The sequence below is a fragment of the Methylobacterium sp. GC_Met_3 genome (assembly GCF_026540775.1).
Lineage (GTDB): Bacteria > Pseudomonadota > Alphaproteobacteria > Rhizobiales > Beijerinckiaceae > Methylobacterium.
In genome coordinates this window covers 55958-113089 of record NZ_JALNUL010000006.1, presented here as the reverse complement: position 1 = coordinate 113089, position 57132 = coordinate 55958, and the positions used below count along the sequence as shown (strand labels likewise).

The 57132-nt window shown below is 68.9% G+C and carries 51 protein-coding genes and 1 pseudogene (2 of these 52 only partly in view); 28 read left to right on the top strand and 24 right to left on the bottom strand.

Features of this window, described 5'->3' with window-relative positions:
* The 5 genes from OXS27_RS10875 to OXS27_RS10855 all read right to left on the bottom strand — a co-directional run.
* Positions 1 to 151, bottom strand: the beginning of a protein-coding gene (locus tag OXS27_RS10875) for an MFS transporter (RefSeq protein ID WP_267356182.1). It extends 1019 nt beyond the left edge of the window; the window shows 151 of its 1170 coding nt (coding positions 1-151); it begins with the start codon at positions 149 to 151; its stop codon lies beyond the left edge, outside the window.
* Between the two features lie 11 nt (positions 152 to 162).
* Positions 163 to 906, bottom strand: a complete 744-nt coding sequence (locus tag OXS27_RS10870; protein WP_243924187.1) for an NUDIX domain-containing protein — start codon at positions 904 to 906, stop codon at positions 163 to 165.
* Entirely contained in the window at positions 863 to 1327 is a 465-nt protein-coding gene (locus OXS27_RS10865) for a DUF983 domain-containing protein (protein WP_267356179.1), read from the bottom strand. Before OXS27_RS10865 ends, OXS27_RS10870 begins: the two co-directional genes overlap by 44 nt.
* Positions 1328 to 1350: 23 nt before the next feature.
* Entirely contained in the window at positions 1351 to 3672 is a 2322-nt protein-coding gene (rnr, locus tag OXS27_RS10860) for a ribonuclease R (RefSeq protein ID WP_267356177.1), read from the bottom strand.
* A 131-nt stretch (positions 3673 to 3803) separates the two neighbouring features.
* Positions 3804 to 4142 carry a hypothetical protein gene (locus OXS27_RS10855; protein ID WP_267356175.1) on the bottom strand — a complete coding sequence of 113 codons (339 nt, stop codon included), beginning with the start codon at positions 4140 to 4142 and terminating at the stop codon, positions 3804 to 3806.
* 115 nt (positions 4143 to 4257) lie between these two features.
* Between OXS27_RS10855 and OXS27_RS10850 the strand changes: the two genes are divergently transcribed.
* Together OXS27_RS10850 and OXS27_RS10845 are read left to right on the top strand one after the other, a co-directional pair.
* Positions 4258 to 7338, top strand: coding sequence for an FAD-binding and (Fe-S)-binding domain-containing protein (locus OXS27_RS10850; RefSeq protein WP_267356173.1), 3081 nt, complete (start codon positions 4258 to 4260; stop codon positions 7336 to 7338).
* 11 nt (positions 7339 to 7349) lie between these two features.
* A complete protein-coding gene (locus OXS27_RS10845) occupies positions 7350 to 8246 on the top strand; it encodes a ketopantoate reductase family protein (protein WP_267356336.1) in 897 nt (298 codons plus the stop codon).
* A gap of 39 nt (positions 8247 to 8285) precedes the next feature.
* Here OXS27_RS10845 and OXS27_RS10840 read toward each other — a convergent pair whose 3' ends face one another.
* From OXS27_RS10840 to OXS27_RS10820, 5 genes are all read right to left on the bottom strand, one after another.
* Positions 8286 to 8747, bottom strand: coding sequence for a hypothetical protein (locus OXS27_RS10840; RefSeq protein ID WP_267356171.1), 462 nt, complete (start codon positions 8745 to 8747; stop codon positions 8286 to 8288).
* 657 nt (positions 8748 to 9404) lie between these two features.
* Entirely contained in the window at positions 9405 to 9716 is a 312-nt protein-coding gene (locus OXS27_RS10835; protein ID WP_243924194.1) for a plasmid stabilization protein, read from the bottom strand.
* A gap of 18 nt (positions 9717 to 9734) precedes the next feature.
* On the bottom strand, positions 9735 to 11354 hold the full coding sequence (locus tag OXS27_RS10830; RefSeq protein ID WP_267356168.1) for a hybrid sensor histidine kinase/response regulator: 1620 nt from the start codon (positions 11352 to 11354) through the stop codon (positions 9735 to 9737).
* 122 nt (positions 11355 to 11476) lie between these two features.
* A complete protein-coding gene (locus OXS27_RS10825; RefSeq protein WP_243924196.1) occupies positions 11477 to 13450 on the bottom strand; it encodes an AI-2E family transporter in 1974 nt (657 codons plus the stop codon).
* Positions 13451 to 13518: 68 nt separating this feature from the next.
* Complete coding sequence (locus OXS27_RS10820; protein ID WP_012320502.1) at positions 13519 to 13899, bottom strand: response regulator; 381 nt, start codon at positions 13897 to 13899, stop codon at positions 13519 to 13521.
* Positions 13900 to 14084: 185 nt separating this feature from the next.
* On the opposite strand from OXS27_RS10820, the gene OXS27_RS10815 reads away from it, so the two are divergent.
* Complete coding sequence (locus OXS27_RS10815) at positions 14085 to 14738, top strand: glutathione S-transferase family protein (protein ID WP_267356155.1); 654 nt, start codon at positions 14085 to 14087, stop codon at positions 14736 to 14738.
* A gap of 7 nt (positions 14739 to 14745) precedes the next feature.
* Here the strand turns inward: OXS27_RS10815 and OXS27_RS10810 are convergent, their stop codons facing one another.
* Both OXS27_RS10810 and OXS27_RS10805 read right to left on the bottom strand, forming a co-directional pair.
* Complete coding sequence (locus OXS27_RS10810) at positions 14746 to 15660, bottom strand: pyridoxamine 5'-phosphate oxidase family protein (protein ID WP_267356153.1); 915 nt, start codon at positions 15658 to 15660, stop codon at positions 14746 to 14748.
* An 8-nt stretch (positions 15661 to 15668) separates the two neighbouring features.
* Positions 15669 to 16295 (bottom strand): glutathione S-transferase, encoded by a 627-nt coding sequence (locus tag OXS27_RS10805; protein WP_267356151.1) that lies wholly within the window; start codon positions 16293 to 16295, stop codon positions 15669 to 15671.
* 97 nt (positions 16296 to 16392) lie between these two features.
* On the opposite strand from OXS27_RS10805, the gene OXS27_RS10800 reads away from it, so the two are divergent.
* The 3 genes from OXS27_RS10800 (at position 16393) to OXS27_RS10790 (ending at position 19809) form a co-directional block, all read left to right on the top strand.
* On the top strand, positions 16393 to 17289 hold the full coding sequence (locus tag OXS27_RS10800; protein WP_267356149.1) for a LysR family transcriptional regulator: 897 nt from the start codon (positions 16393 to 16395) through the stop codon (positions 17287 to 17289).
* A 283-nt stretch (positions 17290 to 17572) separates the two neighbouring features.
* Positions 17573 to 18484: an amino acid ABC transporter substrate-binding protein gene (locus OXS27_RS10795; protein ID WP_267356147.1), complete on the top strand. Its 912-nt coding sequence runs from the start codon at positions 17573 to 17575 to the stop codon at positions 18482 to 18484.
* Between the two features lie 83 nt (positions 18485 to 18567).
* On the top strand, positions 18568 to 19809 hold the full coding sequence (locus tag OXS27_RS10790) for an MFS transporter (RefSeq protein ID WP_267356145.1): 1242 nt from the start codon (positions 18568 to 18570) through the stop codon (positions 19807 to 19809).
* 7 nt (positions 19810 to 19816) lie between these two features.
* On the opposite strand, the gene OXS27_RS10785 is transcribed toward OXS27_RS10790, so the two are convergent.
* Complete coding sequence (locus OXS27_RS10785) at positions 19817 to 21058, bottom strand: FAD-dependent oxidoreductase (RefSeq protein ID WP_267356143.1); 1242 nt, start codon at positions 21056 to 21058, stop codon at positions 19817 to 19819.
* The gene (locus tag OXS27_RS10780; RefSeq protein WP_267356141.1) at positions 21055 to 22002 is read right to left on the bottom strand and encodes a LysR family transcriptional regulator; all 948 of its coding nucleotides are present in this window, start codon (positions 22000 to 22002) and stop codon (positions 21055 to 21057) included. Before OXS27_RS10780 ends, OXS27_RS10785 begins: the two co-directional genes overlap by 4 nt.
* Before the next feature lie 182 nt (positions 22003 to 22184).
* Between OXS27_RS10780 and OXS27_RS10775 the strand changes: the two genes are divergently transcribed.
* The 5 genes and pseudogenes from OXS27_RS10775 to OXS27_RS10755 all read left to right on the top strand — a co-directional run.
* Positions 22185 to 23240 (top strand): class 1 fructose-bisphosphatase, encoded by a 1056-nt coding sequence (locus OXS27_RS10775; protein WP_267356139.1) that lies wholly within the window; start codon positions 22185 to 22187, stop codon positions 23238 to 23240.
* 22 nt (positions 23241 to 23262) lie between these two features.
* Positions 23263 to 24123, top strand: coding sequence for a phosphoribulokinase (locus OXS27_RS10770; RefSeq protein ID WP_267356137.1), 861 nt, complete (start codon positions 23263 to 23265; stop codon positions 24121 to 24123).
* Between the two features lie 20 nt (positions 24124 to 24143).
* The gene (gene rpe, locus OXS27_RS10765) at positions 24144 to 24830 is read left to right on the top strand and encodes a ribulose-phosphate 3-epimerase (RefSeq protein WP_243924213.1); all 687 of its coding nucleotides are present in this window, start codon (positions 24144 to 24146) and stop codon (positions 24828 to 24830) included.
* Positions 24824 to 25573, top strand: a complete 750-nt coding sequence (locus OXS27_RS10760; RefSeq protein WP_243924215.1) for an HAD-IA family hydrolase — start codon at positions 24824 to 24826, stop codon at positions 25571 to 25573. Before rpe ends, OXS27_RS10760 begins: the two co-directional genes overlap by 7 nt.
* 14 nt (positions 25574 to 25587) lie before the next feature.
* Positions 25588 to 25803: pseudogene (locus tag OXS27_RS10755) on the top strand (methyl-accepting chemotaxis protein); the annotation flags it as partial.
* Between the two features lie 104 nt (positions 25804 to 25907).
* On the opposite strand, the gene OXS27_RS10750 reads toward OXS27_RS10755, so the two are convergent.
* Complete coding sequence (locus OXS27_RS10750; protein ID WP_267356134.1) at positions 25908 to 26102, bottom strand: hypothetical protein; 195 nt, start codon at positions 26100 to 26102, stop codon at positions 25908 to 25910.
* 210 nt (positions 26103 to 26312) lie between these two features.
* Here OXS27_RS10750 and OXS27_RS10745 point away from each other — a divergent pair, with 210 nt between their 5' ends.
* From OXS27_RS10745 to OXS27_RS10735, 3 genes are all read left to right on the top strand, one after another.
* Positions 26313 to 27059 (top strand): YebC/PmpR family DNA-binding transcriptional regulator, encoded by a 747-nt coding sequence (locus OXS27_RS10745; RefSeq protein WP_243924218.1) that lies wholly within the window; start codon positions 26313 to 26315, stop codon positions 27057 to 27059.
* A 218-nt stretch (positions 27060 to 27277) separates the two neighbouring features.
* Positions 27278 to 28531 carry a glycosyltransferase family 2 protein gene (locus OXS27_RS10740; protein ID WP_267356132.1) on the top strand — a complete coding sequence of 418 codons (1254 nt, stop codon included), beginning with the start codon at positions 27278 to 27280 and terminating at the stop codon, positions 28529 to 28531.
* A gap of 179 nt (positions 28532 to 28710) precedes the next feature.
* Positions 28711 to 30261: a hypothetical protein gene (locus tag OXS27_RS10735; protein WP_267356130.1), complete on the top strand. Its 1551-nt coding sequence runs from the start codon at positions 28711 to 28713 to the stop codon at positions 30259 to 30261.
* On the opposite strand, the gene OXS27_RS10730 is transcribed toward OXS27_RS10735, so the two are convergent.
* Positions 30258 to 30875, bottom strand: a complete 618-nt coding sequence (locus OXS27_RS10730) for a class I SAM-dependent methyltransferase (protein WP_267356128.1) — start codon at positions 30873 to 30875, stop codon at positions 30258 to 30260. The genes OXS27_RS10735 and OXS27_RS10730 overlap by 4 nt on opposite strands.
* Before the next feature lie 174 nt (positions 30876 to 31049).
* Positions 31050 to 32036 (bottom strand): hypothetical protein, encoded by a 987-nt coding sequence (locus tag OXS27_RS10725; protein ID WP_267356126.1) that lies wholly within the window; start codon positions 32034 to 32036, stop codon positions 31050 to 31052.
* Between the two features lie 199 nt (positions 32037 to 32235).
* On the opposite strand from OXS27_RS10725, the gene ada reads away from it, so the two are divergent.
* Entirely contained in the window at positions 32236 to 33297 is a 1062-nt protein-coding gene (ada, locus tag OXS27_RS10720) for a bifunctional DNA-binding transcriptional regulator/O6-methylguanine-DNA methyltransferase Ada (RefSeq protein ID WP_267356335.1), read from the top strand.
* 107 nt (positions 33298 to 33404) lie between these two features.
* Here ada and OXS27_RS10715 read toward each other — a convergent pair whose 3' ends face one another.
* The gene (locus OXS27_RS10715) at positions 33405 to 34730 is read right to left on the bottom strand and encodes a DUF5666 domain-containing protein (protein ID WP_267356124.1); all 1326 of its coding nucleotides are present in this window, start codon (positions 34728 to 34730) and stop codon (positions 33405 to 33407) included.
* 11 nt (positions 34731 to 34741) lie between these two features.
* Positions 34742 to 35587 (bottom strand): DUF6502 family protein, encoded by an 846-nt coding sequence (locus OXS27_RS10710; protein WP_243924236.1) that lies wholly within the window; start codon positions 35585 to 35587, stop codon positions 34742 to 34744.
* Positions 35588 to 35738: 151 nt separating this feature from the next.
* Here OXS27_RS10710 and OXS27_RS10705 point away from each other — a divergent pair, with 151 nt between their 5' ends.
* From OXS27_RS10705 to OXS27_RS10690, 4 genes are all read left to right on the top strand, one after another.
* Entirely contained in the window at positions 35739 to 36068 is a 330-nt protein-coding gene (locus OXS27_RS10705) for a hypothetical protein (RefSeq protein WP_267356122.1), read from the top strand.
* Positions 36065 to 36199 (top strand): hypothetical protein, encoded by a 135-nt coding sequence (locus OXS27_RS10700; protein WP_267356120.1) that lies wholly within the window; start codon positions 36065 to 36067, stop codon positions 36197 to 36199. Before OXS27_RS10705 ends, OXS27_RS10700 begins: the two co-directional genes overlap by 4 nt.
* 79 nt (positions 36200 to 36278) lie before the next feature.
* Complete coding sequence (locus OXS27_RS10695; RefSeq protein WP_267356118.1) at positions 36279 to 37016, top strand: outer membrane beta-barrel protein; 738 nt, start codon at positions 36279 to 36281, stop codon at positions 37014 to 37016.
* A gap of 180 nt (positions 37017 to 37196) precedes the next feature.
* Positions 37197 to 37562, top strand: coding sequence for a hypothetical protein (locus OXS27_RS10690; protein WP_267356116.1), 366 nt, complete (start codon positions 37197 to 37199; stop codon positions 37560 to 37562).
* A gap of 18 nt (positions 37563 to 37580) precedes the next feature.
* Here OXS27_RS10690 and grpE read toward each other — a convergent pair whose 3' ends face one another.
* From grpE to OXS27_RS10675, 3 genes are all read right to left on the bottom strand, one after another.
* On the bottom strand, positions 37581 to 38192 hold the full coding sequence (gene grpE, locus OXS27_RS10685) for a nucleotide exchange factor GrpE (RefSeq protein ID WP_243924244.1): 612 nt from the start codon (positions 38190 to 38192) through the stop codon (positions 37581 to 37583).
* Between the two features lie 101 nt (positions 38193 to 38293).
* Positions 38294 to 41101 carry a [protein-PII] uridylyltransferase gene (locus OXS27_RS10680; protein WP_267356114.1) on the bottom strand — a complete coding sequence of 936 codons (2808 nt, stop codon included), beginning with the start codon at positions 41099 to 41101 and terminating at the stop codon, positions 38294 to 38296.
* An 81-nt stretch (positions 41102 to 41182) separates the two neighbouring features.
* On the bottom strand, positions 41183 to 42604 hold the full coding sequence (locus OXS27_RS10675) for a TAXI family TRAP transporter solute-binding subunit (RefSeq protein ID WP_267356112.1): 1422 nt from the start codon (positions 42602 to 42604) through the stop codon (positions 41183 to 41185).
* 224 nt (positions 42605 to 42828) lie between these two features.
* Between OXS27_RS10675 and OXS27_RS10670 the strand changes: the two genes are divergently transcribed.
* The 6 genes from OXS27_RS10670 to polA all read left to right on the top strand — a co-directional run bounded on the left by OXS27_RS10670 (position 42829) and on the right by polA (position 50147).
* Positions 42829 to 43359: a RecX family transcriptional regulator gene (locus OXS27_RS10670; RefSeq protein WP_267356334.1), complete on the top strand. Its 531-nt coding sequence runs from the start codon at positions 42829 to 42831 to the stop codon at positions 43357 to 43359.
* A 76-nt stretch (positions 43360 to 43435) separates the two neighbouring features.
* Positions 43436 to 44647: a putative DNA modification/repair radical SAM protein gene (locus OXS27_RS10665; RefSeq protein ID WP_243924254.1), complete on the top strand. Its 1212-nt coding sequence runs from the start codon at positions 43436 to 43438 to the stop codon at positions 44645 to 44647.
* Between the two features lie 155 nt (positions 44648 to 44802).
* Positions 44803 to 46275 carry a UdgX family uracil-DNA binding protein gene (locus tag OXS27_RS10660; protein WP_267356333.1) on the top strand — a complete coding sequence of 491 codons (1473 nt, stop codon included), beginning with the start codon at positions 44803 to 44805 and terminating at the stop codon, positions 46273 to 46275.
* Positions 46276 to 46329: 54 nt separating this feature from the next.
* Complete coding sequence (locus OXS27_RS10655) at positions 46330 to 46626, top strand: nucleotidyltransferase domain-containing protein (protein WP_267356109.1); 297 nt, start codon at positions 46330 to 46332, stop codon at positions 46624 to 46626.
* On the top strand, positions 46607 to 46966 hold the full coding sequence (locus tag OXS27_RS10650) for a HepT-like ribonuclease domain-containing protein (protein WP_267356107.1): 360 nt from the start codon (positions 46607 to 46609) through the stop codon (positions 46964 to 46966). Before OXS27_RS10655 ends, OXS27_RS10650 begins: the two co-directional genes overlap by 20 nt.
* 22 nt (positions 46967 to 46988) lie before the next feature.
* A complete protein-coding gene (polA, locus tag OXS27_RS10645; protein WP_267356105.1) occupies positions 46989 to 50147 on the top strand; it encodes a DNA polymerase I in 3159 nt (1052 codons plus the stop codon).
* Between the two features lie 138 nt (positions 50148 to 50285).
* On the opposite strand, the gene OXS27_RS10640 is transcribed toward polA, so the two are convergent.
* Positions 50286 to 50699 carry a response regulator gene (locus OXS27_RS10640; protein ID WP_243924271.1) on the bottom strand — a complete coding sequence of 138 codons (414 nt, stop codon included), beginning with the start codon at positions 50697 to 50699 and terminating at the stop codon, positions 50286 to 50288.
* A 480-nt stretch (positions 50700 to 51179) separates the two neighbouring features.
* Here OXS27_RS10640 and OXS27_RS10635 point away from each other — a divergent pair, with 480 nt between their 5' ends.
* The 3 genes from OXS27_RS10635 to OXS27_RS10625 all read left to right on the top strand — a co-directional run bounded on the left by OXS27_RS10635 (position 51180) and on the right by OXS27_RS10625 (position 56126).
* A complete protein-coding gene (locus tag OXS27_RS10635) occupies positions 51180 to 53267 on the top strand; it encodes a PAS domain-containing sensor histidine kinase (protein ID WP_267356100.1) in 2088 nt (695 codons plus the stop codon).
* Positions 53268 to 53322: 55 nt separating this feature from the next.
* Positions 53323 to 54294 carry an NADPH:quinone oxidoreductase family protein gene (locus OXS27_RS10630; protein WP_267356098.1) on the top strand — a complete coding sequence of 324 codons (972 nt, stop codon included), beginning with the start codon at positions 53323 to 53325 and terminating at the stop codon, positions 54292 to 54294.
* Between the two features lie 149 nt (positions 54295 to 54443).
* A complete protein-coding gene (locus OXS27_RS10625) occupies positions 54444 to 56126 on the top strand; it encodes a methyl-accepting chemotaxis protein (protein ID WP_267356096.1) in 1683 nt (560 codons plus the stop codon).
* A gap of 6 nt (positions 56127 to 56132) precedes the next feature.
* On the opposite strand, the gene OXS27_RS10620 is transcribed toward OXS27_RS10625, so the two are convergent.
* Positions 56133 to 57132 carry the 3' portion of an adenosine kinase gene (locus OXS27_RS10620; RefSeq protein ID WP_243924281.1) on the bottom strand. 14 nt of this gene lie beyond the right edge of the window, so only the last 1000 of its 1014 coding nucleotides appear in the window; its start codon lies off the right edge, out of view — the gene reads right to left on this strand; the stop codon is at positions 56133 to 56135.

Below are 57132 nucleotides of genomic sequence, written 5' to 3'. Positions count from 1 at the left end.
GCGTGCTCGACGCGCCGCGTCGCTCCAACTCGATCGACAGGAGCGGGATCGACAGGCTCAGACCGATGCCCACGACGGTGACGCAGGTGACTGCCGCCGCGATGGCCGCCACATCCTCCGAGCTGATTCCGCGCCGTCCCGCGTTTTCCACGTCCTTTTGGTTCACAAGGCTACCCGTTCGCGCCGGCCGTAGCGCTCGTAATGGAACGGGATCATCCGGTACGGGGCGAAATCGGCGGCGATCTGAGCTTCGAGGTCGTCCAAGATGGCGCGGGTGATGTACGGCAGGTCGAGCTTACGGGCCGCATCGAGGCGGACCCAAGCGAGTTCGGTGAACTCGGCATCGGCCTGAACCCGGCCCGGCTCCTCGGCCGCCACCATCCGATGATCGACCGCGAAGAAGCGCGTGTCGAACCGGCGCACGCGCTTCGGCGGGGTGATCGCCCGGGCCACGAGGTGCAGCGCCTCGAGATCCGGCAGGACGCCGTGCCGGGCAAACCCCTCCCACCCCGCGGGTGTCTCCTCCGGCGCGCCGTGCTCGGTCGTGCCGAGCAGCAGGCCGGTTTCCTCGTAGGTCTCGCGGATGGCGGCGAGCGCGAGCGCCCGGCCGAGATGATGCGGCGGCCGGGAGACCTGCCGGGTCAGCGCCGCTTCGGCATAATCGGGCAGGGCGCCGGCCACCGGCATGTGACGGTCGCCGAGCTCGATCCGGCCGCCCGGGAAAACGAACTTGCCCGGCATGAAGGCGAGGTTGGGGTTGCGCCGGCCCATCAGGACCTTCAGGCCGCCCCGTCCCCGCCGGTCGATCACGATCATGGTGGCGGCGTCCCGCGGGCGCAGGCGCGCTGCGGCAGGCTTCCGCTCAGAGGCGGTGGCGATCTGGGGCTCCTGCTGCGGCAGCGGCAAGGCGTGTCTCCTCCGACCCGTGTGTGGGGCGGCTCCGCGGTAGCGTGGCGAAGCCGTGCATGCCAAGGGCGTATTGCAGCCCGACGACGGCACCCTTGACGGGCTGGAGCAATATGAGCGCGAACAGGAGCGTGAAGGCCGGCCAGACTCCCATCTCAACCCAGAGGGGAACCTCGTAGGCGCTCTCCGTCTCCAGGATCAGGTATCCGACGATGTGGGCGACGATGAAGATCACCACGTAGGGTGGCAGATCGTCCGCCCGGTGGTGGTGCAACTCCAGACCGCAGCTATCGCATTCGGGCCGCACCTTGAGAAAGCGGCCGAAGATCCGCCCCTGGCCGCAATGCGGGCAGCGGCCGATAAAGCCTCGGGCCATCGCGGGTACGAGACTGGTGCGCAGGGGAATCGCGTCGGCGGCCATGTCCAGGGTCTACAACGGCCCGGTCAGCGGCGCGACCCGCGATGGCGCGTCCCAGTGTTGCGGATGCCGGCGGGACGGCCGGACGGGGCTGCCTTGAACGGCCGGCCACCGGGCGCCTTGCCTGGTCCGGGCTTGCGGGCACCGGAACGGGACCGGCCCTCGCTGAGCAGCTCGAAGCGCAGCGCCCCGGCGACCGGCGCGGCCTCCACGAGCCGCACCTCGACCCGGTCGCCCAGGCGGAACGTCTCCCCGGTCCGCTCGCCCACCAGGGCGTGACGGCCCTCCTCGTGGCGGAAATAGTCGGCGCCGAGCTGCGAGACCGGCACGAAGCCGTCCGCCCCGGTCCCGTCGAGCTTGATGAACAGCCCGGCCCGGGTCACGCCGGCGATCTGGCCCTCGAAGCTGGCCCCGATCTGGTCGGCGAGGTGGTGGGCGATCAGCCGGTCGATGGTTTCCCGCTCGGCCGCCATGGCGCGGCGCTCGGCCGCCGAGATCAGCTCGCCGATCTGCGACAACTCGCCGAGGGAGACCGCGCTCCCGAGCCCATCGGTTCCGAGCCGGCAGGCAGTGATCAGCGCCCGGTGGACGATCAGGTCGGCGTAGCGCCGGATCGGCGAGGTGAAATGCGCGTAGCGCCTCAGGTTCAGGCCGAAATGACCGAGATTTTCGGCGGCGTAGACGGCCTGGGCCTGGCTGCGCAGGATCACCCCGTTGAGGAAGACGCTGTGCTCGGTCTCGGCGACGGTCGCGAGGATCCGGTTGAACAAAGCGGGCCGCAGCGCCCCTTCCTTGGGCAGCTTGATGCCCACCGAGGCCAGGACCTCACCGAGCGCCCGCATCTTCTCGAGGGCCGGCTCATCGTGGACGCGGTAGATTAGCGGCTGTTTCGCCTGCTCCAGGGTCTCGGCCGCAGCGACGTTCGCCTGGATCATGAATTCTTCGATCAGCCGATGCGCGTCGAGCCGTTCCGGCACGATCACCCGATCGACCGCGCCGTCGGGGGACAGCAGGACTTTGCGCTCGGGCAGATCGAGGGCGAGTGGGCCCCGGCGGTCGCGGGCCGCGCGCAGGGCCACGTAAGCCGCCCAAAGCGGGCGGAGCGCGGTCTCCAGCAGAGGGCCGGTCGTCGCGTCCGGCTGCCCGTCGATGGCTGCCTGCGCTTGGGCGTAGGCAAGCTTGGCGCGGGAACGCATCATCACCCGGTGGAAGCCGTGGCGGCGCTTCTCGCCATCGGCGGAGATGACCATGCGCACGGCGAGTGCTGGCCGGTCCTCGCCCTCGCGCAGCGAGCAGAGGTCGTTCGAAATCCGCTCCGGCAGCATCGGCACGACCCGGTCGGGGAAGTAGACCGAATTGCCGCGCTCCAGCGCCTCGCGGTCGAGGCTGGAGCCCGCCCGCACATAGGCCGCCACATCCGCGATGGCGACGGTCAGGATGAAGCCGCCCGGATTGGCCGGGTCGGGATCAGCCTCGGCCATGACGGCATCGTCGTGGTCCTTGGCGTCCGGCGGGTCGATGGTCAGAAGCGGCCGGTCGCGCCAGTCCTCTCGGCCATTCAACGTCGCGGGTTCGGCGGCGTCCGCCTCGGCCAGTGTCGAATCCGCGAAGACGTGCGGGATGTTGTGCAGGTGGAGCGCGATCAGGCTCACCGCCTTCTCGGAGCCGAGCGAGCCCAGCCGCTCACGCACGCGTCCCTTCGGAAGGCCGAAGCGGGTCTCCCGCTCCAGCGAGACGCTGACGAGGTCGCCGTCACGGGCCTGGCCCTCTTCGCCGGGCGGGATCAGGATCTCGCGGCCCTGCGAGCGCTTCTCCACGGGGACGATCCGGCCACCCTGTGCGCCGGCCCGGTAGACGCCGATGATCTCGGCCTTGTTCTTTCCGATGACCTTGATGACCCGGCCCGTATAGCCACCCTCGGGGTCGCGCTCGACCCGGATCAACGCGCGGTCGCCGATGCCAGATGCGGGCCGATTACCCTTGCGCGGGCCGCGGGGTTGCGCGAGCACGATGGCGGGCGGCTTGCCGGTTCCCGTCCACTCCACGGGGACGGCCAGAAAATCGCCGTGGCGGTCCCGTGAGCGGATATCGGCCAGCACCACCGGCGGCAGGTGGCCGGCCGGAGCGAGGCCGCCGCGCCCGCGGTCGAGGGCGCCATCCTCTTCGATCTCTTTCAGGATGCGCTTCAGTTCGATCTTGGCGGACCCCTTGATGCCGAAGGCCTGGGCGATCTCGCGCTTGCCGACAGGTTCCTTCGACTCGGCCACGAAGGCGAGGATCTGCTCACGGGTGGGGATGGGCGGCGGAGCGGCGGGCTCGGCCCCCGGGGCGGTGGTGCGACGTGCCAAAAGGTGGTGCCGGCTGGTTCTCGGAAGACGAAGCCCATGTGGGCTCAGGACCCACTTCAGTCCACTCGTCCTAAGATGGGTTCCCGGACCGCCCACGGCAACGCCGGGCCGTTCTTCCTCAACAGGCTGTGTCAACCGGTCGAGGCGATCTTGCGGATATGATCGACCGCTCGATCCACGTCGAAACCCGAAGACACGATCTCAGCTAGGCTGAACGGGCAGGCGCGCGGCAGGGTCAGATTCACCTGTCCCTCCAACGGGGCCAGGTCTGGCGTCTCGGCCGCTTGGATCGCCAGCGTCCAAGCGCCATCCATGCGCAGGCTCGCCGGGTCGGGCGGGTCGCCCGCAAGCGCCGCGAGCTTGGCGCGGCCTGAATCCCGGCAGGCGAGGCTCGTCGCATCGTCCGAGATCAGGGCGGCCTTGATCAGCTCGGCCAGGGCATCCCTGACCCGTTCCACGCTCGCGTTCATGGGCATCCGTTCCGAAGGGTCTGAGGGCGTGGCAAGCCGGATGCCAGCCGGAAACGGGCCGGTGTGACAGAACCGCCGATCTTTCCTGGCGATCCGCGCGGTGTAGAAGGCGGGTATGATCCCGGTCCTGACTCGCCCAACCGAGGCCGTGCCGCTCTACGCCGCGGCCTGTGCGGAGCTGCGGTTGCGCGGCTTCGCGGGCGACCTGTCCCTGTCGGACGCCGACCGCACCGTCTTCGCCACCGACAACTCGATCTACCAAGTGGAGCCGGGGGCCGTCGCCTTCCCGCGTTCCCGCGATGACCTGGTGCGCATCGCCAAGCTCCTCGACGACCCGCGCTTCTCCGAGATCGTGATCCGGCCCCGCGGCGGGGCGACCGGCACCAATGGCCAGTCGCTCGGCCACGGCCTCGTGGTCGACACCTCGCGGCACATGAACCGCATCCTGGAGATCGACGTCGCCAACCGCACCGTGCGGGTCGAGCCCGGGGTCGTGAAGGACCAGCTCAACCGGGAACTCGCCAAGCACGGCCTGTTCTTCGCGCCCGAACTCTCCACCTCGAACCGCGCCACGCTTGGCGGGATGATCTCGACGGATGCCTGCGGGCAGGGCTCGTGCCTCTACGGCAAGACCCGGGACCACGTCCTGGCGCTGACCTGCGTGCTCACCGACGGCACGGTCTGGACCGCCGAGCCCCTGGATGCGGAGGGCTTCCAGGCTGCCAAGGGGCGCAACGACCGGGTCGGTGAGATCCACCGTACCGTGTACGCCGTCGTCACCGCGTACGCGACCTTGATCGAGGAGCGCTTCCCCAAGCTCAACCGCTGCCTGACCGGCTACGACCTCGCGCATCTGCGCGATGCCACGGGCCGGTTCGACCTCAAGAGCGTGCTCTGCGGTTCGGAGGGCACATTGGCGCTGATCGCCGAGGCGCGGCTCAACGTCCTGCCGATCCCGAAATCCTCCGTCCTCGTGGCGCTGTCCTACGTCGATTTCGACGCGGCCCTGCGCGACGCACAGGCGCTGCTGCCCTTTGGCGCGGCCTCGGTGGAGACCATCGATTCCACCGTGCTGGCGCTCGCCCGCAAGGACCCGATCTGGGCCGAGGTGCGGGCTTTTTTCCCCGAGGATCCGGCAGGGCGGCCGGTGGACGGCATCAACCTCGTGGAGTTCGTCGGCGACGACGAGGCCGGCGTGGAGGCCGCCCTCACGCGGCTCACCGACATGCTTGAGGCCGAACGCGGCACCGACACCAAGCGTCTTGGCTTCACCATCGCCCGGGGCGCGGCGATCGAGCGGCTCTGGACCATGCGCAAGAAGGCCGTGGGCCTGCTGGGCGCCGCCAAGGGCGATGCCCGGCCGATCCCCTTCGTGGAGGACACCGCCGTCCCGCCGGAGCGGCTCGCCGACTACATCGTGGAGTTCCGCGCACTCCTCGACGGCAAGGGGCTGCGCTACGGCATGTTCGGCCACGTCGATGCCGGCGTGCTGCACGTCCGGCCGGCGATCGACCTGAAGGATCCGGACCAGAACCGCCTGATCCGCGAGGTCACCGAGGGCGTCGTCGCGCTCACCGCCAAGTATGGCGGCCTACTCTGGGGCGAGCACGGCAAGGGATTTCGCTCGGAGTTCGTGCCGGAGACGTTCGGGCCGCTGATGCCGGCGCTGGAGGCGATCAAGCGGGCCTTCGATCCGGCTGACCGGATGAACCCGGGCAAGATCGCCTCGGCGCGGGGACAGAGCCTCACGCGGATCGACGGCGTGCCGCGCCGGGGCGAGCAGGACCGCACCATACCGGCGCCGGTCCGGCAGGATTTCGACGAGGCGCTTCACTGCAACGGCAACGGTGCCTGCTTCTCCTTCGATGCCGACGAAGCGATGTGCCCATCTTGGAAGGCGACCCGGGAGCGCCGGCATTCGCCCAAGGGTCGCGCTTCTCTGATGCGCGAGTGGTTGCGCCGGGCGGCGGCGGACGGCCTCGATCCGAGCGCCGAGCTGGCGCGGCAGCGTTCCGGCTGGTTCCGCGACGTAGTCGCCACCCTGTTGGATGCCCTGAAGCCGTATTCCGCCCAGCAAGATTTCTCGCACGCGGTCAAGGAGGCGATGGATGGCTGCCTCGCCTGCAAATCCTGCACGGGGTCCTGTCCGATCAAGGTCGACGTGCCGACCTTCCGGGCGAAGTTCCTGGCGCTCTATCACACACGCTACGCCCGGCCCCTGAAGGACCACCTCGTGGCGGCGCTGGAATCCCTGCTGCCGCTGGCCGCCAGGGCGCCACGCCTGAGCAACGCCCTCCTGGGCAACCCGATCGCACGCCTGATCCTGGCCAAGGCCGGGTTGGTCGCGATCCCCAACCTGTCGACGGTCGATCTCCGAACAGGGCTGGCCGGTCTCGGTGTCGCGGTCGCGAGCCCCGAAGCATTGGCGCGGCTGAGCCCGCACGAGCGCGCGACGGCGGTGCTAGTGGTGCAGGACGCCTTCACCAGCCATTTCGACGCGGACGTCGTGGCCGACGCCTGCGCGCTGCTGATCGCCCTGGGCTTCCGCCCCTGGCTGGTGCCCTACCGGCCGAACGGCAAGCCGCTGCACGTTCACGGCTTTCTGGCCCGGTTCGCCGCCGTTGCGCGTTCCAACGCCGCGATGCTGCGCGTCTTCGCCCAGCAGGGCGTGCCCCTGGTCGGCATCGATCCGTCGATGACGCTGACCTACCGGTCCGAATACGTGCAGGTGCTGGGCGATGACCTGCCGAAGGTTCATCTCCTGCAGGAATGGCTGGCGACCCAGCTCGACCGGATCACGCCGCGTCAGGGCGCTCGAACCATGCGGCTCCTGCCCCACTGCACCGAACGCACCAACGCGCCGGGGGCGGTGCGCGACTGGCAGGCCGTGTTCGCGCATCTCGGGCTGCGTCTCGACGTGCCGGCGGCCGGATGCTGCGGCATGGCCGGAACCTACGGGCACGAGGCCCGCCATCGCGCCACCTCGGAGGCGATCTACGACTTGAGCTGGGCCCGCCAGGTCGCCGAGGCCCCCGGCTGCACGCTGCTGGCCGACGGCTATTCCTGCCGGTCCCAGGCCAAGCTGGTCGACGGCGTGCGGCTGCGCCACCCGGTCCAGGCGCTCCTCGAGCATGTCCGTTCGGAGGTCGGCGCTGCGCCGTTCCATCCGGAGCGCGCGGCGGCTGCGGCGACGTGAGCGGCACGGGCCTGACCGTCGCCGTGTTGGGGGCCGGCGCGGTCGGCTGCTACTACGGGTTCCTCCTGGCGAAGGCGGGCCATGCGGTCACGCTGATCGGACGTCCCGCCCTGGTCGAGGCGGTCCGGGCGTCCGGGTTGATCCTCGACACCGGGGCTGGAACCGACGCCGTCCCCGTGCAGGCGACCACGGAGGGGAACGGGGTCGCCGGGGCGGACCTCGTCCTGGTCTGCGTGAAATCCGGTGATACCGAATCGGCCGGTGCGCTGATCGCCCCGCACCTCGATCCAGCGGCGGCGGTCTTGAGCCTCCAGAACGGCGTCGACAATGCCGAGCGCTTGGCCGCCATCCTCAGGCATCCCGTCGTGCCGGTGGCGGTCTACGTCGCCACCGAAATGGCCGGGCCGGCGCGCGTCCGACACAACGGGCGGGGCGACCTGATCATTGGCGCCTCGGCGGCGAGCGGGCGCATTGCTGCCGCCTTCACGGCAGCCGGCATCCCGACCAGCGTGTCGGACCGAGCCATCGACGCCCTTTGGGGCAAGCTGATCCTCAATTGTGCCTACAACGCCCTCTCGGCGCTGATGCAGCTCCCCTACGGTCGACTGGTGCGGGGCGTCGGCGTGGTCGCGAGTATGACCGACGTGGTGCAGGAATGCGTCGCCGTGGCCGAAGCGGCCGGGGTGTCCATGCCGGCCGATATCCTCGACCAAGTGCTGAGCCTCAGCGCCACCATGCCCGATCAGCGCTCCTCCACTGCGCAGGACCTCGCCCGGGGGCGCCCCAGCGAGATCGATCACCTGAACGGCTATGTGGTGCGCATGGGAGCCGCGCTGGGTATCCCGACGCCGGCCAATCGGATGCTGCATATGCTCGTCAAGCTCGCCGAGGCACGTGGCAGCGGCTGATCACGAAGCACGCCACGCGCGGTGTTGCCCGACGCGCGATCAGAAGACGCCCTCTTCGGCCAGCATCCTGCCGGACCGGATCGCGGGCTCCGGCGTGAAGTATCGCCGCTGGATCTCTCCAAAATCGACGATCCACTGGTCCATCGTGTCCGCAACGACGGCGACGCCGGCGGGGGTGAGTTGGATGTGCCGCGAGCCCATCGAGTCGATGGTCGCGATGAAGCCGAGACGCTGCGCCTTCGCGACGTACTTCCGAATGGTTTCGGGTCTCAGCGACGCGATCTTGATGCTGCCGAAGGCAAGCTTCTTCTCGACCCTGAGTCCGGGCTGCAGCGCCAGGTATGACAGGATGTGCCAGAGATCCATGGCGTCCCCGGCATCCGTAGTCTGACCCGATTCACTCCGGAGGGCGGCATCCCAGCCGACGAACTGCCGGTTCGTGAGCTTTAAGAGCTCTTGGACGCCCTCGCTGCACAGGAAGTCAGTCTTGGCGCCGGTCATCGCGAAGTCCCTTTGGTCAAATTCGCCCAGCGTGGGCGCTACCCGTCGCCGGAGCACAACATAAGCGCTGTTCCGCTGCTAGCCCCCTAACATGCGATGCGACATTGAATGAATACAAATTTCGGCGCAGCTTTTTGCGGAGTTTTGACGCAAAAAGCTGATTTGACACTTATTTATCAGTCGAGGGCTGGGGCATGTGTCGTACTGATCGGCGTCGGGCAAGATCCGCTGCTGTTTGGGCCAGCATCATGCCGAAATCGAGCAAACAGGGAGCTTCTACAAGTGGAGCCCTAATTCTCAGATGGATCGGGGCGCGTCAAAGATCCCTCCATTCGAGTCCTGGATTGGACAAAATATCTGAGACGCTGCCGTCAAATGTAGTCTATCCCGATTGGTCAGCCGTTTCGCGTACGCCAAAAGCTTGAAATCGGGCAGGATTATCCGGCTCCTTCCAGGGCGCAACTTTAGGGCGAATTTCCTGAAACGGTGCGGTGCGCGCGAGCTGAGCCGTTTATACCGCCGTCCGGACCTGACATCTTCCGACGGTTCCTTCAGGTCGAGACCGTCTCAACCACTTCGGTCCGGCGGATGGTTGGACGGGCGGTTTCCGGTTCGGCCACAATCTGTCGTGGAAAAGCTTTTGATCTGCACCCTGGATCATGCGCCCGCGGCGTTGGCCTTCCGGGTGGCGGCCGCCTTCTTGGCCGAGGCGGAGCGCTCGGCGGCCGTTCGCCCGCCAGATGCCTTTCCGCCGGCTTCGCCGCCCTTGTGAGCCGCCGGGTGACCGGTGTCCTTGCCGCGCCCGGAGCCGCCGGGTTTCTTCCCGCCGCCGTCATCCTTGTTGACGGTGGCCCAGGCGCGAGCTTCCGCCTCGTTCTCCGGAACGCCGCGGGCCTCGTAGGATTCGGCGATGTGCTCGGCCTTGCGCTTCTGCTTGTCCGTGTACTTCGACTTGTCGCCCTGTGCCATGGCGCGACTCCCGTGCGCTCAGCCCACTTCGGTCGGACCGTCGAGGATAGCCCGCACGCGGCGGACCAGCTCCGTGCGCCGGTAAGGCTTGTTGAGTAGGTCAAACTCGGAACCACCGATGTCGGTTCGCTCCAGGCTGGCCTCCGCGTAGCCGGTCGCGAGCAGGACCTTGAGCTTAGGCTGGCGTCGCCGCGCCTCGCGGGCGAGCAGCACGCCGTTCATGCCCCCCGGCATGATCAGGTCGGTGAACAGCAGGTCGATGCGCTCGCTGGAATCGAGGATCTCCAGCGCCTCGCGGGCATTGCCGGCCACCAGCGTCACGTAGCCGAAATCCCGCAGGATGGTGCGGGCGAGTTCGGCGACGTCTTCACGGTCATCCACGATCAGGATCGTCTCGGTTCCCTGCCGGTCCACGGACCGCAGGGAGACTTTTGGCGGCGTGTTGACGGCGCCATCGGTCGCGGGGAACGAGAGACGGACCGTCGTGCCCTCGCCCACGGTGGATTCGATCTGCGCCGCACCGCCCGATTGCTTAGCGAAGCCGTACACCATGGAGAGGCCGAGGCCCGTGCCCTTGCCCTCCTCCTTGGTGGTGAAGAACGGGTCCATCACCCGGGCCAGCACAGCCGGTGGAATGCCGGTGCCGCTATCGCGGACCGCGATGCTGACGTAGCGGCCAGCGCGCAGCGGCCCGATCTCCCGGCCGCGGGCCGCGACTTCGCTGTTCTCCGTGGAGATCCGGACCGTGCCGCCGTCCGGCATCGCGTCGCGGGCGTTGATCAGCACGTTCAGGATCGCGACCTCGGCCTGGGTCGGGTCGACGCGACAGTTCCAGAGATCCGGAGCCAGATCGAGCTCGACCTTGACGGCCTCGCCCACCGAGCGCGCGACCATCTCACCCATCCCCTCGACGAGGGTGTTGAGATTGACCGCGCGTCCGTCCAGCCGCTGCTTCCGGGCGAAGGCCAGCAATTGCTGCGTCAGCGTGGTCGCGCGCTCGGCCGCTTGCCGGATGTTGTCGGTGGCGCGACCCAGCCGGGCACGGTCGGCATCCGGCTTCTCAAGCCCGGCCGCCAGGATGTCGACATAGCCGACGATCACCTGCAGCAGGTTGTTGAAATCGTGTGCGATACCGCCGGTGAGCTGGCCGAGCGCCTCCATCTTCTGCGCTTGGCCGAGCGCCTCCTCGGCGTCGCGGCGGCGCGAGACGTCGAGCTGCGAGCCGAAATAGTACACGAGTTCGCCATCGGCATTGTAGACCGGTGAGACGAACAGCGCGTTCCAGAAGGTCGAGCCGTTCTTGCGGTAGTTCAGGATCTCGGTGGCGAATTCCCGCTTCTCGGCGATGGCCGCCTTGACCTGTGCAACCGACTCTCGGTCGGTGTCCGGGCCTTGCAGGAAGCGGCAATTGCGGCCGATCAGTTCCTCGGGCGTGTAGCCGGTCATCGCCAGGAAGGCGCGGTTGGCGAAGATGATCGGGTTATCGGGCTGGCGCGGATCGGTGACGATCATCGGCATCCGCGTCGTCTCGACGGCCGCGAAGAAGATGTCGCTCTTGCGATCCGTGACGTCGCCCGGCGCGCTGTCCCGAACCTGGGGACCGGGGCCTGAGGGTGGGGTTTCTGGGGTCTCGGACATGCGAGGCGGTCTTCACCTTGAAGCCGTGGAAGTGGGGCCGTGCGGCCTTTCACGACCTGCCGGTGCGGACTCTAGTGGTCAGGAACGCGGAGTCGACCGAACGGGTTCTCCGTGTTGAACGCTCAGGCGGTTGCCGTCGTGGGGACCGGATCGGGCAGCGGGACCTGCGAAACGGGGGCGACCCGCCGCGTTGGTTCGCGGCAGGTGCCCAGCACCGCCGACAGCGCCTCGTTGAGCGAGGTCACGAGGAAATCTGCCGAGGTCGCCCGGCGCAGGCGTTCCAGCGTCGCCGGGTCGCGCTCGCGCCAGAAGCCCACGAGGATGCGCACGCCCGGCACCGCGGCGCGCGCCTGGCGGACGGTGAAGCGGATCTGCGAGAGGCTCACCGGCTCCAGATAGGAGAAGCAGATCAGCGCGAGCCCCTCCGGATTCTCGGGCCGCTCGCCGGCGCGGATCGCCGCCATCGACATGATCTGCGACGCGAGCCCATGCCGGCCGAGGATCTGGCTCAGCATCAGGGTCGCAGCCTCGTCGAACGGGCCGCGGCTCGAGACGCACAGGACGGGCGTCTCGCCGCGCCAATGGGGCGCCAGATCCTCGCGGGTGAGAACGATGCCCGCCACCTGCCGGTCGGGTCCGATCGCAGCCAGCGCCGCTGCCGTCTCGGTGTCGGGGCTGCGTCCTGATGCACGCCGGTTCCGCCGCGCGACCGGCGCGGTTTCGAGGCGGTCCACCACGCTGCGGATCGCCCCACCGACCTCCTTCTGGCGTTCGCGGTCGAGAGTCCCGCGCGACATGTCCTCCTGGGCAAGCAGCAAGCCGGCGAGTGCAACCTCGTCGTAGTAGGTGACGAGGGCTCGCTCCTTCAGGAACTGCCAGCCCTGATCGATCGCCTCGGCCGGGTCGCCAGCCAGCATGCGCTGGTAGAAGATTTCGGGCGGCGACAGGGCCGGTTGGTCGCCGAGCAGCACGTCGAGATACCAGAGCCGCTCCACGTGCCGCCCCAGCACCACGAGACAGACGGTGAGCGGGGTCGCCAGCACGAGGCCGATCGGTCCCCACAGGAAGGTCCAGATCGTCGCCGCCAGGATCACGGCCACCGGCGAGAGGCCGGTGGAGTGACCATAGAGCAGCGGCTCGATCACGTGGCCGCAGATCGGCTCGACCACCAGGAACAGCGCCGCGGTGGCGATGACCATCGACCAGCCGGGATCGACCGCGGCGGCAAGGATCAGTGGCAAGAGCGCGCTGATCGCGGCGCCGATATAGGGGACGAACCGCAGGATCGCCGCGAGCACGCCGAACAAGGTCGGGCTCGGCACGCCGATCACCCAGAGACCGACACCGATCACGACGCCGAACGCGAGGTTGAGGGCAAGCTGCGCCAGGAAGAAGCGGCTGAGCCGGCCGGTGGCATCGTCGATCGCCGCCGTGGTCCGCCTCAGGTCCTCCGAGCCGCCGGCGAGCCGGATCGCACGGTTCCGCAGATCCTCGCGCTGCAGCAGAATGAAGATCGTGAAGATCAGGATCAGACCCGTTGTCGCCAGCGGATGAACGAGAGGGCCGGCGAACGTCTGAAGCGTGTCGACCACGTTGGCGCGGGCGGGGGTGATCTCCACGGTAAGCGGGTGCGTGCGCGAGCCGGGTTCGCCCTTGATCTCGGCGGCAGGCGGCGGCTGCAACGTGGCGCTCAGATCCTGGACCATGTCGACGATGCGCGAGAGGCTGCCGGTTCCGGCGGTCGCACCGCGCAGGTCCTTGATCTTCGTGCGCATCGTCTGGGTGTAGCGCGGCAGGTCGGCGGCGAGCTGGGACGCCTCGCTGGCGATCAGGCTGCCGATCCCGAACAGCGCGCCGAACACGATCACCACCACCAGCAGCACCGCGGCCGCGCGGGGCACGCGCAGACGCCGGAGCAGGCGGACCGCCGGCACCAGGACGAAGCTGAGGAGGATCGCCAGCGTCACCGGCACGAGGATATCGCGCCCGAGATACAGTGCCGCCATCGTCGCCACGACGAGCAGGAGCGACGCCAGCGTCACGAAGACCGGAAGGCCCTCCCGCAGGCGCTGGGCAGTGACGGGATCCTCGCTCACGGACACGCTCCAAACTTCTCACACGCGGGGGTCGGGTGGGAACGGCTTCGAGCGCGAACGGATCCGCCTCAGCTCGCCTGTGCGGTCTCGCCCAGGGCGGCGCTGATCTGGCTGAGCAGCTTCGAGAAATCGACAGGCTTCGGGTGGTAGTCGTCGCAGCCCGCCTGGATCGCCTTGTCGCGATCCCCCGACATCGCGTGGGCGGTGAGGGCGATGATCGGGATCGCCCGCGTGTCGGTGCCTGATTTCAGCGTACGGGCGACCGACCAGCCGTCGAGGACCGGGAGGTTCATGTCCAGGAGGATCACATCGGGCTGGCCCGAGCGGGCTTGCCGAACGCCGGCCTCGCCGTCATGGGCCAGGATCACCTCATAGCCGCGCCGCTTGAGCCGCCGGGACAGGAAGTCCCAAATCTCTTCGTGGTCCTCGACCAGCAGAATCTTCGCCATCAGAACTCGAATCCCCGGCTCGCGTCGTGCCGGCCGACCGGCCAACGCGCGGCATCGCACAATCGCCCAACGTTCCTGCCGCGATTCCGGTCCGCGGAGAAGGGGGCTTCGATCAGCGGTTGACCCGGCTGTCAGCCGGTAAGAGCGTGCCGCGACCCGAATCGGCAACTTCAGGGAACAGCAGCGTGGCGGATAAGGCTGACATCACGTTTTATCACGCGCCCAATACCCGGTCGTCCGGGGTGCGCGTGCTCCTTGAGGAGCTGAGCGTGCCCTACCGGCTCCACACGCTCAACATGCGCGCCGGCGAGCATCTTCAGGAGGCCTACCGCGCCATCAACCCGATGGCGAAGGTGCCGGCGATCCGGCACGGCGACGCGCTGGTCACCGAGCAGGCGGCGGTCTACCTCTATCTGGCCGACCTGTTCCCGGAGGCCGGTCTCGCGCCAGCCACGACCGACCCGGCGCGCGGGGCCTATCTGCGCTGGATGGTGTTCTACGGTTCGTGCTTCGAGCCCGCGGTGATCGATCGCCACCTGAAGCGGGAGCCCGGTCCGCGCGCCATGTCGGCCTACGCGGACTACGACAGTGTGATCGCCCGCGTGACCGAGGCGCTGACGCCAGGGCCCTACCTTCTCGGCGACCAGTTCAGCGCTGCCGACATCCTGTGGGGCAGTGCTCTCGGCTGGACCACGGGCTTCGGCCTCGTCGCGCCCGATCCGGTGCTGACCAGCTATGTCGAGCGGGTCCGGTCCCGGCCGGCCTTTCAGATAGTGGCAGCTGCGGACGGGCAGCTTGCCGCGGAGCACGAGTCCGCCGCGAAGGCGGGGGCTGTCTGACGGGCTATCACGCCGTCTCCCAGATGCCGGTGCGTGCGAGCTGCGGCGCCGGCTCGGGCTGGCTCCAACGCAGGGGTATGGCGGCCTGGCGTCGCCAGCCACGCTCAACAGTGAACGACCAAGACCGTTGCGCGCCCATGAGGCCCGCCGCTCCCAGGCCGCTCCAGTCGATCGCCGTCCGCCCCTGCAGAACCAGGAGATCGCCGCGCGCGAAGTCGAGGAACAGGAGCGCTGCCCGGTTCTCTCCGAGGAGGTTACCCAGGGTATTGTAGTAGCGGTTCCCGGAGAAGTCCGGCACGGTCAGCACGTCACCGTCGACCCGGACGAAGCCCGGCCGGCCGCCCCGGTGCGAGATGTCCGCGCCGCCGTCCGCGAGGCCGTCCCGGGATCGGGTCGCGACGAACAGCGTGTCGGCGCCGCGGATCAGGGCCGTGGCGTCCGCGTCGAGGGCCGACAGGGATTCGATCGGTCCCGGCGAGCGCTGCATCGGCTCGGCCACGCGCCTCTGGATGTATTGGGGGCAGTTGCCGAAGCTCTGGGCGACGGCAATCGTCATCCCATCCCCGTCGCGCCGCACGATGCGGCCGTTGGCCCGGTTGCGCCGACGCGTCGCGAAATCGAGGCCGAGAAGGCCGGCCTCGGCGTCCGGCACGAGCGCGCGGGCCGCCGGATCGGCCGGGTCGAGGGCCGCCGCGATGGTGAGGTGCGTCGCGTCGGGCGATCGCACGAAGCCTGGCTGCCCCGTCAGAACGGTGGCGATCGGCGCGCCGTCGGCGTCCACTGTGCCCGCGAAAAGGTAGGGCAGGCCCGCGAAGAACATGCGGTGCTGCTCGGGCATGAAGGGGCGGATCGCCGGGGTCTCGCCGAGGACGTGGCCGGCCCGCTGTTGAGCCAGAAGCTCGTCGGCATGGAAGCTCGCCATGGCGCACCTCAGACGGGTTCGGGGATGGAAGAGGTCGGCATCGGGACGAAACCCGGCAGCGCCTCCACGCGGGCGAGCCACGCCCGCACGGCCGGGTAGCGCGCCAGCGACACACCGCCCTCCGGTGCGTGGGCGACGTATGAATAGCAGGCGATGTCGGCGAGCGTCGCCCGGTCGGTCGCGAGGTAGGGGCGATCGGCCAGATGGCCGTCCATGAAGGTAAGGATCCGGGCCGCCGCGGCATGGACGGTGGCGCGGTCGGCCTGGGCGCCGAACACCACCATCAGCCGGGCAAGCGCCGGCCCATACCGCACCTCGCCGGCCGCGATGGACAGCCAGCGCTGAACCTGCGCGGCGCCGAGCGGATCACCCGGCATCCAGCCGCTGTCCGGCGCGTAGCGCACAGCGAGATAGACCAGGATCGCGTTGCTGTCGGCGATCACCGTGTCGCCGTCAGTCAGAACCGGGATCTGGCCGAGGGGGTTGAGGCGCCGGAAGGCTGCCGCCTCCCGTTGCGCGGCACTCGCCGCCTCGACGAAGCGAAAGGGCAGCCCGAGCAGGGATAGAAACAGCTCGGCGCGGTGCGAGTGGCCTGAGAGGCGCAGGCCGTAGAGGGTGAGATCGGGTTCGGTCATCGTGTGCGTCTCCCTGACAGGACCGATATCGCCCTTGCGCAGGTCGGCGAAAATCCCGAGTCTGTGGCAGTCAGAATTTCACAGGTCACAACAATCGATGGATCGCTTGGACGAACTCGCCCTTTTCGTCGCGATCGTCGATGCCGGCAGCCTCAGTGGGGCAGCGCGGCGGCTGCACCGCTCCGCCGCGGCGGCGACCCGGGCACTCGCCAGCCTTGAGGCCCGGGCGGGCAGCCGCCTCGTGGAGCGTACGACACGCCGCCTTGCCCCGACTCCGGCTGGCCTGGATCTCGCCGAGCGGGCCCGGGGCCTTCTTGCGGGATACGAGATGGCCGTGTCGGGGGCGTCGGGCGACGCGGTGCGCGGCCTCCTGCGGATCACGGCGCCGGTTCTGTTCGGACGCAAGCATGTCGCCCCGGTCGTGTCGGGCTTCCTCGATGCCTATCCGGAGACGCAGATCGAGCTTGTGCTGGCCGACCGCAACCTCGATCTCGTGGAGGAGGGGATCGACATCGCCCTGCGGATCGGACAGCTCGCGGAATCGCGCCTCCTGGCGCGCCGCGTTGGGCAGGTTGGCCAGATCGTGGTGGCGAGCCCGAATTACCTCGCCACCCGGGGGACGCCGCGCAAGCCCGCGGATCTCGCCGAGCACGATACCATCCTGGGCGTCGTGCGCTCGGGGCTGCGGGAATGGCGTTTCGGGGCGAGCCGCGTGCGCCTCGCGCCGCGCCTCATCGTCAATGAGGTCGAGGCCGCGTTGATCGCCGCCCGGGCAGGGCGGGGTATCGCGCGGGTCCTGTCGTACCAAGCTGCCGAGGACATTGCGGCCGGCCGCCTCGTCCGCCTGCTCGCCGCCCACGAGCCGCCGCCGGTGCCGGTGCAACTCGTGACCCCGAGCGCGGATTTCCGGCCAGCCCGGGTGAACGCCTTCCTGGACTTCGCCGCCGCAGCACTCCGGGCTTTGCCCGTGCTCCGCGCCGATGCCGCGGGCTAACCCGCTGAGGGCGCTGGCGTCCTTGCAAGCGCAGTGAAGCAATCCGGGGCGGCGCCCGTTCAGTGAGCCCTGCGCTTGACTGAGTGGCATCGCTGCGCCCACGAATACGGTCGGGCGATCGGCTTTGGCGACGGCAAGATGTGTCTTCATCGACGCTTCCGATCTCTTCGCGGCCGGACTCTTGCTGATAGGCCTTTCGGAGCCTGATCGGACGCGCATTCGGGCTCCGCCGGTCCCGACCGGCCGACTGCCCCGACGCGCGACGATCGGATCAAGCCAGCCCATGCGTCTGCTCTCTCTCCTCGCGGCCCTCGTCGCGCTGTCCATAGCCCAGCCGGCCCGGGCAGATACCCTCACTGGCACGCTCAAGAAGATCCAGGACAGCAACCGGCTGGTCCTCGGCGTGCGCGATACTGCGCCCCCGTTCAGCTACATCGACCAGAACCAGAAGGTGGTCGGCTTCGCGATCGACATCTGCATGAAGATCGCCGACGCGGTGAAGCGCGAGCTGAAGCGGCCGGGTCTTGAGGTCGGGATGGAGTTCGTCAACTCTTCGTCGCGCATCCCGCTGATCACCAACGGCACGGTCGATCTCGAATGCGGGACGACGACCAACAACGCCGAGCGCAAGAAGCAGGTGGCGTTCACCAACACCCACTTCCTGACGGCGACCCGTTTCGTCTCGAAGAAGGATCAGCACATCGCCAGCCTGGACGATCTGCGCGGCAAGACCGTCTCGTCGGTCGCCGGCTCGACCAACATCCTGATGCTGATCAAAGCCAACAACGAGCGCAGGCTCGGCATCACGGTGATCGCCGCCAAGGACGTCCCGGAAGCGTTCCTGATGGTCGAGACCGGCCGGGCGGCGGCCTTCGTGATGGACGACGTGCAGCTCAGCGTCGTGGCGGCCCAGTCCAAGGAGCCCGCCGCCTACGTGGTCAGCGACGAGACGCTGTCCAACCCGGAGCCCTACGGGATCATGATGCGCAAGGACGATCCGGCCTTCAAGGTAGTGGTGGACCGGGCCACCGCCGACCTCTACCGCAGCCCCGAAATCCAGACGATCTATGATCGCTGGTTCCTGAAGCCGGTGCCGCCGCGCGGCCTCACCTACAATGTGCCGTTGTCCTCCGCCCTGCGCTGGGCGTTCGCCCATCCGACGGACGATTCGGATCCTGCGTTCTACGCGCACTGATCTGTCGCATATCGGGGTTCCGCTCAGGCCGGGGAGATGCGATGCGGCTTGACCGATCTTGGTCCGCGTCGCGAAGCGCCCCCATGACCGACAGCACAGAACCGGCTCTCACCTCCGCGGCGGCCCGCGCCGCGCCGCCGGACACCTCGATCCCGCGCCTGATCGTCGTGCTGGCCTGCGCGGGGTTCGGCAGCACCTTCGCGCTGCGCTCGGTCGAACCCCTGGTCGGCGTACTCGCCCGGGATCTCGGCAGCGACGCCCACACGGTAGCGCTGCTCTCCACCGCCTTCGCGCTGCCCTACGCGTTCATCCAGCCTGTGCTGGGGCCGGTCGGCGATGCGTTGGGCAAGGAGCGGGTGATGAGCACCTGCCTCGCGGTGCTCGCCGTGGCCCTCACGCTGTGCAGCATCGCCCCCGATATCGGCAGCCTGTTCGGCCTGCGGATGCTGGCGGGCGCGGCGGCCGGCGGCTGCATCCCGCTCTCCCTGGCGCTGCTCGGCGACCGCGTGCCGATGGAGGGCCGCCAAGTGGCGATCGGGCGCTTCCTGGTCGCGGTGATCCTCGGCCAGCTCTCCGGCTCGACCTTCGCGGGCCTGATCGAGGCGGCGATCGGCTGGCGCGGCGTCTTCGCGGTTACCGCCGCGGTGGCGGCCTTCGCGTGCGCTGCGACCGTGCTGGGTTTCGACAGGGCTGGCCGGGCCCCCGCCCGCCGCCCGGCCTTCGGAGAGGCGGTGACACGCTATCGGACGATTCTGGGCAATCCCCGGGCGCGGGTGCTGTTCTCGGCGGTGTTCATTGAGGCGATCGCGATCTTCGGCGTCTTTCCGCACCTCGCGCCGCTGATCGAGGCCCGTGGCGAGGGCGGTCCGCGCGAGGCCGGCCTCGTGCTGGCGGGTTTTGCGGTCGGCGGCCTGATCTACTCGGCGCTGGTCGGGTTGCTGGTGCGGCTGCTCGGCCTGCCGCGGATGCTGATCGGCGGCGGCCTGATCAGCGGCGCGTCGCTCACCGTGGTCGGACTCGCGGGTACGTGGCAGGTCGATTGCGCCGCGCTCACCGCCATGGGGCTCGGCTTCTACATGCTGCACAACACCTACCAGACCCAGGTGACGGAGGTCGCGCCCAAGGCGCGGGCCTCCGCGGTGGCACTCCACGCCTTCTCGTTCTTCTGCGGGCAGGCGCTCGGCGTCGCAGTGATCGGGCAGGCGCTGGTCCGGCTCGGTCAGTTCGGGGCGCTCATGGGCTGCGCCATCACCATCCTGGCGCTGGGGATCGGCACCGCCTATGCCCTGCGGCAGAAGCCGGCGCCGGTGGCATTCCCGGGGTGAGTGATCCTCAGGGCCGCCCCATCGCCAGCGCCTTGAGGTCGAAACCCGGATCGGCCGCCTGATCCGGCGTCAGCGGTGTCCCGGCTGTGAGGAGACGCCGGGCAATCATGTGGTCGCCGGCCCGGTCGACGGATTCCACTGCGCTCAGGCGCCCGTCGCGGAAGCGGAACACCGAGAAGGCCGGCCCGGAGCCGCGGACCACGCTGGCATCGCGGGCACCCGACAGCCCGGCGATCTGCAGCTTGTGCGGGCCCTGGTCGCTCCAGAACCAGGGCAAGGCACCGTAGGCGGCGGGCTTGCTCAGCAGCCGGGCCGCGACGCACCGGCCCTGGTCGATGGCGTTCTGCACGGATTCGATCCGCACGGTGCCGTCGGCCGTGAGCCCGGACGCGAAGGGGCTCGGGAACCGCGCGCAATCGCCGATCGCCGAGATGGCCGGATCGGGGGTGGCGAGGAAGGCATCGACGTGGACGCCGTCCTGGGCCGGCAGCTCCGCCTCCGCGGCGAGGCTGCCGTTCGGAAGCACGCCGATGCCGACGAGGACGAGGTCGGCGGGGAGCTCCGTCCCGTCCGCGAGGGTAACGCCAGCCGCGCGACCGTCCCGGCCGGTGATCGCCGTTACGCCGGCCCCGAAGGCGAAGCGCACGCCCATCGCTTCATGGGCGGTCCGGAAGAACGCCCCCATTTCTGCGGAGACCGCCCGGGCCATGGGCCGATCGGCTGCCTCGATCACCGTCACGGACAGGCCCCGTGCGGCCGCGACCGCGGCGAATTCCAGCCCGATGAAGCCCGCGCCGACCACCACGATCGCCTGTGCCGCCTCGATTTCTGACCGAAGCGCATCGGCATCCGCGAGCCCGCGCAGCTGGTGTACGCCGCCCAGACTGGCCCCGGGGACCGGCAGGGGGCGGTTGCGGGCGCCCGTGGCGAGGACGAGGTGATCGTAGGCGAGAGGTTCGCCGTCCGACAGGTGGAGCCGCCGGGCCGCCCGATCGATCGCGGTGGCGCGGATCCCCGGCCGGTGCGTGATCGCGTGCTCGGCGAAGAAGCCGGGCTGGCGCAGGAACAGGCCCTCCCGGTCGGTCTTGCCGGCGAGGTAGGCCTTCGACAGGGGCGGGCGCTGGTAGGGGAGGGCGGTCTCGTCGCCCACCAGGGTGATCGGCTCCCGGAAGCCGCCCTCGCGCAGAGAGGCGGCGAGCTGGAAGCCTGCCTGGCCCGCGCCCGCGACGACGATCCCGGCCGCGCTCACGCCCGGGCTCCAGCGAGGGCGAGGCCGCTCTGCGCGACCCCCGGAAGGCTGCGCGCGCCCTCCGTCATCAGGTAGGACCAGACCGCGGAGGCCGCCGGACCCAGTACCTTGTCGGCGCGGCGAACCGCGTACCAGTCGCGCCGGATCGGCAGGCCCTTCACGTCGAGGAGCACGAGGCGCCCGCTGTCCAACTCCGCCGCGACCGAGTGCACCGAGAGCAGCGCGATGCCGAGCCCGGCCATCACCGCCTGCTTGATGGTCTCGTTCGAGCCCGTGTCGATCTCCAGCGGTGCCCGCTTGACCAGCACGCCGGCCATGAACTCCTCGAACACCATCCGCGTGCCCGAGCCTTCCTCCCGCAGGAAGAACGGCTGGTCGGTGAGATCCTCGCGGGTCAGGCCGACCTTGCCGACCAGGGGATGGTCGGGGGCCGCGATCAGCACGATCGGGTGCGGTCCGAAGGTGGCGGCTTCGATCGGGAAATCCCGGGGCGGGCGACCCATCAGGGCGAAGTCGATCTCGTAGCCACGGAGCGCCTCCACGGTCTGGCCGCGGTTGCGCACCGACAGGCTGATCTCGACGCCCGGATGCTTCTTGACGAAGCCGGCGATCACCTGGGGCGCGAAGTACTTCGCAGTCGACACGACGCCGAGCGCGACGCGTCCGCCCTCGGCGCCGCGCAGGGTCCGCAACCGGTCGGTGCAGGTTTCCAGAACGGTGTTGATGCTGTCGATCGCCCAGAGCATCTCGCGGCCGGCATCGGTCGGCTTGAGACCGCCGGGTGTCCGGTCGAACAGCAGCAAACCGGCTTCTTCCTCCAGTTGGCGGATGCGCGCGTAGAGCGCGGCCGAGGTCACGTTCAGTTCCTGGGCCGCCCGTGTCATGGTGCCGAGCCGGGCCACCGCCGCCACTGCCTGAAGCTGCTTGAGGGAGAGGTTGCGCATCGCCAAGGTCTCGTATTTTTTGTGCTTTCATACAAGATCGCACAGAAATCTTGAACGCCGGGCTACCGGTTCCTGTCGATCCGAGGGCCAGGACCGCTATCTTGCCGGCGGAGCGGCCGCTACAGAGCCCGCGCGGAACGCGCGATCCCGGTGGGCGGGATCCGAGCAGGAAGGATAGGCCGATGGCAAATTCAACGGCGATCGGGACGCCCCTCGAGGCCTGCCTGGCGCAGGCCGTGGCGGCAGACCCGGCGCTGAAGGATGCTGCCGCGGTGATCGCCGCGGTGGCGCGTTCGGCGGTGGAGATCAGCGAGCGGATCGGGCGTGGTGCGCTCGGCGGCGACCTCGCGGCGGCCGGCGACCACAACAGCGACGGCGACGTGCAGAAGGCGCTCGACGTGATCGCTCACGAGAGCGTGACGGCCGCCTTGCGGGGCGCCCCCGTGGCCGAGGTCGCCTCCGAGGAGGCCGAGGAGGTGATGCGGCTGAACCCGGACGCGCCGCTCGCCGTCGCGATCGATCCCCTCGACGGGTCTTCCAACATCGGCGTCAACATGGCGGTGGGGATGATCTTCGGCATCCGGCCGTCGATCAAGGACCCGGCCAATCCGCTCGCCTCGTTCACGACCCCCGGCACGGCGCAGATTGCGGCCGGCTTCGTGACCTACGGCCCCGCTACGGCACTGATCCTGACGCTCGGCCAGGGCACCCAATCCTACGTGCTCGACCGCAAAGACGGGACGTTCAAGCTGACGAGCCCGGCCATGGCGGTGCCCACCTCCGCCAAGGAATTCGCCATCAACGCCTCGAACGCCCGGCACTGGGACGCCCCCGTGAAGGCCTATATCGAGGATTGCCAGCGTGGCACCGAGGGCCCACGCGACAAGGACTACAACATGCGCTGGCTTGCCTCCCTGGTGGCCGACATCCAGCGCGTGCTGACCCGGGGCGGCGTGTTCCTCTACCCGGGCGATGCCCGGAAGAACTACGCCCGCGGCCGCCTGCGGCTGCTCTACGAAGTTGCCCCCGTGGCGATGCTGGTGGAGCAGGCCGGCGGCGCGGCTACGGACGGTCAGACGCGCATCCTCGACCTCGTGGCAACCGGCATCCACGAGCGCGCCCCGCTGGTCTGCGGCTCCACCGAGGAGGTGGATTGCGTCGCAACCTATTACGGGGGCGGCAAGCCCGATGCCGGCCGCTCGCCGCTCTTCGGCCAGCGCGGCCTGATGCGGTCATAACCGCACCGTGAAGTCGTAAACGATGTCGGCGCGTCATCCCATCATCTCGGTGACCGGCTCCTCTGGGGCCGGCACCACCTCGGTGCGCAACACCTTCGAGCAGATCTTCCGCCGCGAAGACGTGCGGGCGGTGTTCATCGAGGGTGACGGCTTCCATGCCTTCGACCGGGACACGATGCGGGCCATGATGGCGCGCGAGCCGACCCTGTCGCACTTCGCGCCACGGGCGAACCTCCTGGGGGAGCTGGAGGCGGTATTCCGAAGCTACGCCGAAAACGGCACCGGCCGGACCCGTCACTACGCCCATGACCAGCACGACGCGCAGGCCTACGGCATCGCCGAGGGCAGTTTCTCGGAGTGGGAGGCGTTCCCGCCGGATTCCGATCTGCTGTTCTACGAGGGTCTTCACGGCTGCGTGGCCGACCCGGATGTCGACATCGCCCGCTATGCCGACCTGAAGATCGGTGTCGTGCCGGTGATCAACCTGGAGTGGATACAGAAGCTGCACCGGGACCGGTCGTTCCGCGGCTATTCCACGGACGCCGTCACCGACGTGATCCTGCGGCGGATGCCCGATTACGTGCAGACCATCTGCCCGCAATTCTCGTTCACCGACATCAATTTCCAGCGGGTGCCGACGGTCGACACCTCGAACCCGTTCATCGCCCGCTGGATCCCCACCGCTGACGAGTCGATGGTGGTGATCCGGTTCAAGGATCCGAAGGGGATCGATTTTTCCTATCTGGTCTCCATGATCCACGACAGCTTCATGAGCCGGGCCAATTCCATCGTGATCCCGGGCGGCAAGCTGGATCTCGCCATGCAGCTGATCCTGACGCCGATGATCATGCAGCTCGTCGAACGCCGCCGAAGACTGGCCTGAGCCGATTCCGAGAGTTGCCCATGCTTCCTCCCATCATTGCCCCCTCGATCCTCTCGGCCGATTTCTCGAAGCTCGCGGAGGAAACCCGCGCCATAGATGCGGCCGGGGCCGATTGGATCCATCTCGACGTGATGGATGGCCATTTCGTGCCCAACATCACCTTCGGCCCGCCGGTGGTGAAGGCCCTGCGCCCGCACACGCAAAAATTCTTCGACGTGCATCTGATGATCGCCCCGGCGGATCCGTACCTCGCGGCCTTCGCGGACGCCGGTGCCGACGGCATCACGGTCCATGCCGAGGCCGGGCCGCACATCCACCGCTCGCTCCAGACGATCCGCGACCTCGGCAAGCGCGCCGGCGTGGCGATCAACCCCGGCACCCCGGCCGCTTTGGTCGAGCCGGTGCTCGACCTCGTGGACCTCGTGCTGGTGATGACCGTCAATCCCGGCTTCGGCGGCCAGAGCTTCATCAAGAGCGCCATGGAATCCGTGGCGCGGGTGCGGGCGATGGTGGCGGGCCGCGACATCCGGATCCAGGTCGATGGCGGCATCGACCCCGAGACCGTCCGGGCTGCGAGCCGCGCCGGCGCCGACACCTTCGTGGCCGGCAACGCCGTCTTCAGCGGCGGACCGAGCGCCTATGCGGAGCGCATCGCGGCGATCCGGGACGGCGCGGAGGGCGCCTCCGGCCGCGACTTGTCGTGCTGAGGGCGCTGATCTTCGACGTCGACGGCACCCTCGCCGAAACTGAGGATCTGCATCGGCAGGCGTTCAACAACGCCTTCGCCGAACTCGGCCTTCCCTGGCACTGGGACGCGGCGCTCTACGCCGATCTGCTCACCGTGATGGGCGGCAAGGAACGACTCGCCCATTACATCGACACGCAGCAACCGGCTGGAGCCGACGCGTTCCATGCGCTGGCGCCCGAGATTCATGCCCGCAAGACCGCGGCCTACGGCGCACTCGTGGTCGAGAGCCGGCTGCCGCTGCGGCCCGGTATCGCCCGGCTCATCGCGGAGGCCCGGGCGGCCGGCATCCGGCTCGCCGTCGCCACCACCACCAGCCGGCCGAACGTCGACCGATTGCTGGCCATCAACTTTCCGCCGGGCGATGCGCCCTTCGACGTGATCGCGGCGGGCGACGAGGCGGATCGCAAGAAGCCCGCCCCGGACGTGTTTCTCCTGGCGCTCGCCGGCCTGGATGTCGCCGCCTCTGAAGCTGTCGCGGTCGAGGATTCCGCCGCCGGGATCAGCTCGGCGCGCGCCGCCGGCCTCCCGGTCTTGGCGACCCGCAGCCGCTATACCGGCAGCCACAAGCTCGACGGCGCCTTCTCGGCGGTCTCGGATCTTGGAGAACCCGGGAGCCCGCACCGGCACATCGCCGGGCTGGAATGGCCGGGTGGCGTGGTCACGCTGGCCTCCCTGCGGCAGTGGCACACGGGCTCGCGTTAGACGACTCGTCGCTGCAAGGTGCGGCGACGCAGGACATCGTCCGCAACGTCGAGCAGGCCTCGTCCGGTACGAGCGCGGTTACGGGCACCATCTCGGGTGATGCGGGAGCCGCTGAGAAGACCGGCGGCGCCCCCCGAGACGTACTTACCTCGGCGACCGCGTTGTCGAGCCAGGCCGAGCATCTCACGGAGGAGGTCCAGCGCTTCCTGGCGACCGTGCGAGCGGCCTAGACGATCGCTTTTAAAAGCGTGCGTGGCCCTCAACTCTTGTGACGCGCTCTCTCGCGACGAACCGGTGTCCACGTCGTCGGAGAGCGCTCCATGGGCGCGCCGCCCTACCGGCCGACGCGATCGCTTGATCCGCGCCGGCCAGGAAGCCGCTCGGTGCGCCGGTCGCTGCGTCCGTGCGCCTCGGTGGCGAACAGCATGGTGCCGGCAACGACACCCAAAGCTGTTGAAATCCCTAGCTTGAGCCAGCGCGGATCGATGATCGTGCTGGCTGTACCGCGTCCCTTGTTCCGGCTCGACATGACGTTCTCGGTTTAGAGCATTCCTGCGTTAACGCCTGGTCGAGGGGATTTTTCCGTCGACCCGATCTGTAGGAACCGGGAGGGGGTGTTTGCACACGGGCGACCGCGTTGCTTCGGCGAAACCCGGCGGCCTATAACGCGGGCGACCTCACAGCCGCGTCGGCGGGGTCCTCAAGCCCGCCCGCGCCAAAGAACAAAGTCCGACACGCCATGGCAGGCCATTCCCAGTTCAAGAACATCATGCACCGCAAGGGCCGGGTGGACGCGGTCCGCTCGAAGGTGTTCGGCAAGCTCGCCCGCGAGATCACCGTGGCGGCCAAGCTCGGCACGCCCGATCCGGCGATGAACCCGCGCCTGCGGGCGGCGATCCTGGCGGCCCGTGCCGAGAACATGCCCAAGGACAATATCGAGCGCGCGATCAAGAAGGCCGCCGGCGCCGACGGCGAGAACTACGAGGACATCCGCTACGAGGGCTACGGCCCCGGCGGCGCTGCCCTGATCGTCGAGGCACAGACCGACAACCGCAACCGCACCGCCTCGGACGTGCGCTCCGCCTTCACCAAGTCGGGCGGCAGCCTCGCCGAGACCGGCGCCGTCGCGTTCATGTTCGACCGCGTCGGCGTGATCGCCTATCCAGCGTCCGTGGCCGATGCCGACACGATGCTGGAAGCCGCCATCGAGGCTGGCGCCGACGACGTGAGCTCCGGCCCGGACGGGCACGAGGTGATCTGCGCCCAGGATTCCTACGGTGATGTCGCCAAGGCCCTCGAAACCCGCTTCGGCGAGCCGAACCGCACCGGTCTGATCTGGAAGGCGCAGAACACGATCGACGTTGACGACGAGACTGGCGAGAAGCTGATCCGCCTGGTCGAGGTGATCGAGGATCAGGACGATGTCCAGAACGTCTACGTGAACTTTGCCCTGTCGGATGCGCTGATGGCCAAGCTGCAGGATTGAGCGCGGCGCAACGGGGTCTGGTTCAACGGCGAGGTAGGTTGGAACCGCCCGCTTCCGCGGGGGGCTGTGCCGGGATGGCCGGCCTCCACTGCCCCTGCGCGGTTGAACGGGTCACACCGCGCTGAGATCAAGTCCAACGTCGACCGATACCGATTTGGTTAACCGAACCGCAGGCTCTCGTTCCGTAGCGTGCCCGATGAGCAACTCGGACGGTTTCTATGGGTCGGAACGATTGGACTTCAGGCGCGAGCCCGATCGACGTTTCCATCGTCATTCCGTGTCTCAATGAGGAGCAGGCCCTGCCTGCTGCCCTGGCGACGGCGCGCGCGGCCCTGGATCAGCTCGGCAAAACGCACGCGCTGAACGGCGAGATCGTCGTCGCGGATAACGGCAGCATCGACGAGAGCCGCGCGATTGCGGTCGCGGCCGGTGCCCGCGTGGTTGCAGTTTCCCGGCGCGGATACGGGGCTGCGCTGAACGGCGGCTTTCAGGCGGCCCAGGGCCGCTACCTCGTCATGGGCGACGCCGACGGCTCCTATGACTTCCGCGATGCGGTCGCCATGGTGATGGCCCTACGCTCTGGCGCCGATCTCTGCATGGGCTCGCGCTTTCAGGGCGGCATCGCCGCCGGTGCCATGCCGTGGAAGAACCGCTACATCGGCAATCCCGTGCTGACCGGCATCCTGAACCTGCTGTTCCGGGCGGGCATCGAGGACGCGCATTGCGGTTTGCGCGCTCTGACGAAGGGCTGCCATCGCCGGCTGAAGCTGCGCGGGAGCGGCATGGAGTTCGCCAGCGAGATGGTGATCAAAGCGGCGCTGAACGGCGAGCGCATCACACAGCGTCCGGCGACCCTGTCGCGCGATTGTCGCGGCCGTGGTTCGCATCTGCGTCCGTGGCGAGACGGATGGCGCCACCTGCGATACCTGCTGATGTTGAGCCCGACCGGGATCTTCGCTGCCCCCGCGGCTCTCCTCGCCAGCGGCGGGCTCGCGATCCTGCTGCTGGCCGCGGCCGCCTTGGTTCTGGGTCAAGAACGCACGTTCTTCCTTGGCAATTACTGGGTGATCCTGGCTGGCGCGATGCTTGGACTGGCCCACAACCTGAGCCTGTTCGCGGCGGCGACGCATCTCTACGGCGCACGCGAGGGATACCGCAGACCGAGCCGCCGTCATGCGCGTTGGACAAGCTGGGTTTCGCTGGAAACGATGCTTGGGGCCGGCCTCATCGCATTCATGGCTGGCGTAGCCATCCTCGCGCTGGTGATCTGGTATTGGTCCCGGAATAGCTACGGCCCGATCGGCAGCGTGCTGCCCGCGGTGGCGGGGACGACGCTTCTGGTGGTCGGCGCTCAGAATGCACTCGGCGGCTTCCTCCTCGCCGTGATCGGCGGCAACGAGGCTGATTTTCTGCACTCCGAGGCTCCGAAGCCGGAGATGACGGCGACAGAACGCCGGCAATCGGTGGCTTGAACCGGTTGCGCTGCGGCGGCCGCCCTCCACAGAACAGGGGCGACGGCTCGCGCTGACTGTCGCGGCGCTTCCTGTCAAAGGTCATGACCATGATGACGGCCGTATCTTCGGATGCCGCCACGCGGCAGCGTCGGGCTGGACGCGGCGTTGTGGCCGGACGCACGCGCCGAGCTTGGTGGATGCATGTCCTTCTCGCCAGTGCCGTGCTGTTCGCCGTCGCGGCGGCCAACGGAAGGCCATCGGTTTTCAACGACACGGTGCAGTATTACTCGCAAGGCGAGTATCTGGCCTGGCGTCTGGGCATCGCGCAGCCGGATCTCGACAAGAACCGCCTGACGGATCCGACCTCGGTCATGCCAGATTCGCACGCCATGCGAGACATGACGCCCGCGACGATCGCGGGCGGTCGATCCCCGTTCTACGGCCTCGTTCTGGTTCTGGCCGTCAGGTTCGGAACCTTGTGGCTGCTTGCTGCAGGCCAAGCCTTCCTGGCGGCTTGGTCGATCTGCATCTTGATCCGCGGAATGTCGCCGGCGGCCTCGCCTGTTTTCTACCAGGGCGTGATCTTGACGCTCGGGCTCGGCACAAGCCTTCCGTTCTTCGCGGCTTTCGCGATGCCGGATCTCTACGCCGGGCTGCTGATTATTGCCCTGCCGATCCTCGCTTTCTGTCCGGCGCGGCTTACCGCATGGAAGCGCTTGATGCTGCGGGTGCTGCTCGTAGCGAGCCTGACGTTTCATGCCGCTAATATCGCACTTGCGCTGAGTCTGTCGGTCGCCGCCCTCGCAATCCTGACCGTGTTCAAGACACCGCTGCAGCTCGTCGCGGGCCGCGCGGGCTGGCTCGCCATGTCCATCCTGGTGGCCGTTTCGATGAATGGGGCGTTCGGCGCGATCTACCGCGCGGATGCCGGGGTCGCGCAGCGGACGCCGCCCTTCCTCATGGCGCGCCTCCTCGCCGACGGGCCGGGCCGAGACTATCTGGCGTCCGCCTGTCCGGGTGGGGCCAGCCCGACACTATGCCGGTTTATGAATAGGCCGGCGGCCAGTGAGGACGAGATCCTTTGGTCAAATGACCCTTCGAAAGGAATATTCTCGACCTCGACCTACGAGATCAGGATCAGATTGCGCGATGAGGAGCCCGCCTTCGTATCGGCGGTTGTCGTGCATGATCCCGTAGCCGTCATCACACGCATACTGCAGAACGGGCTGCAGCAATTGATGACCTTCTATGTTGCCGAGCCAATGAGCTCGCCCGCACGGTTCCTCAAACTCGCGTGGTGGGATCGAACGGCGATCCAGCGCATCGTGCCTGATCTGCAATCCTGCGCGGCCGTACCGAAGAGCTGTGACGTCCGGGCAAATCCTCTGTTTGTCGCGATCGTTCACATTGTTGTCGTGATGGCCGCATGGATCTTCATCGTGTGGTCGGTGGTCAAGACACGATGCTTTGATCTCTTCGCGCGCGCGCGGCCGGGCGGATCGGAGCCGGTCCCGCCGTTCGCCGGTGCGGTGGTGCTCATCGTGATGGGTGTGATCGTGAACGCGATGATCTGCGGGGCGGTATCCGGTGTCTTCGCCCGCTACCAAGCCCGCGTCATCTGGTTGATCCCGCTCCTGGCGCTGCTGATCGCGGATTGGTTTCGGCAGAACAGGCGTGTGCCGTCAGCGGATGCAATGGCTAGCTCAGGTCCGGCTTCTGCCGCGTCGATTGCTTCGAGCCCTGGCTAAGAGCCCGGGTGGTCAGGGCGAAGCCGCGTGACGACGTGAAGGTTCCGTCCAAAGACTAAATTCAGAGGAAAGACATACAAGGGAATATCTCTGGTCTCAGCGTCTGCTTGCAGATGCGCGCGTGCGAACAGATTTTTCCATTGTTGCGATGATTGATAGTTGTACGTCAGCGCGACACCGTGGGGCGCGTTGCCGATCCAATCCATCAGAGAGAGCGACAGGCGGTCCAAGCTGTTCTCGGACAGGTGGTCCTTGAGGATGACGTATCGGCGCGCGACCCGTGCGGCTTCCCGGAGAAGTTGCCCCGGGTCTTCCGTGTGGTGCAGAACGTCGATGAAGGTGACCACATCCCAGGATTGATCCGGGAACGGCAGGGTCTTTCCGTCGAAGGCGCTCACCGGGATGACCGTGCTGGGCCGCACGAAGACGTCGATGCCTTCGACGTGGATATCGGGCCGGATCGTGCGACAGAGGCCGGCGATGGTTCCATCACCACAGCCGACATCGAGAACGGTCGCGTCGCGGGGCAGCAGACCGGTCAGGGATTCAGCGAGAACGCGCGTTCGCCTGTCGAAGATCAGATCGCCGTGTAGTTTTCCGATCAACGCCTTCAAAGGCCGGCTCCCTCGACATCACTGCTGTCAGGCGAAACGCTAGACTCCGAATATGGTCTGAAAGGTGATGGACCAGGGACATATCTCGTCCCTCGGGGCGTCTGGCTTGTCGGCTCCGATCCGGTTGTCTCGCTTTTGCACCGACGTTGCGATGAGGCGCGTATCCACGTGGGCTCACGCACGGGCCGCCGCCAGCTCCGCGCCGAACCGCTCCTCGGCATAGGCCTCCACCGAGAACGTGTCGTCGGGCAGCTGGACCATGAAGCGCTCGGCCACTTCGGTGAGCACGATGTCGGGCCGCACCTGCTCGATGTACCCCCAGTCGAGCGACATGCTCCACACGAAGTGCAACTCCCGGAAGGTCTCGGCCAGCAAGATCGTCAGCATGTACGGCATGACGTGCGAGAAGGAATCGCCGAACAGCACCACGCGGCGCGGATCCGTCGCCCTGGCGTTGCCGTAGACCACATGCGCGCCGACATGCAGCGTGTGCAGGAGGCCCGCCTTCTCCCGCGTCTCGACGATCGGGCTGGCATAGGTCCGCACCGCATCCTGCTGGATCATCACGGTCCGTGACCGCGCCCGTCGCAGCGGATCGAACGCGCTGCCCAGATCGCCGTCGTGGTCGGTCTCGAAGGAGGGCCGGTCCCGGAGATCCGCCCGGGGCTCGGCACCGAGCGCCCGGCAGATCTCAGCGTAGGCGTAATGACAGCCCTCGAAGGACCAGTGCGTATCGGTCCGGCAGTAGAGGTCGGTCGCGTCGCGTCCCGCGCGCAGCGGCGTCACGAGGTCGATGCAGGTCTCCCGCCAGCGACGACGCCTGCGCCAGGCGGCGTAGAGGCCGAACGGGCTGCTGAGGCGACGCGGCGGCGGTTCGTTGTGGAGCAGCCGGTAGGCCGGCGAAGCGCTCGGCCGGATCGTGATCCCGTCGAGTCGGTGATCGTAGACCATCAGCTTCTCCGGGGCGACGACGTGCCGGTAGAGGATCCCCAGGGCGCGCAGGCGCCGCTCCCGCGTCGCGATGAGGCTGCGCCATTGCCAGACGAGCTCGGTCGTCTCCTCCGGCCGCTCGTACTGGCCGAGGACGTCGTTCGTCCCGGTCTTCAGGAACAGCCATCCGTCCTGTCCGACGTGGATATGGTCGGTGTTGTTTGGCGCCACGGTCACCCTCGTGCGGCAGGTCGTCCGCCTTTACAGCATCGCCCTGGATCTGGGACGATGGCGCCGCGAATTCGGCGGCAAGGCGCGGGATGCCGGGCCGGCGGCGGATGGACAGGATGACGCATCGTTCCTCGATCGCCCGGTTGTGTCCGTCATGCCCCTCCTCACCGCGTCCGCCAAGCCGCAGAGCGCCGTCGCCATGAGCCTCGTTCCGAGCCCCGATCCGGATGCAGACCGGTGGGCGGCGCTCGCCGCCCGCGACGCCCGGGCAGACGGCACCTTCGTGTACGCGGTCCGCACGACCGGCGTGTACTGCCGGCCGAGCTGTGCGGCGCGGGCCGCCCGGCCGGAGAACGTCAGCTTCCATCGGACCTGCGCCGAGGCGGAGGCCGCCGGCTTCCGGCCCTGCCTGCGCTGCCGGCCCGATGCGCCGGGCCTTGCCGAGCGCCAGGCCGAGGCGATCACTCGCGCCTGCCGGCTGATCGAGACGGCGGAGTCCGCGCCGACCCTCGCTGCACTCGCCGGGGCCGCGGGGATGAGCGCCTATCACTTCCACCGGGTGTTCAAGGCCGCCACCGGCGTGACGCCCCGGGCCTACGCCGCCGCGCACCGGGCTGCTGGCCTCGCCGCCCGGCTGCCCGGGGCGGGTTCGGTCACCGAGGCGCTCTACGAGGCCGGCTACGGCGCGGCGAGCCGCTTCTACGCCGAGGGCGCCTCGCGCCTGGGTATGGCCCCCGCCGTCTATCGGAAAGGCGGGGCAGGTCTGCGCATCCGGTTCGGTATCGGCGCCTGCAGCCTGGGGGCGATCCTGGTGGCGGCGACCGATCGGGGCATCTGCGCGATCCTGCTGGGCGACGCGCCGGAGCCGCTCCTGCAGGATCTTCAGGACCGGTTTTCGGGCGCGGAGATCATCGGGGGCGATCCGGTCTTCGAGGACTGGATGGCGCGGGTCATCGGCTTGGTCGAGGCGCCGGGGCGCGGCCTTGATTTGCCCCTCGACATCCGCGGCACCGCCTTCCAGCAGCGGGTCTGGGAAGTGCTGCGGCGCATCCCCGTGGGGTCGACCGCGAGCTACGCCGAGATCGCCCGCGCCATCGGGCTCCCCGCCGCGACGCGGGCCGTGGCGCAGGCCTGCGGCGCGAATGCCATCGCGGTCGCGATCCCCTGTCATCGGGTGGTGCGCTCGGACGGTGCGCTGTCCGGCTATCGCTGGGGTGTGGCGCGCAAGCGCGATCTCCTCCAGCGCGAGGCGGAGGGCTGAGGACGGTCCCCGGCCTGAGAACTCAGGAATTCGCGAATCGTCGCTTCGAACCAGATTGCGCGGGTGGCAGATCTGAACGGCTGCTCCCGCCACGTGGCGGAAGCGCCCTAGCGCCGGCCACCCGGCGGCCCTCCTGGACCTCCGAACCCACCGCCAGCCCCGCCGAACCCGCCGGGGCCGCCACTCGGTCCGCCAGGTGCGCCGCCCGGCCCGCCGAATCCACCGGGGCCGACCGGGAAGGCGCCCGGGCCCGCCGGTGGCGGACCGCCCGGCCCACCCCGGGCCGCGCCGAAGCCGCTCGGCCGCTCACCCCCGGGGATCGGTCCGCCCCCGGGCCGGGTATCGATGCCGAACCCTCGCGGTTCGCCGGACTTGCCGAGGCCGCCCGCCCGTCCACCGGGCTCCGCGCCGAAGCGGCCCGGCAAATCCTCGGGTAGGTTGCGCAGGTCCAGGCGGTCGCGCTCGAAGCCGGGTGCTTCGCGTTGCGGGGTCTCGGGGGCGATGCGGTTCTCGATCCGCAGTTGCTCGACGGTCAGATCGCCGTCGCGGGCGATGCCGGCGGTCAGCACGGCGCGGACGCTCCCCTGCCGTGGCACCTTCGCCCCCGGCCGGCCCGCGACCCTGTAGCCCGAGCCAATGGCGAGGCCCGCGCCGGAGCGGCCGATATAAGCCTCGATCGAGACCTGCTTCAGCCCCGGCGGGAATGGCAGGCCGATCTGGGCGGCATTGGTCGCGCGCAGGACGCCATCAGCGGCCGAACCCGTCACCAGGGCGCGTTTGCCCGGGGGCAGGGCGTCGGCCCCCGTGAGGCGCAGGGCTCCGATCAGGAGGGCGCCATTTTCGCCGCGCCGCACCGGGCCGGCGACCCGGTCCGATCCGGCCTCCCGCGGCTCGATGAGGCTCGCCACGATCACCCCGTCCGGCCGCCGCAGGCCGCTCACCGCGACGCGTGCGCCCGGCTTCCAGTCGCCGGCAAGGCCTGCGGTCGAGATCCGCTGCCCCAGCACGATCATCCGCCCCGGTGCGACCGCCTCGACAGGGCCCACCACCTCGCTGCTCACGTCGATGCGGCGCGTTGCGAGGCCGCCGCCCTCCGGCCGCGCCACCACGTGGACGACATGCCCGATCTTCAGGTCTGCTGCCTTTGCGGCCGCGCCGTCGATGCGCACCTCCACCTCCGGCGGGTAGGCGATGCGCAGGTCGTTGACGATGATCGAGCCGAAACGGCGAATCGTGCCAATCACCCCGGTTCCGCCGATGCCGCGATCACCCTCGCCCAGCGGGGTATCGCGCGGCTCGTCGGTCCGCATCATGCCGGTTCCGCCGATGCCCTGGTCGCGCGGGGCCTCCTGCGGCCGGACCTTGGCCGGCAGCAGCGTCGCGGCACCCGCGAGAAGGCGCAGGACGAACCGGCGGTTGGGCAGGGGGCGCACCGGCCGGATCCTCAGCGCTCGTCCGTGGGACGCGCGGGCGGCACGGCCTCGGCGTAGACGTAGAGGCCGAAATTCCAGCGGTGATCGCCGCCCGGGTCGGTCTGGCAGGCGGCGTGCGCCTCGCGGTTCGCCTGCTGCAACGCCTCCATGGCGATCTCGCGGGCCCGCGCCTCGAGCTTGGCTGCAAGCTCCTTCGAGAGCCCATCATAGTGGACGGCCCGCTCCAAGAAGCGCGGCTTGTCGCCGACGATGTTGGCCACGGACGCCGCGATATGGTCGTGCAGGTTACGGCCGAAATAGTAGAGCTGCGGTCCCTCGGCGCCGTCCCCACGGGGCACGTAGGCGGCCTCCGCCAGCACGATCCGGTCCTGCGGATCCGTGAAGGCGAGGCCGCGGTCGAGCCACTCGTCCAGGATCGCCCGCGGGCGCAGATCGCGCGTCACCCCGGCGACCAGCGTTTCGAAGGAGGGTGCGTTGTCCTCGGCGGTCCGCGGCAGCGGCAAGGGGTGACCTTGCGGATCGGTGAAGGCCGGGTCGGCGATCCAGCGGGCGATGATCCGGCTGGTGCGCGAGACCACGGCCGGCACTGCACTCACGGGGGCGCCGGCCCCGCGCAGGCGTCGCACTTCCTTGCGATGAATGCCGGTGAGCAGTGAGACGCGGCTGTCGGTCTGCTCCTTGCCCGACAGGGCGAAATCATACTCGGCTACGTTCACGTAGAGCTCGCGCAGAAGGTCCGTGAGGGCCGGGAAGGTGATGCCACGGGCGACCAGCAGGCGCACGAGCGGCCGCAGCAATCGGGCCAGCGGCGCGTGCAGGGCCGCGCCCTCTCGCGGTGTGTCGGCGGTCTCGGACATAAAGGTATCGTTATCGCATGGCGCGTGGGAGACAATCCCACAACGTGCGCAGCCACACGCGCCGAGGGAGATCCCTCGTTGACGTGGGATATTTGCACACGTATCCCAATCGCGTGGTCAAATTTCCCACGGACGTTGCGGGGTTCCTGTCATGAAGGCTGACACGCGCATTCTCGTCGCGGACGCGCTGCCGCCCCTCAGGATCGAGGAGATCAAAAACGGCCGGACCCGGAAGAACCATCCCATGCCGCGGCTGGGGCGCATCGTCTGCGTCCTCGCCGCCCTCGCACTGCCCGCCTTCGGCATCGCTGTTGCGGACACGGTCCACCGCATCGGCGACACGAAGGTGTCGCAGGCCGCCGCTCCCGTCATCCCCTCAGACGGGGCGGCGGCACCCCAACGGGCCGTCACGCCCGCCGGTGCCTCGAAAACCGCCAGGTCGGCCATGCACACGACCGAGCGCCGCGAGGTCGGGACGTGATCGCCCTCACCGAGGCAGGTGGCGGCGACGCGCGGCCTGGACCTACCTGCGGTGGAGCGCCCGTCCTCGATCTCGCGCTCTGCCTGATCCTGTCGGTGACGGTGGTCGGTCTGCTGCTCCTGGCCCTCTGACCCCACTGCTCCGGATCCTGGCTTGCGGCCCGCGCTCCGGCGCCGATCCGGCGGTAACGCCCCACACACGAGACCCACCATGACGCTATCGTTTCGCGCTGTCCTGCTCGGCGCAGCGGCGGGCTGCATCGCGCTCGGCGCACAAGCGGCCGATCTGCCCCGTCGCGCCCCACCGCCGCCGCTTCCCCTGCCGCCGGCCTTCACTTGGACAGGCTTCTATGCCGGCGTGAACGCCGGCTACGCCGTGCACACGGGCAATGGTGGCTTCACCGATCCGACCTACGGCACCGTGACCGGCGGCAACCGGTTCGGCGGCTTCGCCGGCGGCGGGCAGATCGGCTACAACTATCAGTTCACCCCAGGCTCCGGCTTCGTGCTCGGCGTCGAGGCCGACATTCAGGGTACGGCCTTAGCCAAGGCGGACGCGGCCTATCTCGGGACGACGCCGTATTTCAGCGTCCGGCCGAACCTCGACTATGTCGGAACGGTCCGCGGCCGCCTCGGCTACGCCTTCGACCGCGTCCTGATCTACGGGACCGGCGGCTTCGCATATGGCGGAGGCTCTCGCTCATCCTCCGCGGCCTCCTATCCCTACACGCTGCCCGGGACCGAGCGGACCGGCTACGCTTGGGGTGGCGGCATCGAGTACGCCTTCACCGAGAAGCTGTCGGTCAAGATGGAAGCGCTGTATCTGCATCTCGGCCGCGGCTTCACCGGAACGACTTACTACAGCGCCAGCGTTCCGGCGTATTATGGTGCCGGCAAACAGGATTCAGGGTTCGCCTTGGTCAGGGCGGGGGTAAACTACCGCTTCTAATCAGTATTGGTCGAAAAGGAGCTTGACGGGCCGGCCGGACTGAGTCGCTATGTATGGCGTTCGGCGTCGCGACGTCATGGTTCGGTCGTGCGTAACCACGGCTGGACCGGCAGCGCTGGTGCCGAATGCCGCACGGGTGGCGCCGCGCGGTATCGTGGGGCCTGTCCGTCAGGAACGTCCGTGAGAACTCTACGCCTGCGCGTCGCCGCGACGACGCTTCTCGCCCTCTCCGGCTTCGGGGCATCGGCGCAGGACGTCATCCCGCCCGGGCCGACCGGGCGGGGCGCCTTCCTGATCTACGGCAATTTCTGCGGGCCGGGGAACCGTGGGCCCGGCTACGCGCCGATCGACGCGCTCGACCGCGCCTGCGCGCGCCACGACGTCTGCTCGGCGGACCTGCTGTCGAGCACACTGACGGCCTGCGCCTGCAACCGCCGTCTGGAACGGGAGGCGGGTATGGTCGCCCGCGATCCGCGCGCATCGGGCCATACCCGTGAGACCGCGCGGTTCATTGCCGACTTCGCGGCGGCGCTACCCTGCCAGTAGGGCGCGCCGCCAGCCCGGTCAGGCGGCGTCGGCCGGGTTCGCGGCCGCCTTGGGGCCGCCCTTGGCGACTCCCACCAGGGCCGGGCGCAGCACCCGGTCGCCGATGACGTAGCCCGACTGGACCACCTGTACGACCGTGCCGGCGGGCACCTCCGGGTTCGGCACTTCGAACATGGCCTGATGCCGGTTCGGATCGAATTTCTGGCCCTGCGGCTCGACGACCTTCACGCCGTGGCGCTCCAGGGTCTTGGCGAGGTCGCGCTCGGTCAACTCGATCCCGTCGATCAGACCCTTCAGGGCGCCGTCGGCGCTGGCCTTCGCGTCGGCCGGCACGCTCTCGAGGGCCCGGCGGATGTTGTCGGCGACGTTGAGCACGTCGCGGGCGAAGTTCGTGACCGCGTAGGTGCGGGCATCGGCGACCTCGCGCTCGGTGCGGCGACGCAGGTTCTCCATCTCGGCGAGCGTGCGCAGCGTCCGGTCCTTCAACTCGTCGCGCTCGGCGGTGAGCAGGGCCAGGGTCTCCGCGATGGGATCGACGGACGCCTCGGCGCCCTGACCCGCGGAGCCGGGATTCTGGGCCGCACCGGCACCGGCCTCGACCGTGGTCTGGCGCTGGTCATCCTGGGGCATGTCGTTGCTCGTCATCGTGTTTCAGTCGTCCGGGAAGTAGGTTCGGGCACGCGGAACCGGCGCTGATATCTGGCCCGGAGCCAACGAAATCAACCCATCGCTCAGGCTTCGCGCGGCGGCGGCGCGGCCACCAACGCTTCCAGGCCCTCGGCCTTGAGGGCGGCGACGTCGCCCGCGAACACATCCATCACGGCCCCGCGAATCGCGGCCTGCCGGTCGGGCTGCGTCACCCGCGTGCCGGTGAGGTCGGTGACGTAGAAGACGTCGACCGCCCGCTCGCCGAAGGTCGCGACGTGCGCCGAGGTGATGTTGAGCGACAGCCGGCCCAACGCGGTGGTCAATTCATAGAGGAGGCCTGGCCGGTCGAGGCCGGTGACCTCCACGACGGTCTCCCGGCTCGACAGGGCGTTGTCGATGATCACGTCCGGCGGCACCGGGAAGGTCTTGGCGCGCGTCGTCGTTGGCGGGTGCTTGTCGGCCACGAGGTCGGCGATGCGGATCTCGCCCTTGAGCGCCCGCTCGATCGCCGCCGTGATGCGCTTCGTCCGGCGGGTCTCGTCCTCGTCCCGCTCGAAGGCGCGCGAGATCACGATCGTGTCGAGGGCGAACCCGTCCGTCGTGGTGAAGATCTGGGCGTCGACGATGTTGCTGCCGGCCGCCGCGCAAGCACCGGTGATGATGGCGAGCAGGCGCGGGTGGTCGGGCGAGTAGATCGTGATCTCGGTGACCCCCCGGACGGGGTCGAGGGCAACGTCGGTGGTGCTGGTGCGGCTGTCGCCCAGCGCCTCGCGCAGGAACTGCGCGTTCTTGAGCTGGCGCGTGCCGTCGACCTTCAGCCAGTAGGCCTGACCGTGCCGGGCCGCGTAGGCGTCGAACTCCTCCGAGGCCCAGCCCGGCAGCCGCTCACGCAGCCCCATCTGGACCAGGCGCACCCGGTCGGTGCGGGCGATCTCGGAATGGCCGCCCGAGAGGTAGACCTCGGTCTCGTCGTAGAGCGTGCGGATCAGGGTGCCCTTCCAGGCGGTCCAGACGCCGGGGCCCACCGCGGTGATGTCGGCCACCGTCAGGATGGTCAGGAGCTTCAGCCGCTCCAGGGTCTGCACGTTGGCGGCGAAGCGCTCGATCGTCTTGGGGTCCGAAAGGTCGCGGCTCTGCGCGGTCATCGACATCAGCAGGTGCTGCTCGACGAGCCAGCAGACGGTCTCGGTCTCGGCCTGGTTCAGGCCGAAGCGCGGGCAGAGTTTTTCCGCGATCGCGGCGCCCGCGATCGAGTGATCCTCCGGCCGGCCCTTGGCGATGTCGTGCAGCAGGATCGCCACGTAGAGCGCCGTGCGGTTGTGGATCGTGTGAACGAGGCGCGAGACCAGCGGGTAGGTCTCCTGCGAGCGGCCCGATTCGACGTCCGCGAGCACGCCGACCGTGCGCAGCAGGTGCTCGTCCACCGTGAAGTGGTGATACATGTTGAACTGCATCATCGCGACGATGCGGCCGAAATCCGGGATGAACCGGCCAAGTACCCCCGCCTCGTTCATCTCGCGCAAAGCCTCCTCGGGGGCGTTGTGCGAGGTGAGGATCTCGAGGAACAGGCGGTTGGCCTCGGTGTCGCTGCGCAGCGACGGGTTGATCAGGCGCAGCGAGCGGCTGGCCAGCCGCTTGGCATCCGGATGGATCGCGAGGTTGTGCCGGTCGGCCAGCCAGAACAGGCGGATCAGGTTGACGGGATCGCGCTCGAACGCGTCCTCGGCCCGTAGGTTGACCCGGCCGTGGTCGATCCAGAAATCCTCCGCCTCCATGGCGGTGGCCCGGAAGCGGTCGCGGAACCGGCCAATCCAGCGGTCGAGCACCGGCGTGCGCTTGGCGTGACGCGCTTCCAGTTCCGCGCAGACGATGGCGGTGAGGTCGCCGACATCCTTGGCGAAGCGGAAATAGGCTTTCATGAACCGCTCGACGCCCGAGAGGCCGCCCCGGGCCTCGTAGCCGAAGCGCTCGGCGATTCGGGGCTGCAGGCCGAAGGACAGGCGCTCCTCCGCGCGCTTCGTCACGAAGTGCATGTGGCAACGGACCCGCCACAGGAACTCCTCGCAACGCTCGAACAGCGCGTATTCCTCTGGTGTGAACAGACCGGCGCTGACGAGTTCGGCCTGATCGCGCACCCGGTAGGTGTATTTGGCGATCCAGAACAGCGTGTTGAGGTCGCGCAGGCCGCCCTTGCCGTCCTTGACGTTGGGCTCGACGAGGTAGCGCGACGAGCCGGCCTTCGAGACGCGCAGGTCGCGCTCGCGCAGCTTGGCGTCCACGAATTCGGCCGCCGAGCCGACCACGAGTTCCATGTCGAAGCGCGTCACCAGCTCCTCGAACAGGGTCCGCGAGCCGAACAGGTAGCGCGCCTCCAGCAGCGAGGTGCGGATCGTCATGTCGGCCCGCGCCTCGCGCAGGCATTCCTCAACCGACCGGGTGGCGTGACCGACCTTCAGCTTCAGGTCCCACAGGACGTAGAGCATCGCCTCGACGACGCTCTCGGACCACGCGGTCTGCTTGTAGGGCAGCAGGAACAGCAGATCGATGTCCGAGCCCGGCGCCATCGTGCCTCGGCCGTAACCGCCGGTGGCGACCACCGCGAGTTGTTCGCCGGTCGAAGGGTTGTCGTTGGGGTAAAGCCGCCAGACCACGGCGTCGTGGATCGCCCGGACCACCGCGTCGGTGAGCTTGGACAGCGTTTGCGCGCAGCGCAGGCCGTTGCAGTCCTTCAAAAGCTGGACTTCGGCGGCGCGGTGGCCTTCCTCGATCACCCGCCGCAGGTGCGGGACGAGCGCGGCGCGGAGCTTGGTGGGCTCGCGAGCCTCGCGGTCGAGATTCTCCAGGACCGTGGCGAGGGCGGCGACGGGATCGAACATGGCTCCCGTTAGCATGATATGCCTACGCCGCCAGCCATGCGGCGACGCGTGTCCGATCCCGAATTTTCACGGTTCATCACGCCAAGCCACAGTCCCCTATTCCGCCGCTGGCAAGTCGACGGCCAACAGCCGCGCCGTCCGGTTGCGGGTCGAGGGCCTGGCCTCGGTGGCGGCGGTCTGCCGCCGGGCATCGGCGATCGCCGCGTGGACCCCGTCCACCGCCAGAATCAGGGCGCTCACGGTGCGGGCGTCGATGCTGCGCTCCCGAGCGTAGCAGACCACGTCGGAGACGAGCCCGTCGGTTTCGATCGCCAGGGCGTCGAGCGCTGCGCTGCTCGTCGCGACCCGGACCTCGCGCATGATGGCGAGCAGGCGGTCGAGGACGAAATCGACCCGCTCTCGGCGCTTGCGGGCCAGCCGCTGCCCGATCCACGCGAAGCCGGAGCCGATCGTACCGCCGAAGAAAGCGAACAGGTAGATGTAATCCTCGTAGCGATCGAGGAATGTCTGCTGCTCGCGCTCGAAATAATCGACCGCACCCGGATGGTTGGGCAGCCGTGCCGATGTCGCCGCGACCGTGGTGTCGAAGTCGGGCGCCTTCATCAGCTTGGCGGCCGGGGCCGCGGAGGCGAGGCGCGAGCGCCACTCGAACAGGTGCTGCGTGGCCGAGGCCACCGCGACGCGGCTCACCGTGCCGCGCGCCATCAGGCGGTAGGAGGCGCCGACGGTCTTGATCTCCTCGTCGGGACGCTTCGGACGGCCGCCGAAGGTCCCGGCCGGAATGCTCACCGCTTGCAATTCGGGGAAGCGCTGCAGGATCGCGTCGCCATCGGGAATCGAGACGAAGCCGATCTTGCGCTCCGGCGAGCCCAGTTCGACGGCGTGCACCATGGCCGCCGCGGTCTTGGACGCTGGGCTGGCAATCACCGCCACCGCGTCGACCCGCTTGTCGGTCAGCGCGGCCGTGACCTCGCCGATCTTCAGGGGCACGACCACGACGTGGCCCACCTCCGCCTCGTCGGCCGGTGGGGCACCCTCGGATGCCTCCTCGGCGCGGTTTTCCGGAACGAGATCGTAGAAGGAGAGCAGGTTCGTCAGGAAGGGCAGGTCGGCGCTGTGGCGTACAACGATGCCGAGGCGCTTGCGCGCCAGCGCCGGGATGTCGTCGAGATCGGCGGCCTCGGGCGCCGCGATGACCAGGGCCTCGTCGTGCAGGATCGCCAGCGTCAGGCCGTTCTCGGGCAGCAACACATCCGGCCGGACTACGGCGAGGTCGGCCTTGTTGCGCTGGAGCGCCAGGGCGCTGTCGCGGACGTCGGCGTAGCGCACGACCTTGAGGCGCACATCCTCGCGGCCCCGATCCAGGGCGCTGGCATAGGCTTCGATCAGGGCGGCCTCGGGCCCGTCCTGGGGGCCCACCGCCACCGTCAGGGTGTTCGGGCGCGACAGATAGACGATCGCGGCGGCGACCGCGGCCAGGCCCAGGGCCACCAGGACCAGGAGCCACTCGCGGCGCATCAGAGACGTCGCCGCGGCACGGAGGCGGCTCCGCCACGGTTTGCGGATGCGGTCGGGCGAAGGACGGTGGTTCGGTCCATGTCCGAGCCTGTCGCGTTGCACGCGTTCCATACCCAAGTCATGGAACGCAAACCTGTCGAGAACGTGAAGAACCGGTGAAACCCCCATTCGTTGCAGGATCCGCACCGGGACACCGCAAGGCCGACGCGGCCCCGCCGAAACCGATCAGCGCGCCGTGGCTCGAACGGTCGGCGCTGCATTACCTCGAGCGCTACAGCGCCTCGACCGAGATGCTGCGCCGGACCCTGGCGCGGCGGGTGGAGAAGCGGGCGCGGCTGCGCGGCGAGGACCCCGCCGGCTTCGCCGAGATGATCGCCGCCACGGTGGCGCGGGCGGTCTCGGCGGGCCTCGTAGACGACGTGCGTTTCGCCGACATGCGCCTCGCCACGCTGCGTCGCCGGGGCACGTCGAGCCGCGGCGTCTCGGCGAAGCTTGCCGCCAAGGGCGTCCCCCGGGATGTGGTCGAGGCCGCCATGCGGGCCGAGCGGGAGGCGGTGCCGGAGGAGGACGCCGCCGCGATCGAGGATCAGGCCGCACAGGCTTACGCCAAGCGGCGGCGCCTGGGGCCGTATCGCCGGCCGGACCAGCAGGGCGCCTATCGCGACCGCGATCTTGCCGCGCTGGCGCGGGCCGGATTTTCGTATGGCCTCGCCCGCCGGGTGGTCGATACGGAGTTGGACGAGGAGCCCGGGTGAAGGGTGCGGCAATGCGGCCCGGGGTAGGCTACCAGCCGACCTTGCACCTTCTCGCGCCTCGTTCATTGTCTGTTCGATGGACGAAACCCTCGCCAAGAAACTGCGCATCCTGGCCGATGCCGCGAAGTACGATGCGTCCTGCGCGTCCTCCGCGGCGCCCAAGCGCGCGGCCGGCAAGGATGGGCTCGGCTCCACCACCGGGGCCGGCATCTGCCACGCCTATACGCCGGATGGGCGCTGCGTCTCGCTGCTCAAGATCCTGCTGACCAACTGGTGCCTGTTCGATTGCGCCTATTGCATCAACCGGCGCTCCTCGAACGTGCGGCGGGCGAAGTTCACCGTCGAGGAGGTCGTGAACCTCACCCTGAACTTCTACCGGCGCAACTATATCGAGGGCCTGTTCCTGTCCTCGGGCATCATCAAGTCGCCCGACCACACGATGGAGTTGCTGACCCGGGTGGCGAAATCGCTCCGGCGCGACCACGGCTTTGCCGGCTACATCCACCTCAAGTCGATTCCCGAGGCGAGCCCCTGGCTGATCGAGGAGGCCGGCCTCTATGCCGACCGGCTGTCGATCAACGTCGAATTGCCCACCGAGGCGAGCCTGGAGCGGCTGGCGCCCGAGAAAGACGGCGCTACCATCCAGAAGGCGATGACGCAGATCGGCGAGCGGATCGTTGAGGCCAAGGCCGAAAAGCGCCGGTTCTCGCCGGCCGGCCATTCGACCCAGGTGATCGTCGGGGCGGACGCCACCACCGACGAGGCGTTGATCCGCAAGAGCGCGCTGCTCTACGGCAGCGTGGGTCTGAAGCGCGTCTATTACTCGGCCTTCAGTCCGATCCCGGACGGGTCGGCGATCCTGCCGCCGAAGCCGCCGCCGCTGCAACGGGAGCACCGGCTGTATCAGGCCGATTGGCTGCTACGCTATTATCACTTCACCCCCGACGAGGTCGCCGACGCCTCGGAGGGCGGCATGCTCGCCCTCGACATCGACCCAAAACTCGCCTGGGCGTTGAAGCACCGCGAAAAATTCCCGGTGGACGTGAACAAAGCGGACCGGGAGTGGCTGCTGCGTGTGCCGGGGCTCGGCGCGCGGGCGGTCGACAAGATCATCACGGCCCGTCGTCACGCGACCCTGCGGCTGGATGACGTGGCGCGGCTGACCTCGGGGCTGAAGCGGGCGCGGCCGTTCCTCATCACCGCCGATCATCGGCCGGTGGGGCTGACGGATCGGGCCGATTTGCGCACGCGGCTGGTTGAGCCGGCGACGCAGTTGAGCTTGTTTTGATGCGGACCGGAAGCGCGCCTCTCCCTCCCCTCTCTGCGGGGGAGGGTACCCTGCGCAGCAGGGGGGGAGAGGGGAGCGACGGTGCAGGATCGGACAGTGGCCCCCATGCCGGCCTCGAACCTCTCGGAGCCCGGGCTCCCCTCTCCCGACCCGACCTGACGGCCGGCCCACCCTCCCCCGCAGAGGGGGGAGGGGATGCGCACCGGCCGCGTGCCATTACGTTACGCCCAGGTGCAGATCTCGTCGGCTTCCGCACCGCCGTTCGAAGCCTCGTTGCCGCGGGCGTCCCGCCCGAAGCGGTGTCGTGGTCGGTGACGGATTCACCCGGCCTGTTCGGGGCCGAGGCCGACGCCGCTTCCGCTGCCCCGCTCGCCCTACCCAAACTTGTCGCCGGCCTGATCCCGCAGGTGATCCCCCACCGCGATCCCGAGCGTTACGGCCTGCTCTACGCGCTTATCTGGCGGGTCTGCCACGGTGAGCGGCATCTGATGGAAGTCGGCAGCGATCCGTTGGTCTATCGCCTGCACCGCATGGCGAAGGCGATCGGGCGCGACCTGCACAAGATGCACGCCTTCCTGCGCTTCCGCTGCACCGAGGACGCGGTGGGCGAGCGTTTCGTGGCGTGGTTCGAGCCCGATCACCACATTTTGGAAGCAGCCGCGCCGTTCTTCGTGGCGCGGTTCCGGGGCATGCGCTGGTCGATCCTGACGCCCGAGGGCTCGGCCCACTGGGATACCGACACGCTGACCTACGGCCCGCCCGGCGACCGGGCCACGCTCCCCGACGGCGACGGGTTCGAGGCCGGCTGGCAGACCTATTACGAGAGCACCTTCAACCCGGCCCGGACCAACCTGAAGGCGATGCGGGCCGAGATGCCCAAGAAGTACTGGCATAACATGCCCGAGACCGCGGCGATCCCCGCTTTGGTTCGGGCGGCGGCCGGGCGTACCGAAGCCATGATCGAGAGGGAGCCGACATTGCCCACACGCCGCGAACCTGCCCGCGCCGTTGCCGCCATGGCCGATCAGGATCCCAAGACCCTGGACGAGTTGAACGCCATCATCCGGCGGACCGAGCCCCTGGTGCCGGGTGCGACCCAGGCCGTGCTCGGCGAGGGCGCGGTCGGCGCGACGATCGCCTTCGTGGGCGAACAGCCCGGCGATCAGGAGGACCGCCAGGGCCGCCCGTTCATCGGGCCGGCGGGGCAGCTGCTGTCCCGCGCCATGGCGGAGGCCGGGATCGACCGCGGGGCGAGCTATCTCACGAATGCGGTCAAGCACTTCAAGTTCGAGGAGCGCGGCAAGCGCCGCATCCATCAGAAGCCCACGGCTGGTGAGGTTAGTCACTATCGTTGGTGGCTCGACCGGGAACTGGATTTCGTCGGCCCGAAGCTGGTGGTGGCACTCGGCGCCACGGCGGTGCTGGCACTGACCGGCAAGGCGGTCCCGATCACCCGGGCACGCGGCCCGTTCCGGTTCGAGCGGTTCGACAACCGCTTCCAGGGCTTCATCACGGTCCACCCGTCGTACCTGCTGCGCCTGCCCGACGAGGCGAAGGAGGAGGCCTACGCGGCCTTCGTGGACGATCTGCGCCGGGTCGAGGCGCTTGGGCGGGAGCTGGCCGCCTGATCGCCCGCGCTTCTGGTATGCTGACTGATACCGAGTCCCGCCGATCTCGCCGCCATGGACAAGCTCGCCGCCCTCGACATCCTGCGCACCAACGAGGCGGAGCTGCGCCGCCGGGGGGTGGTTCACGCCGCTCTGTTCGGCTCGGTTGCCCGGGGCGAGGCGCGCGCCGATAGCGACCTCGACGTGATGATCGAGATCGATCCGGAGCACGTGCGTGACGTCTTCAGTTATGTGGGCCTGTGCCGGTTCATCGGCGAGCTGTTCCCGGTTCCGGTGGATGTGGCGGATCGCCGAAGCCTGAAGGAGCGCGTCCGGGAAAGGGCCGAGAACGATGCCGTTCCAGCCTTCTGAGCGGGCACGCGTCGCCTGTGAGGATATCATCACCAATGCCCAGGCCGCGGAAAGTTTCGTCGCGGGCCTGAGCTACGAAGCGTTCGTCGCGGATCGGCGCACGAATTACGCCGTGGTTCGCTGCCGGGAGATCATCTCCGAGGCCAGCCGACGCCTCACCGACGAGATGCGGGACCGCCACCCGAACGTGCCGTGGCGCGACATCGCAGACGCGGGCAACGTCTACCGTCACGGCTATCACCGGGTCATGCTGGACAACGTCTGGCGGACCGTTCACGAGCGCTTGACCGACCTCGTCGCGGCCTGCCGCGCCGAGCTGGACCGCGTGCCCGAATCCTGATCGCCCCGAGCCGCCTGAGCCCATGACCGACGCGAAGCCCGACGCGAGCCCCGAGACCAAACCCGTCGGCCCCGGCGATCAGGTGATCCTGGTCGATGGCTCGTCGTTCATCTTCCGGGCCTATTTCCAGTCGATCAACCAGGATCAGAAGTACAATTCCCGCCCCTCGGACGGGATGCCCACCGGCGCCGTGCGGCTGTTCTGCACCAAGATCGCGCAGTTCCTGCAGGAGGGCGCGGCCGGCACGATGCCGACCCATCTCGGCATCGTCTTCGACAAGTCCGAGGGCTCGTTCCGCAAGGAGATGTTCCCGGATTACAAGGGCCACCGCCCCGACGCGCCCGACGACCTCAAGCGCCAGATGCCGCTGATGCGCGATGCCGTGCGCGCCTTCGGCCTGCACGCGGTGGAGCTGGAGCGCTACGAGGCCGACGACCTGATCGCCACCTACACCCGCCAAGCCGAGGCGCGGGGCGCGGGCGTCATCATCGTCTCCTCCGACAAGGACCTGATGCAGCTCGTGGGGCCGCAGGTGCGGTTCTACGATTTTGAATCCGGCGCCAAGGGCAAGGCGGGTTACCGGCCGGAGCGCAACCTCGACGTCGAGGCGATCATCGCCAAGTGGGAGGGCTTGCAGCCGAACCAGATCGGCGACGCCCTGGCGTTGATCGGCGACACGTCCGACAACGTGCCGGGTGTGCCCGGCATCGGCCTCAAGACCGCGGCGGCGCTGATCAAGGAGTTCGGCAGCCTCGAAACGCTGCTGGAGCGGGCCGGCGAGATCAAGCAACCCAAGCGCCGGGAGACCCTGCTGGCCAGCATCGATCAGGCCAAGCTGTCGCGAAAACTCGTGGCGCTGATGGAGGATGTGCCGGTTCCGGTCGCGCTGGACGATCTGGGCGTGCCCAAGCCCGATCCCCAAAAACTCGTCGGCTTCCTGAAGGCGATGGAGTTCAATACGCTGACCCGCCGCATCGCCCAGATGCTGCATGTCGACCCGGAGGCGGTGAAGCCCGATCCGCGGCTCCTGCCCGGAGCCCGGCCGCACGGATACGGCAATGCGGCCGGCGGCAGCGATGCGGTGCCGTTCTTCGGCGATTCCGTGCCGCCGGATCCCGAGACCGCGGCGGCCGGCGCCGAGCGCGCGCCGGCCGCCGCCCCGCCCGAGCGCGCCGAGATCGATCCGTTCGCTGATCTCGACTTACCTGACGCACCCGCCAAGCCCCGGGCCCCCGTCGAGGCGACACCGGGCAACGTGGTGGCGGCCCGCGCCGCGGAATCCGTGGCGCCGTTCGATACCGCCGCCTACGAGACGGTCGCCTCCCTGGAGCAGCTCGACGCCTGGATCGCGGAGGCCCGGGAGGCCGGGGTGATCGCGGTCGACACCGAGACCGACGCGCTCGATGCCCACAAGGCCGGGCTGGTCGGCGTGTCGCTGGCGGTGGCCAACGGCCGGGCCTGCTACATCCCGCTGGCCCACATACAGGCCGCCAAGGTCCAGGCCGATTCCACCGACCTGTTCGGCGAGGGTGCCGCCGCCTCCGACGTGGCCGAGCCGGTGCCCGGGCAGATCCCGCTGACGGAGGCGATCAGTCGGCTGAAGCCGTTCCTGGAGGATGCGGGCGTCCTGAAGGTCGGCCAGAACCTGAAATACGATTGGGTCGTGCTGGCCCGTTACGGCATCGAGATCGCGCCCTTCGACGATACGATGCTGATCTCCTACGTGCTCGATGCCGGCAAGGGCGGCCACGGCATGGACGAATTGGCCCGCCGCCACCTCGGCCACCAGCCGATCACGTTCTCCGATGTCGCCGGCACCGGCCGCAACAAGGTCAGTTTCGACCGCGTCGCCATCGACAAGGCCACCGCCTACGCGGCCGAGGACGCGGACGTCACCCTGCGCCTGTGGCGGATGATGAAGCCGCGCCTCGTGGCCGAGCACCGGGTCACGGTCTACGAGACCCTGGAGCGGCCCCTGCTCCCGGTGATCGCCCGGATGGAGCAGCGCGGCATCCGGGTCGACCGCGAGATGCTGAGCCGGCTCTCGGGCGATTTCTCGCAGATCCTCGTCCGCCTGGAGGAGGAGATCCAGGAGGATGCCGGCGAAAAGTTCTCGGTCGGCTCCCCGAAGCAGATCGGCGACATTCTGTTCGGGAAGATGGGCCTGCCGGGGGCCAAGAAGACACCCTCCGGCCAATGGGCCACGCCCGCGACGCTGCTGGAGGAGCTGGCCCAGGCCGGGCACGAACTCCCGAAAAAGATCCTGGAGTGGCGCCAGCTCGCGAAGCTGAAATCCACCTACACGGATTCGCTCCAAACCCATGCCGACCGCGAGACCGCGCGGGTCCACACCTCGTTCTCGCTGGCCGCCACCACGACCGGGCGGCTGTCCTCGTCCGAGCCGAACCTGCAGAACATCCCGATCCGCACCGAGGAGGGCCGGCGCATCCGGCGCGCCTTCGTGGCCGCGCCCGGCAACAAGCTGATCTCCGCGGATTACTCGCAGATCGAGTTGCGGTTGCTCGCCCACATGGCCGACATCCCGGAGTTGCGAAAAGCGTTCGAGGATGGGATCGACATCCACGCGGCCACGGCCTCGGCGATGTTCGGCGTGCCGCTCACGGAGATGACGCCCGATCTCCGGCGCCGGGCCAAGACGATCAATTTCGGCATCATCTACGGCATCTCGGCCTTCGGGCTGGCCGACCGGCTCGGCATCGGCCGCGAGGAGGCCTCGGCGTTCATCAAGCAGTATTTCGAGCAGTTCCCGGGCATTCGCGACTACATCGACAGCACCAAGCGGAGCTGCCGGGACAAGGGCTACGTCACCACTTTGTTCGGCCGGGTTTGTCACTATCCGCAGATCCGCTCCAACAACCCGTCCGAGCGCGCCAGCGTCGAGCGGCAGGCGATCAACGCGCCGATCCAGGGCTCGGCCGCCGACATCATCCGCCGGGCCATGACCCGGATGGAGGCGGCGCTGGCGGCCAAGCGGCTCACGGCGCAGATGCTGCTGCAGGTGCACGACGAGCTGGTGTTCGAGGTCTCCGAGGACGAGGTGGAGGCGGCGATCCCGATCATCCGCGGCGTGATGGAGGAGGCGCCGGCGCCGGCGCTGACCCTACGGGTGCCGCTGGTGGTGGAGGCCAAGGCGGCGGGGAATTGGCAGGAGGCGCATTAGGGTTTGAAGTTGCTCAGCTTGGCCTGTGCAATGTCCGAGAAGGGTGGATATCTGCTGGTCTGCTTCCGAGCGGCAGAGGCATCAGAGCGGACGTCGCCGTCCCGCCCGCTCACGACCCTTAGCGGACACCCGTTGGTTCTATCGCTTACGTGCTTTCAATGGCTCGGGCTTCTGACCGTCCGGTAGAATTTTGTCGATGTGGTCGTGGACCATCTGAGCACTGAAGGGCTTGTCGAGGAAAACGGCACCTTCCGGGAGATCACCCGCACCGGGCTTCACCCCGCCTGATGCCACTACAATCGAGATGTCAGGCCATCGACGCGCGGTCGTCCGCGCCACCTCGAAACCATCGGGACCGCCGGGCATTTCAACGTCGGTGAACAATAGAACTATCGAACCGGCGTGATCCTCAAGCAGCTTGATCGCCTCGACGCCGTTTGCTGCCGACAGGGCGTGGAAGCCTGCCTCCTCCAAAATCATTTCTGCATCCATCCGGACGAGAAAATCGTCGTCCGCGACGAGGGCATACGGTGAGTTTGGCGGCTGGGACATGCCCATTAAGCCGAGGGGGCGTGCGAAGGTTCAGATCAGCATGGGCATGCGTGTGGGTATACCGCCACCGACGCGCCTGGACGGATCAAGCATAGGATCAATCCCTAAGCGGGTCGAAGCGTCTGCAAACCACCCCGAGCAGAAGTTGCCGGATGTTTGACGAACGGCCGCTTTGGAGAAGCGCCAACGGCGGTCCAAGCGGCTGGATTGGGTCGCGAGCAGTCATCGCACGCTTAAACTCATTGGGTTCAGGCCTAGGGAAGCTGGCCGGATCGAAGTTGGGCCCAACCGTCCTTGCGAGCGGAGCGAAGCCCTTCACTTGGCGCCACGCTCACGACTGCCCCACCGCCCTGGGCTGCCTCGCTCCGCTCGCAAAGTCGGTGCTTTGTAACGACGTCATTGAACCGCGCGCGGCATCTTGGAGATGCCGCCAAAGGCAGTCATACGCCGTACGCTCATGACGTATATCGTTCTGATCCAGTGACCGACCCTCTCGCCTTCCTCGCCGGCGGCGGCGAAGCCGCGCGCATGATCCGCGCGCGCGACTGGTCCGGCCACCCCCTCGGCCCGCCAGAATCCTGGCCGGCGGAGTTCCGCGCGGCGCTCTCCCTCGTGCTCAACTCGCCGGAATCGATGATCCTGGCCTGGGGGCCCGATCTCCACTTCTTCTTCAACGACACCTACTTTCCGCTGCTCGGGCCCCGCCTGCCCTGGGCCATGGGGGCGCGGTTCGATGCCGTCTGGGCCGATGCCTGGGATCAGGCCAAGCCGATCATCGAGGCCGCCCTGGCGGGCCGGCCGGAGCGCTTCGTCGATCTGCCCTGGCAGCTCGACACCGACCGCGGCGCCCGGGAGACGTGGTGGAGTTTTTCGTACTCCCGCGTCCTCGATGCCACGGGCGACGTGGTCGGGCTGTTCATCCTCACCAGTGAGACCACCGGGCGGGTGCTGGCCGATACCGCCCTCACCGAGAGCCGCGCGCAGCTGGAGGCCGCGCTCACGGAACTCGGCCGGCTCAACGCCACCCTGGCCCAGCAGGTCGCGGACCGGACCGCCGACCGCAACGCCCTGTGGACGCTCTCCACCGACATGATGCTGCGCACCGCGTTCGACGGCACCATGCTGGCGGTGAACCCGGCCTGGACCGAGGTGCTGGGCTGGCAGGCGGATGAACTCGTCGGCCTCAACCTGATGAGCCTCATCCATCCGGACGATCTCGACCGGACCGTCGCGGGGGGGCAGCAACTCGCGTCGGGCGAGCGCTTGGCGCGCTTCGACAATCGCTACCGCCACCGGGACGGCAGCTATCGCTGGATCAGCTGGTCGGCCCGGCCGGGGGAGGGGATGATCAACGCGGTCGGCCGCGACTTCACCGCCGAGCGCGCGCGCACCGAAGCCCTGGCAACCGCCGAGGAGGCCCTGCGGCAGGCGCAGAAGATGGAGGCGGTGGGCCAGCTCACCGGCGGCCTCGCGCACGATTTCAACAACCTGCTCGCCGGCATCTCCGGCTCGCTGGAGCTGATCCAGACCCGGCTCGCCCAGGGCCGGATGATGGATGTTGATCGCTACATCAATGCCGCCCAGGGCGCGGCCCGGCGCGCCGCTGCCCTGACGCACCGGCTGCTCGCCTTCTCGCGCCGCCAGACCCTCGATCCGAAGCCCACCGACGTGAACCGGCTGGTCGCCGGCCTGGAGGAGCTGATCCGCCGCACCGTCGGCCCCGCCATCGCGGTCGAGGTGATCGGCGCCCCCGCGCTGTGGCCGGCTTTGGTCGATCCGCCGCAACTGGAGAACGCGCTGCTCAACCTGTGCATCAACGCCCGGGACGCGATGCCGGAGGGCGGCCGGATCACCATCGAGACCGCCAATGCGTGGCTGGACGCGGACGCCGCCCGGCACCACGACATGCCGCCGGGGCCCTACCTGTCCCTCTGCGTGTCCGATACCGGCACCGGGATGGCGCCCGAGATCATCGAGCGGGTGTTCGAGCCGTTCTTCACCACTAAGCCCCTGGGGCAGGGCACCGGCCTCGGCCTGTCGATGATCTACGGATTCGCCCAGCAATCGGGCGGACAGGTCCGGATCCAGTCCGAGGTCGGCCGGGGCACCAAGGTCTGCCTCCATCTGCCCCGCCATGGCGGCGCGGTGCCGGAGGAGGATCCGCGCGCCGCGCCCGGCGCCCCGCCCCGGGCCGCCCCGGGGGAGACCGTGCTGGTGGTCGATGACGAGCCGACCGTCCGGATGCTGGTGACCGAGGTTCTGGAGGATCTCGGCTACACGGCGATCGAGGCCGCGGACGGGGTTGCCGGGCTCAAGGTGCTGCAATCGGATGTGCGCATCGACCTGCTGGTCACCGATGTCGGGCTGCCCGGCGGGATGAACGGGCGCCAGATGGCCGAGGCCGGACGGGCGACGCGCCCGGGGCTCAAGGTGCTGTTCATCACCGGCTACGCAGACGCGACGGTGCTGGGCCATGGCCAGCTCAGCCCCGGCATGCAGGTGATCGCCAAGCCGTTCGTGATCGAGGTGCTGGGCTCCCGCATCCGGGAGATGATCGGGACGGCTTGACCGCAGCGTCGGTTCGGGCCTCATCGGCGGGATACGCCAGGGAGGACGAGACGCCATGAAGGCGCTGCTGTGCACGCGGCTCGACGGGCCGGACCATCTTGAGATCGCCGAGCGGCCCGATCCGGTCCCGGGGCCGGGACAGGCCCTGGTGCGGATCCGGCTGGCGGCGCTGAACTTCTTCGACACGCTGATCACGGCCGGGCGCTATCAGGTGAAGCCGCCGCTGCCGTTCTCGCCGGGGGGCGAGGGGATCGGCGTGGTCGAGGCGCTGGGGGAGGGCGCTTCCGGTGTCGCCGTGGGCGACCGGGTGATCGTCCATGCCGGGCACGGCTGCTGCGCCGAGACGATCGCCATCGATGCGCGTCGGCTCACCCCGGTGCCCGATGCGGTGCCGGACGAGCAGGCGGCCGGGCTCACCATCACGTACGGCACGTCGCTCCATGCGCTCGCCAACCGGGGGCGGCTCCAGCCCGGCGAATGGCTGGCCGTGCTCGGCGCCTCCGGGGGCGTCGGCCTCGCCGCCGTGGAACTCGGCCGGCTGATGGGCGCCCGGGTGATCGCCTGCGCCTCCTCGGAGGAGAAGCTCGCGGTCGCCCGCGCCCACGGGGCCGAGGCGGGTCTGGTCTACGATCCCGCCACCCTCAAGGACGAGCTGCGCCGGATCTCCGGGGGCGGGGTCGATGTGGTCTACGATGCGGTCGGCGATGCCTACGCGGAGCCGGCCCTGCGGGCGCTCGCCTGGCGCGGGCGCTACCTCGTGATTGGCTTCGCCGCCGGTGCCATTCCGCGTCTGCCGCTGAACCTGATGCTCCTGAAGGAACTCGACGTGCAGGGCGTCCACTGGGGCGCCTTCCTCGAGCATGAGCCGGAGGCGCACCGGGCCGACCAGCGCCGGCTGCTCGACTGGGTCGCCGAGGGCAAGCTCACCGCACAGGTGCACGGGACCTACCCCCTGGCGGAGTTCGCGGAGGCGTTCGGCCTGCTGACCCGCCGGGCGGCGGTGGGCAAGGTTCTGCTCCGGCCCTGAGCGGCCGAGCGACGCGGCTCAGAGGCCGGACCCTCGGCAAAATCGGGGGACAGCTCTGCGCCGGTCGCATTGAAGCAGACGTACAATTTAATCCGCGCCGTCACCGTCTCATGCCAGAACTCTCGCGCCGATGCGCTGGAGAGAGAACGATGAATTGGCTTCGTGGCGTAACTTTCAAATTGGCTTTGCCATCGCTGCTCGGGTTTTTGTTGCTGATTGCAACGACCTACGAGAACTTGTCTCAGATCGCATCGGTCGCGTCTTCAGCCGCGGAAATCCGAGACACATGGATGCGGAAAGATGCCGAGCTGAACGGGCTTCAATTCGGCGTTCTTCGCTATCACACGACGACGATACGCAAGGTCGTGGCTTCCGATGCGGGCGAGAACCGGGATCTCGACCAGGAATTCGTCGAGATGGACGCGACGATCCCGGACGCGTTCCGGCGGTACCGGACCCTGGTCGGCTCCCCCCGCGAGGCGGCGCTCTGGGACGCGTTCGAGACGCGGTGGCAGGGTTATCTCTCGGCCCGCGCCGTCATCATGGCCGCGCTGAAGCGCGGGGACCGCGATGCCGCCCGCGATGCCATTGCCCCGGCCCGCCCGCCGCTGGTGGAGACCTTCGGGGCGCTCGGGGAGCTCGCGCGCGTCAACGCCGAGGGCACGACGCTGTCCGCGCAACGGGCCGACGTGGCCTATCGGACGGCCTGGACCGTCTCGATCGGTCTGCTGCTGGCCGGCCTTCTCGTCACCGGCGCCGGTCTGTTCGTGGTCTGGCATCTGGTCGCGCGGCCGATCCGGTCCCTGGCGGGCGTGATGGGCCGCCTCGCCGCGGACGATCTCACCGCGACGGTGTCCGGGGCCGGGCGGGGCGACGAGATCGGCACCATGGCGGCCTCCGTTCAGGTCTTCAAGGACGGCCTGATCCGGGCCCGGAGCCTCAAGGCGGAGACCGCCCAGGCCCGCGCCAGCGCCGAGGCGCAGCGCCGGGCGGGCGTGCATCAGATCGCCGAGGCCTTCGAGAACGCCGTCGGCGGCATCATCGGCACGGTCTCGGCGGCGGCCTCCGCCCTTCAGGGCACGGCCTCGGTCATGAGCAAGACGGCCTCCGGAACGGCCGACCGCTCCAGGCGCGTGGCGAGCGCGGCCGAGACGGCCGCCACCAACGTCAACACCGCCGCCGCCGCGGCCGAGGAACTTGGCTCCTCGGTCCAGGAGATCGGCCGTCAGGTGTCGAATTCCTCGGCCCTGACCCAGGCGGCCGTCGAGGAGGCCGACGCCACCGCCGATCTCGTGCACGATCTGAGCGGGGCAGCCTCGCAGATCGGCCACGTGGTGACGATGATCACCACCATCGCCGAGCAGACGAACCTTCTGGCGCTCAACGCCACGATCGAGGCCGCCCGGGCCGGCGAGGCGGGGCGCGGCTTCGCCGTCGTGGCCGCGGAGGTGAAGGAGCTGGCGGGTCAGACCGCCAAGGCGACCGACGAGATCAGCGGGCATATCGCCCGGATCCAGGGATCGACCGGCGATGCCGTCGCCGCCATCGGCCGGATCGGCGGACGCATCCAGGAGATCCGCGCCGTCACGACCCTGATCGCGGCCGCCGTGGAGCAGCAGGGGGCGGCCACCCAGGAGATCGTCCGCAACGTCTCCCAGGCGGCGCAGGGGACCGGCGAGGTGACCGGCACCATCACGGGTGTCGCGCAGGCCGCGAACGAGACCGGGACGGCGGCGGATCAGGTCCTCACCGCCGCCTCGGAGCTGACGCAGCATTCCGAGCATCTCGGCCGCGAGGTGACACGCTTCCTGGCAAGCGTGCGGGCGGCCTGAGCGGGCTCAGAGCAGCCCGCGCGCCTTGGCGAGGCCGACCAGATCGGTCTGCGGGCGGGCGCCGATATGCTGGATCACCTCGGCGGCCGCCAGCGTGCCGAGCCGGGCGCTGGCGACGTTGTCGAGGCCGCGCGCATGCCCGGCGAGGAAGCCGGCGGCGAACAGGTCGCCCGCTCCGGTCGTGTCCACAACCGCGTGGACCGGGCTCGCCTCGACGGCGCGGACCTCGCCGCCCTGGATCACCAGGGCGCCCTCGGCCGAGCGCGTGACGAGGCCGAGCAGGTGACGGCCGCGGGCGTTGCGCTCGTCGCGGAGTGCCGCCACGGCGGCCTCGGCATCGTCGGTCTGGTAGAGGCTCTGGAGCTCGCCCATGTTGGCGAACAGGATGTCGATGCTGCCATCGCGGATCAGGCCCAGGAACTCGTCCCGGTAGCGGCCGACGCAGAAGGCATCCGACAGGGTCAGCGCCACGGCGTTGCCGGCCTGATGGGCGATCTGGGCGGCCTTGCGGAACGCATCCTTGGCGGCCGGCGGATCCCACAGGTAGCCTTCGAGGTAGACGACCCGGGCGGACTTCACCAGCGCGTCGTCGACATCCTCGGGCGAGAGCCCCTGGCAGGCGCCGAGATAGGTGCTCATGGTGCGCTCGCCGTCCGGCGTCACCAGGATCAGGCAACGGGCGGTCGCCGCCCCTTCGGTCGCCGGCGGAACCGTGAAGCCGACGCCGGTGGCCTTGAGGTCGTGACCGAACAGGCCGCCCAGCTCGTCGTCCCGGACCTTGCCGACGAAGCCGGTCTTGGCGCCCAGCAGCGCCGCACCCACGGCGGTGTTCGCCCCCGAGCCGCCCGAGACGATCGTGGTCTGGCCCATGGCCTGGAACAGCGACTCGGCGCGGGGCTCGTCGATGAGCTGCATGGCGCCCTTGGTGACGCCCTGCGCGGTAAGGAAGGACTCATCCGCGCGGGCGATCACGTCGACGATCGCGTTGCCGAGTACGAGGAGATCG

Excerpts from the sequence above, each read along its gene's own strand:
- OXS27_RS10865 (WP_267356179.1), bottom strand. The coding sequence starts at position 1,327 with ATGGCCGCCGACGCGATTCCCCTGCGCACCAGTCTCGTACCCGCGATG.
- OXS27_RS10855 (WP_267356175.1), bottom strand. The coding sequence starts at position 4,142 with ATGAACGCGAGCGTGGAACGGGTCAGGGATGCCCTGGCCGAGCTGATC.
- OXS27_RS10850 (WP_267356173.1), top strand. The coding sequence starts at position 4,258 with ATGATCCCGGTCCTGACTCGCCCAACCGAGGCCGTGCCGCTCTACGCC.
- OXS27_RS10840 (WP_267356171.1), bottom strand. The coding sequence starts at position 8,747 with ATGACCGGCGCCAAGACTGACTTCCTGTGCAGCGAGGGCGTCCAAGAG.
- OXS27_RS10835 (WP_243924194.1), bottom strand. The coding sequence starts at position 9,716 with ATGGCACAGGGCGACAAGTCGAAGTACACGGACAAGCAGAAGCGCAAG.
- OXS27_RS10830 (WP_267356168.1), bottom strand. The coding sequence starts at position 11,354 with ATGTCCGAGACCCCAGAAACCCCACCCTCAGGCCCCGGTCCCCAGGTT.
- OXS27_RS10820 (WP_012320502.1), bottom strand. The coding sequence starts at position 13,899 with ATGGCGAAGATTCTGCTGGTCGAGGACCACGAAGAGATTTGGGACTTC.
- OXS27_RS10810 (WP_267356153.1), bottom strand. The coding sequence starts at position 15,660 with ATGGCGAGCTTCCATGCCGACGAGCTTCTGGCTCAACAGCGGGCCGGC.
- OXS27_RS10805 (WP_267356151.1), bottom strand. The coding sequence starts at position 16,295 with ATGACCGAACCCGATCTCACCCTCTACGGCCTGCGCCTCTCAGGCCAC.
- OXS27_RS10800 (WP_267356149.1), top strand. The coding sequence starts at position 16,393 with ATGGATCGCTTGGACGAACTCGCCCTTTTCGTCGCGATCGTCGATGCC.
- OXS27_RS10795 (WP_267356147.1), top strand. The coding sequence starts at position 17,573 with ATGCGTCTGCTCTCTCTCCTCGCGGCCCTCGTCGCGCTGTCCATAGCC.
- OXS27_RS10790 (WP_267356145.1), top strand. The coding sequence starts at position 18,568 with ATGACCGACAGCACAGAACCGGCTCTCACCTCCGCGGCGGCCCGCGCC.
- OXS27_RS10780 (WP_267356141.1), bottom strand. The coding sequence starts at position 22,002 with ATGCGCAACCTCTCCCTCAAGCAGCTTCAGGCAGTGGCGGCGGTGGCC.
- OXS27_RS10775 (WP_267356139.1), top strand. The coding sequence starts at position 22,185 with ATGGCAAATTCAACGGCGATCGGGACGCCCCTCGAGGCCTGCCTGGCG.
- OXS27_RS10770 (WP_267356137.1), top strand. The coding sequence starts at position 23,263 with ATGTCGGCGCGTCATCCCATCATCTCGGTGACCGGCTCCTCTGGGGCC.
- rpe (WP_243924213.1), top strand. The coding sequence starts at position 24,144 with ATGCTTCCTCCCATCATTGCCCCCTCGATCCTCTCGGCCGATTTCTCG.
- OXS27_RS10750 (WP_267356134.1), bottom strand. The coding sequence starts at position 26,102 with ATGTCGAGCCGGAACAAGGGACGCGGTACAGCCAGCACGATCATCGAT.
- OXS27_RS10745 (WP_243924218.1), top strand. The coding sequence starts at position 26,313 with ATGGCAGGCCATTCCCAGTTCAAGAACATCATGCACCGCAAGGGCCGG.
- OXS27_RS10740 (WP_267356132.1), top strand. The coding sequence starts at position 27,278 with ATGGGTCGGAACGATTGGACTTCAGGCGCGAGCCCGATCGACGTTTCC.
- OXS27_RS10735 (WP_267356130.1), top strand. The coding sequence starts at position 28,711 with ATGCATGTCCTTCTCGCCAGTGCCGTGCTGTTCGCCGTCGCGGCGGCC.
- ada (WP_267356335.1), top strand. The coding sequence starts at position 32,236 with ATGAGCCTCGTTCCGAGCCCCGATCCGGATGCAGACCGGTGGGCGGCG.
- OXS27_RS10710 (WP_243924236.1), bottom strand. The coding sequence starts at position 35,587 with ATGTCCGAGACCGCCGACACACCGCGAGAGGGCGCGGCCCTGCACGCG.
- OXS27_RS10705 (WP_267356122.1), top strand. The coding sequence starts at position 35,739 with ATGAAGGCTGACACGCGCATTCTCGTCGCGGACGCGCTGCCGCCCCTC.
- OXS27_RS10695 (WP_267356118.1), top strand. The coding sequence starts at position 36,279 with ATGACGCTATCGTTTCGCGCTGTCCTGCTCGGCGCAGCGGCGGGCTGC.
- grpE (WP_243924244.1), bottom strand. The coding sequence starts at position 38,192 with ATGCCCCAGGATGACCAGCGCCAGACCACGGTCGAGGCCGGTGCCGGT.
- OXS27_RS10680 (WP_267356114.1), bottom strand. The coding sequence starts at position 41,101 with ATGCTAACGGGAGCCATGTTCGATCCCGTCGCCGCCCTCGCCACGGTC.
- OXS27_RS10675 (WP_267356112.1), bottom strand. The coding sequence starts at position 42,604 with ATGCGCCGCGAGTGGCTCCTGGTCCTGGTGGCCCTGGGCCTGGCCGCG.
- OXS27_RS10665 (WP_243924254.1), top strand. The coding sequence starts at position 43,436 with ATGGACGAAACCCTCGCCAAGAAACTGCGCATCCTGGCCGATGCCGCG.
- OXS27_RS10655 (WP_267356109.1), top strand. The coding sequence starts at position 46,330 with ATGGACAAGCTCGCCGCCCTCGACATCCTGCGCACCAACGAGGCGGAG.
- OXS27_RS10650 (WP_267356107.1), top strand. The coding sequence starts at position 46,607 with ATGCCGTTCCAGCCTTCTGAGCGGGCACGCGTCGCCTGTGAGGATATC.
- polA (WP_267356105.1), top strand. The coding sequence starts at position 46,989 with ATGACCGACGCGAAGCCCGACGCGAGCCCCGAGACCAAACCCGTCGGC.
- OXS27_RS10640 (WP_243924271.1), bottom strand. The coding sequence starts at position 50,699 with ATGTCCCAGCCGCCAAACTCACCGTATGCCCTCGTCGCGGACGACGAT.
- OXS27_RS10630 (WP_267356098.1), top strand. The coding sequence starts at position 53,323 with ATGAAGGCGCTGCTGTGCACGCGGCTCGACGGGCCGGACCATCTTGAG.
- OXS27_RS10625 (WP_267356096.1), top strand. The coding sequence starts at position 54,444 with ATGAATTGGCTTCGTGGCGTAACTTTCAAATTGGCTTTGCCATCGCTG.